This is a genomic window from Bacillus sp. Medicinal_06 (assembly GCF_056711665.1).
The window spans coordinates 461,372-519,042 of the sequence record NZ_JBWYHD010000002.1 but is presented as its reverse complement, the minus strand read 5'-3'; the positions used below and the strand labels follow the sequence as shown (position 1 = coordinate 519,042).

Genomic DNA, 57,671 nt, shown 5'->3' with positions numbered 1-57,671 from the left:
TTTTTTCATCGTTACGACTTTCCTTAATAAAGATTGCACTTGTTTCACTGTACGATAAGAGAGTTGTCGCCCCTCCAGTTTATGATCTTCAAAATTTAAAAATTTTGTTCCATTTTTGTAACGTATTTCTTTTACAGCTTTTACTTCTCTCTTCTCTCCATTCCTTGCGATCGTCGCCATCATATTTGCCACAGCTAAAGGGGATATTCTGACATCTTTTTGCCCAATCGCCGTTTGAGCGATTGCTTTGTGACTTACCTTATTTTCTTCCCCATTCCAAACGATTGCTTTTTTCTCTTCTATCAATTGTTTAAACCTAGGCGTATGAAATACTTTCCCTTTCCATCCTACCGCCCTACTCGCTCCTAGCGCCTCTAAATACGTTTCCATTACATGTTTATCTTTTTGCATCAATTCGTCACCAAGCACTGCAAATGTCCTGTTACAACTCCTAGCAAAACTTTCTGTAAAGCTTAACTTCCCCATCATAACCTGCGGGGTATTTTCTCCATACGGATCTGTATCACAGTTAAACTTACGATGAGATTGAATCATATCATTATCGATTGCTGCAGCCGCAATAACTGTTTTAAAAACAGAACCAGGAAAATGCGGTGTTAGCATTTGGTTTTCTATTCTTTTCTTATATGTATTTTGATTGTTCATCTGCAAGGACGGTTTACTCACCATTGCTACAATTTCACTTGCATTTACATCAAGTAATACGATTCCCCCTTTTTTGATTCCATGTTTCTGCACGAGTTCTTCTGCTTTTTGTTGCAACGATTTTTCTATCGTTGTTTGAATCGTAACGGGATAAAAGGGATTTCCAGGAGATCTATATTTCGCACGTTTTCCAAAAATCGGTTCCCCCTGTCTATCTACTTGATACAGCACTTTCGTTTCACCATCAGTCATTAAAAACTCATCAAACGATTGCTGTAATCCAGAAATACCAATCGGTGTTTGGCTAGATATTTGTTTTAGTCCCTCATATCGTTTTTTAAATTCCTTCTCATTTTCCCCGACTACACCGATAAGATGCTCTGCTTCAGATGATTGTTTTATTCTTACTTCAGTTGCGACCATGCCTAACATATCCGTGCGGTTCACCTTTTCCATCTGTTCTTTCGTTAATTGAAACGGTTTATCACCTCTTCGAAATATAAATGGTTTTCGTTTGCCTTTCATTTGCAGATTTATGTCTTGCCTTGACACACCAATGATATGCGCAATTTTTTGTAACATGTCATTTTTTATTTGTAAAAATGGAAAAACAATTAAAACTGGATATCTTTCTTCTCCAAGATCTTCTCCATTCCGATCAATAAAATGCCCCCTACCATCATCTACTGTGACTGCTTGTGTACGTTGTGTGACACTTTTTTCAATCAAATTAATATGCCTATCTGTAAATGATTCCGTCGCTACAAGTTGTATTTGCGCTAACCTACCAAGTAATAAAAGCATCGTGCATGTAAAGCATAGTAAAATGATGATAATTCTCTTCTTAATTTTCATACAAAAACACCTCGTCTTTTTTCAGTTTAGACGAGGTGTTAGTCCTTTTATACAAAGCGAAATGTTATTCATTCCTATATGATGTAATTGTTTTTTATTGGCTGACAGGTTGCTTTGCATATTTTTCAAAAACTGATTTCTAAGTTTCCACATTTAAACCTGAATTTTGAGCAACTTCAGTAGTCCTTACTTACTCTGCAGTTTTCACTCAGAATCCTGGGGAGTAATGGGATAATAAAAGAGCGAAATAATAAAAAAGGTCCACTCTAGGAGTGAACCTTTTCTATTATTTTACAGAGATAATCTCTACTTGCATTTCTCCGCCTGGTGTTTGGATTGCTACTTTTTCACCAATTTGCTTACCTAGTAAGCTTTTTGCAATTGGAGAATCGTTAGAAATTCTTCCTTCAAATGGATCTGCTTCTGCGCTACCAACGATTGTGTAAGCTTCTTCGTCTCCATCTGGTAATTCTTTAAATGTTACTGTTTTACCTAATGTTACAACTGTAGATTCTTCACCATTATCTTCAATGATAACTGCGTTACGAATCATATTTTCAAGTTGTGTAATACGACCTTCTACGAATGCTTGCTCATCTTTCGCTGCATCGTACTCCGAGTTCTCAGAAAGATCACCGAAGCTACGCGCGATTTTAATACGTTCTACAACTTCTTTACGTCTTACTGTTTTTAATTGCTCAAGTTCGTTTTCTAATTTTTGTTTACCCTCTTGCGTCATAGGGTATGTTTTTTCTGTTGCCATGTTTTCCACTCCTTTTATATACCAATCCCCCGAAAAAAAGAGGAGTTCAATATGAAAACTCCTCCGCTTTATCTTTATAGCGGAGGTTTCTAGCACACACGCACTAGCGGAGTTGTCACATACAACCCCGTGTTTTTTCCAATTCTTCCTCATATAAAGAAGATATGTATGGAAAGTTCATATAAATATGCCCTCATCTATAGATAGATGAGGTTGGCATGTTTCATTGTATTCGATAGGAAGGGAAAAAATCCCTTCCTATCGGATATCTTTTACTATGCTATTACAAATTCACTTTTTCTTCAAGAATTGTTGCAATTTTTGTAACCATAATATCAATTGCAACATGATTTTGTCCACCTTCTGGGATAATAATATCCGCAAATTTCTTAGAAGGCTCAATAAATTGATTATGCATTGGGCGTACAACATTTACGTATTGCTCAATAACGGAATCCATTGTACGACCGCGCTCTTTTATATCACGTTGCATACGACGTAAAATACGAAGGTCAGCGTCCGTATCAACAAACACTTTAATATCCATTAAATCGCAAAGACGTGGGTCTTCTAAGATTAGAATCCCTTCTAAAATAATTACATCTTTTGGTTCTACTGGAATAATCTCATCTGAGCGTGTATGCAATGTATAATCATATACGGGTTTCTCAACCGGCTTATATGCAAGCAACTGATGTAAGTGCTCAATTAATAAGTCATTATCAAATGCTAACGGATGATCGTAATTTGTTTTTAAACGCTCTTCCATTGGCAAATGGCTTTGATCTTTATAATAATAATCTTGCTCCAAAATTAAAATGGAATGACCTTGAAATTGATCAAAAATTGCTTTTGTTACACTTGTTTTACCTGATCCTGAACCACCAGCAATTCCAATTACAACCGGCTTATTCGTCCCCATTCGACTACCACTCTTTCTTATTGATGTATGCTTTTTCGCATCATATTATTCACATACACTGGTTGATCCACTTTGAATTTCACGATTTGCAACGGATGTCTCGCCGCATCTAATTCGTTTCCATCCTCATCCCAAATTTTCTCCACCGTTTGTGTAAAGTTTTCTATTTCTGGCCCAAAGAACTCAACTTCATGTCCTGGTTTGAAGTAATTGCGCTGCTCTAACGTAACAATGCCTGTTTCTTCATTATAATCTAACACTAAACCAGCAAAATCATACGTTGTTTTCTTACTATGATTTCCATACATTTGTTCTTGGTATCCTGGAACGCCTTCAAAGAACGCAGGCGCTGTATCACGATTTGCACATTTATCAAGCTCATCTAACCATTCTTGTTTAAACTCAAAGTTATCAGGATCTGCACAATACGCATCAATTACTTTACGGTACACAGTTGCTACTGTTGCCACGTAATGGATAGATTTCATGCGTCCTTCAACCTTCAAGCTATCAATACCAATTTCAATCATTTTCGGAATCGAAAGGATCAAGTTTAAGTCTTTTGGACTCATTGCAAAGTGTGCATCACCTTCTTGGAATAAAGGAAGTTCTTCTGCTTCTTTATGTTGTGATACTGTTTGAACTAAGTCATAATCCCAACGACAAGACTGGCAACAACCACCACGGTTCGAGTCACGTGCTGTCATATGGTTACTTAATGTACATCTTCCAGAGTATGCAATACACATTGCCCCATGGACGAACGCTTCAATTTCAATATCAACGTTTTCCTTAATTTCCTTCATTTCTTCATAGCCGACTTCACGAGCTAATACAAGACGATGCAAGCCTTCTTCTTTCCAATACTGCGCTGCTTTCCAATTGGATAGAGACTGCTGTGTACTTAAATGTACTTCAACAGAAGGTGCTACACGTTTACACGTCTCAATAATAAGAGGGTCTGCAACAATAATACCTGTTACACCAGCTTTTTCAATCCCTCTTAAATAATCTTCTAATCCATCCATGTTTTCATTGTGTGCAAAGATATTTGTTGTTACATATATTTTCGCACCGTATTTCTTTGCAAATTCTACGCCTTCTGCCATTTCTTCTAGCGTAAAGTTCCCTGCATTTGAACGAAGACCGAATTCTTGTCCACCTAAATATACAGCATCTGCACCGTAATGAATAGCTACTTTTAATTTTTCTAAATTACCTGCAGGGATTAACAGTTCAGGTTTTTTCACAATAACGCGTTTTCCATCGATTACTCGTGAAATTTCTTGTACAGTCATATCCTACACCCTCCTCGTTTAGTAAACCGTTTCTTTAAAGAAGAATCCTGTATCTAACGGACGATTTACTGGTTGTATTCCTTCTATCTCTTTATATAAATCGTCTTTCATGTCATAATACGCATCGCGATCTTCTACACATAAATCAATAGCTTTACGATATTTCTTTGTTACTTCAATAATATACGCAGAGCTTTTTAATACGCCGTCAATTTTCAAGCTATCAATTTCAGCATCGATTAGTTCATCTAACTCATCAATGAAACAAATATCATTTGGGCTCATAATATGAGTACCATTTGCATCCTCATAAATTGGATATTTGTTATTACGCTCTGGATCATGCAAGAACATATTCTCTTCATACTTTTTCTTCTCAATTTCTAGATTACGATCTTGATACTCAAAGTAGTTTCCTACTAATGAACGTTTTGATTGGAACATACATGTCATACCGTGAATTTGTACTTCCACTTCGACTTCAGCATTTTCTTTTAATTCAACAATTTCATCTAAACTTAATTCACGTGCAAGTACCGCACGTTTTGCGCCTTTTCGACCCCAATAGTTACATGTGAACCAGTTTGTTGCTGTTGTTTCTGTATTCCAGTGCATTTGCATATTTGGTGCTACTTCACGTACAGTCATTAATACTGCTGGATCTCCAAAAACAACCGCATCTACATGTACTTCTTGTAGGAATGCAACGTAGTCTTTTAATTCTTCTACTTTGTCGTTATGAAACATAGCGTTCATCGCTACATATACTTTCATACCATTTTCATGCGCAATGCTCACAGCTTCTTTCACATCATCACGTGAGAATTCCCCTGCTAAACGTAAACCAAATTTTTGTTCACCGATCATTACGGCACTTGCCCCTGCTTTTGCAAGAGGTTCAATATCCGCCAATGTTCTTGGCGTTACTAACAATTCAGGTTTTTTCATACCTTCGTCACCCTCTCTTTTTACTCACGGCTACTCCATCACCAATTGGAAAAATGGTTGTATCATATCCTTCATGGTTCATAAGCCATTCATTATACGTCTTAATACGACGAATCAAACCACGTGTACGTCTATTTTCGATTTTCTCTTTTGTCGTTACAAGTCCATGGTACATAACATTATCCGAAATAATCACACCACCCGGATTTAATAACGGTTCATATAAGTCAAAAAAGCGACGATATTGTCCTTTTGCGGCATCAATAAAAATAACATCAAATGTTCCATGTTCTTTCACTTGCTCGCCTGTTTCTAGTGCATCACCATAAATAACGGAAATACGTTCTTTTACAGGAGAACGCTCTATATATTCAAGTGCTTTTTCATATCGATCGCTATTGCGTTCTACTGTCACAATTCGGGAATTTGGAATAGCTTGCATCATACGAATGCTAGAATAACCGATTGCTGTTCCAAGCTCTAATATGCTTGTCGGTCCAATTAAACGTAAAAATTGCAACATAAATTCCATTCCAAGACGATCCATAATCGGCACATGATTTTCGCTTGCATACTGTTCCATTTCAAGAATCAGTTCATCTTTTGGATCGATAAATGATAATAGGTATTCGTTAACTGCATCCTCCATAAATAGTCCTCCTTATTTACATGGAGAAGTGCCTCTATGACGTGTCAGTCTTTGTCTTTTCACACATAGAATGCAATAAAAATACAAGCCAGCTTCATCCTTAGCTTGTACGTCCCGTTTTGATATTAAAAACGATTCTTCTTCCAGTTTTTAACCCGATATATTTTACCATAAAAAAGAGGGATATGCGACCCTTTTCGCGCTCCCTCCTATTTTCATTTCTTTTGTGTAATATATTTTTGTTTCAATGCATTATGTTCTTCTAACGTTTTCGCATAATACACTTCACCGCTTGGTGCTGCTAAGAAATAATAATAATCTGTTCGCGCTGGTTCTAACGCTGCTTGCACAGAATGCTTACCAGAGTTAGCAATCGGACCAACAGGTAACCCTTTTACAACATATGTATTATAAGGTGAATTTACTTTTAAATCTTCATACAATACACGTTGTTTATGCTTTCCAAGTGCATATAATACTGTCGGATCTGTTTGGAGTGGCATCCCTTTAGCTAAACGATTGTAAAAGACACTAGAAATTTTTTGACGGTCTGTAAAACCAGTCGCCTCTTCTTCAATGAGTGAAGACAATGTTAAAAGCTGATGAACATCCCACTTCTTCTCTTTCATTTTCGCCTCATTTTGAACAATTAATGCATTCGTTTTTTCAAGCATCGGCGTTACAATTTCTTCTAAAGTCGTATCTTTTTTATAGAAAGAATACGTTGCTGGATATAAATAACCTTCTAATGGATATTTAATATTCCCATCAAAAATTTTGTTCGTTAATAATACCGGATACTTTTGCTGCATCTTTTGAATAAATGCCTTATCGTTTAATTGACGCACAACATCATCTTTATTCCATTTCAGTTCTTTCGCAATGATATCGGCAATCTCAACAACTTGTGCGCCTTCTTTAATCGTCAGTTTATAAGCAACTGGGCGATGTACATTACCTGATGACATTTGTTCCATTACTTCTTCTACATTCATTGACGAGTTCAATAAATAGGTACCAGCTTGCAAATTTTTAGATTTTGCTTTTGCATAAAAACTAAATACTGTACCGTTTTTAATTGCGCCTTTTTCTTCCAAAATCTCTCCAATTTTACTTGTAGATGAACCTTTTGGAATCTCTACTTCAATCTCTTTTTTATTCTCGCTATCAACTGGTTGTAACGCAGATGAAATATACACATAGACAGACCCGCAGACTACGAGTAGCGCAATAATCGCAATTAGAAAACTACGTCTACATTTCTTCTTTACTTGATTCTCTATCAAAATTCTTCCTCCTTATTCCATTGTAGACCATATGTACTCCCTCTATACAATGCCCTACAAACCCAAAGCAAAACTCATTCATTTGCAGATAGTTTTTGTTTTATACAATCCGTCTCATTATACTATAAACAATTATGTAGTTTCGACAAAAAATCTGTCATTTTGCACAAGAATACAAAAAAAGATGGTCTGTAGTATGTACAGTCCATCTTTTCACCTAAATTACTCTTCGTCCTCTTCTTCTTCAGCAAGCGTGTTAAACATTTCTTGTACCATTTCCCACTCTTCTTCAGATTCGATTGGAAGTAATGTTCCACCTGACTCTTCTTCGTTTTGCTCATATGCCATTGCATCGTAAATTGGATCTCCATCTTCATCAACTTCACCAATTGGTGAGAAGACTACATAAGATTTATTCCCAAATTTTTCAGCATCAAAAGTGAAAATAATTTCACATAAATGTTCGTTTCCTTTTTCGTCTACAATTGTAATTTGATTTTCTTCCATTTTGGTCACCTCTTATTTACTATCTAAATATCCTTGTAAAATCACGACTGCCGCCATCTTATCGATAACTTGCTTCCGCTTCTTTCGACTTACATCAGCCGAAATAAGAAGACGTTCCGCTGCCATTGTTGACAGACGCTCGTCCCACAATACAACTTCTAATTGCAGAAGTTCACGCAAACTTTCAGCATATCGCTGACACGCTTCACCACGTGGACCAATCGTACCATTCATGTTTTTGGGCAATCCTACTACTATCTTGTCCACATTGTACTGTTTTACTAACTCAGAAACCCGATCAAAACCGAAAATTTCTCGTTCTTCATTGATTTTAATCGTTTCTAAGCCTTGTGCTGTCCAGCCCATTTCGTCGCTAATCGCAACACCGACTGTTTTTGTACCAACATCTAAACCTAATATCCGCATAAACTACTCCTCACGATGTTGTTTCAAATAAGACTTCACAAGCTCTTCAATCAATTCATCACGTTCTAACTTGCGAATAATGCTTCGTGCATCTTTATGACGAGGTATGTATGCTGGGTCTCCACTTAATAAATAACCGACAATTTGGTTAATCGGATTATAGCCTTTTTCTTGAAGTGCATCATACACAGTTAAAAGTACATCATTTACATGGACACTCTGTTTTTCATCTTGAAAGTTAAACTTCATTGTTTTATCAAAACCGTCCATTTTAAGCACCTCACTTATAAGTAGTAAGTATAGGGAGAAGAATTTCTCCTCTCCCTACTATTGTACACTACTCTCTCTTTATTTTGAAACAGATTTAACGTACTCTTCTACAAATGCTAAAGCTTCATCCACTTGCGCTGGGTTTTTACCGCCTGCTTGAGCCATGTCAGGACGGCCACCACCGCCACCACCGCAGCGAGAAGCAACTTCTTTCACAAGTTTACCTGCATGGTAACCTTGTTCGATTAAATCTTTCGTTACACCTGCTAGAATATTCACTTTATCATCATTTACAGCTGCTAATACAACGACTGCAGACTCTAATTTATTTTTCAGGTCATCCATCATTGTACGTAAGTTATTCATGTCTGCCACATTTACTTTTGTTGCTAATACATTCACTCCATCAACTGTAAGCACTGAATCTGTTAAGCTTCCTGCTTCAATGTTACTTAATTTAGCAGCAAGGGATTCATTCTCTTTCTGAAGTTGTTTCACTTCAGCAAACAGACCATCTACTCTTGTTAAAATATCTTTCGGATTTGTTTTCATTTTCCCTGCAGCTTCTTTTAATAAACCTACTTGGTCGTTCATTAACTCATATGCAGATTTACCAGTTACTGCCTCAATACGACGCGTTCCTGCTCCGATACCAGACTCAGCAACAATTTTGAAAATACCGATAGATGCTGTGTTATCAACGTGACAACCACCACAAAGTTCTAAGCTGTAATCCCCAACTTGGACAACGCGTACAACATCTCCGTATTTTTCACCGAATAATGCCATTGCACCCATTTCTTTTGCTTCTTCAATTGCTTTTTGAGAAATCTCAACATCAATACTTTCCCAAATTTTCTCGTTTACAATACGCTCAATTTTTTCTAATTCGTCAGCTTGTACTTGACCGAAGTGAGAGAAGTCAAAGCGCAAGCGTTCTGATGTTACAAGAGAACCAGCTTGGTTAACATGTGTTCCAAGTACATCTTTTAGTGCCTGATGCAATAGGTGAGTTGCTGTATGGTTTTTCACAACACTGCTACGGTTCTTCGTATCAATAACAGCTTTTACAGCTGCTTCTTTTGTTAATGTACCTTCTTCTACAACTACTTTGTGTAAGTTTTGACCATTTGGTGCTTTTTGTACGTCTTTTACAAGGACTTTTACACCGTCAGCAAGAAGATAACCGCGGTCTGCGATTTGTCCACCGCTCTCAGCATAGAATGGTGTTACATCAAGCATTAATTGTCCTTCTTCTCCTGCTTGTAAGCTATCTGTATACTCGCCATTTTTCACAAGCGCAACAACATTACTTTCTACCGCAACTGTACCATAACCAACGAATTCACTCGCTACTTTAATTTCTCCAAGTACGCCACCTTGAACTTGCATAGAATCAACGTCTTGACGAGCAGCACGTGCACGCTCACGTTGTTTTTCCATTTCAGCTTCAAAGCCTTCATTATCAACTGTCATACCAGCTTCTTCTGCATATTCTTCTGTTAATTCAATCGGGAAGCCGTATGTGTCGTATAGACGGAACGCGTCTACTCCAGAAATAACAGTTGTTTTTTCTTCTTTCGCTTTTGCAATTACTTCTGCTAAAATTGCTTCGCCATCATGAAGAGTTTCATGGAAACGCTCTTCTTCATTTTTTACAACTTTTGCAATGAAATCTTTCTTTTCAAGAACTTCTGGATAGAAATCTTTCATTACTTCGCCAACAACCGGTACTAATTCAAACATGAATGGACGGTTAATGTTTAATTTCTTCGCATAACGTACAGCGCGGCGTAATAAGCGACGTAATACATAACCACGGCCTTCATTAGAAGGGAGAGCACCATCACCTACAGCGAATGTTACTGTACGAATGTGGTCAGCGATCACTTTAAACGCCATATCTTTTTCTACATCGCCATTGCGATACTTCTCACCAGAGATTGATTCTGTTGCACCAATCATTGGCATAAATAGGTCTGTATCAAAGTTTGTAGGTACATCTTGAACGATAGATGTCATACGCTCTAGACCCATCCCTGTATCGATGTTTTTCTTTGGAAGTGGCGTATATGAGCCATCTGGATTATGGTTAAATTGAGAGAATACAAGGTTCCACACTTCTAAATAACGCTCATTTTCTCCACCTGGATATAATTCTGGGTCACTAAAATCATTGCCGTAAGCTTCACCACGGTCATAGAAAATTTCTGTGTTCGGTCCACTTGGGCCTTCACCAATATCCCAGAAGTTTTCTTCTAAACGAATAATGCGCTCTTTCGGAACACCCATTTTCTCATTCCAAATTGCAAATGCTTCATCATCTTCTGGATGAATTGTAACAGATAGTAACTCTTTATCGAATCCAATCCATTTATCGCTTGTTAAGAATTCCCAAGCCCATGTAATTGCTTCTTCTTTAAAGTAGTCACCAATTGAGAAGTTTCCTAACATTTCAAAGAATGTATGGTGACGAGCTGTTTTCCCAACGTTTTCAATATCATTTGTACGAATTGATTTTTGTGCATTCGTAATACGTGGGTTTTGCGGGATTACACGGCCATCAAAGTATTTCTTTAATGTTGCTACACCACTGTTGATCCATAAAAGAGATGGATCCTCATGCGGAACTAATGATGCACTTGGTTCAATTGCATGCCCTTTTTCCTCGAAAAAGTCTAAAAACATTTGACGAATTTGTGCTCCTGTTAATTGTTTCATCTATATTTCCTCCTTTAAGAAATTCCATAAAAACAAAAAACTCCCGTCCCTATAAAAGGGACGAGAGTTAACTCGCGATACCACCCTAATTATGAACCGATCTTTACAATCTCGGTTCATCACCTCATGGCGCCGTAACGTGGCAAGACGGCAGGGATTAGCTGCTCTCAGGATTAGCGTTCTGTCACCCTTCATTTAAAACTTCTTTCAGCCGATGGAAGTTTCTCTCTAAAAATGGACTGTGACATACTCGTTCCGTCATCAATTTAAAATCATATACTATACATTTATTATATAAACTTATATAAGTTTATGCTATATGCCAAAATTGTAGCGAATCCGTTTCCATTTGTCAATGTTTCCAGAGCGGCTTTATATGAACAACGACTGTTCGAATCACAGCTAAAATAGGCACTGATATCAAAAGACCGACAATCCCACCTATTTCTCCCCCAACAAGCAATGCCAACATAATCACAACCGGATGCATACGAAGCGATTTCCCAACAATATACGGCGATAAAATATTACTTTCAACGAATTGTAAAATAGCAAGAGCTATACCCGCTTTAATAAAAAGATTTGTGGATATCGTTGCTGCAATCATCAATGTTGGAATCGCCCCTAAAATTGGTCCAAAGTAAGGAATAATATCGGTAATTCCAACAATGATACCAAGCAGTAAAGGATACTTCATACCGATAAACCAAAATGCAAGGGCGGACACACTCCCTAAAATTAAACAAACAAATAATTGCCCGCGAATATAGCTCCCTAATGACTTATCAATTTCTTTTGCCAATACTTGTCCTGTACCACGCCATTTACTCGGAATCAACTTCCAAAAAATATGATAAAATTCCCCATAATCTTTCAGTATGTAAAATACAATGAACGGAATTAAGAAAATGATAAGCAATGAATCAAGTACACCGCGGGCCGTACTCATCACTTTATTTAATAACGCCTGTAACTTCATTTCGATTCCAACAAAAATTTGTTTTACTTTCTCATGAATAAACGAGGGAAAATTATCTGTTTGTTCTGTTACACCATCCATCCATGAATCATACATTTTTAGAAATTGAGGGAATTGCTTATTAATTTCCTGTAACTGATTAATAACAATCGGTGTCCCTTTATAAATCCCATAGCCAAGACCACCGAAAAAAAGAATATAAATAAGCAAAATTGCAAGCGTCCGTGGCATTCCTTCTTTATGTAATTTTTCAATTAAGGGATGCAGTAAATACGCAATGAAACAAGCAATAAAAAATGGTGTAATCGCTACTTTAAAAACAAATATAATCGGCGCCCATAATGGCTTGATTTTTAAAAAAACGAGTAAACATAGAAACACTAATAACAATAATCCTAATCGATAGATCCAAATAATTTTAAGATTCTTCAAATGAAAAACCTCCTCCCCTCTTATTTTGAAAAGAAATAGAGAAGGTTATGTGCAAAACTTTAAAAAAATAACTGGACTAAAATAATTTCGTGCGGACCATACTGTTTTAAAAAAACTTACATATATTTAACATCATACGGACAAGCATTTCGGTAGGCTTACAAATAGGTAAGGAGGAATAAAATGGTTTGGTTCATGTTGATTCTTTCAGCACTATTCATGATACTAGAATGGGTTTGCATTGGCTTTGGCATTTGGAAAGGACTTTTCACACGTTCAACGCGAAAAGAACGCGCGAAACAGCTATGGTATTACGGAGTTCTCGGCGTTGGATGTTACGGACTTTCTTATCTTTTTTCTGAAATTGGACTATTTTATTTATATACGAGCACATGAAAAACTCCCTAATGAATAAGGGAGTTTTTTCACTTTGTAGAAATAATTATAGATAAGACTTAATCATTTTACGCGCTCTTTTCATATTGCGCTTTGAAAACATATCTTGTTTACGTGCATATTGATATGCCGCAGCTCCAATACCTAATGCGATTAATGAATTGCGTACGTTCAAAGTAAATCCCCCTTTTGATTATCCGATGGTTCGTTCATTCTCATCAAATAAATCATCAAGAGAACTAAGCGAGCCATCTTCTTCTACTTGATGCGTATGGATTTTCCCCTTTGAAACCGATAATTCAATATAACAGTTCCAGCAATAAAATTGGTTGACACCTATTTTTCCAATATCTTTCCCTTTGCAATTTGGACAACTGAACATATGGCTTTCATCTCCTTACAGTCTCCCAGATTCTATTCGCCATTATGTCCAAACTGCATTCATTTATACATACTAGAACTGCCTTACACTTTCAAAATAACGTTACACATGTTGAAAGGTTCACTATATAATCTCACCTTGCTACATAAAATCATACGGTGAAATGTTTTCCACATCCATCTCCTGGCCATCAATCGTAACCATTTGTACTTCTCCTTTTGATTCCTGCAAGCGACCAGCTAACGTCGTTTGCCGCATCGAATCATCGAGACGATTCACGCCAGATTGAAAAGCTGATTCTTCTCCGCAAATAATTAAAAACTTTTTACTTCTCGTAATACCTGTATAAATTAAATTTCGGCGCAGCATACGATAGTAACTCTTTACAATCGGCATAATTACAATTGGAAATTCACTTCCCTGTGATTTATGAATCGAGCAGCAATACGCATGTGTAATTTGATTTAAATCTGGCTTTATATACGTTACTTCAATCCCATCAAATGAAACAACAACCATATCTTGTTTCTCGACATTTTCTTTCGCATAAAATACAGAAACAATTTCTCCAATGTCACCATTAAACACTTGGCTTTCCGGCTGATTTACGAGTTGAAGAACTTTATCCCCCGTTCGGTACATAACATCACCGTAAGCAATTTCCCTACTCTTTTCTTTTTTCGGATTAAATACTTCTTGGAGCGCCTCATTTAACACATTAATCCCCGCTGGCCCGCGATACATAGGCGCTAATACTTGCACATCTCTTGCGCTAAATCCTTTCGTTTTTGCGTTTTCACATACCTGCTTTACAACTTCAACAATTTGAGCACCTGAGCAACCAATAAACGAACGATCTTTTTTGTTTTGCGCTAAGTCTGGTGGGAGCGTTCCTTTTTTTATCGCATGGGCAAGCTGAATAACAGATGATCCTTCTGCTTGACGATAAATTTCTGTTAACTTCACTGTCGGGATCGCACCCGCATCTAACAAATCTTTCAACACTTGTCCAGGTCCTACTGATGGCAATTGATCTTCATCACCTACAATAATGACTTGAATATTTGTTGGTAATGATTTAAACAGTTGATTTGCAAGCCAAATATCAACCATTGAAAATTCATCTATAATTAGTAACTTTCCTTGCACCGGATCCGTTTCGTTACGCTGGAAAGATCCTTCTGGTGTCCAACCAAGTAAGCGATGAATTGTACAAGCAGGAAGCCCTGTCGACTCACTCATTCTCTTTGCAGCACGGCCTGTCGGAGCTGTTAACAAAATCGGAAACGGATTATCATCACTGTAATCTTTCGGGTTTAATGATAAACCATGCAAGGAAGCATACATTTCAACAATCCCTTTAATTACAGTTGTCTTTCCTGTACCAGGTCCACCGGTTAATAACATCATCGGTTTATGAAGTGCAGTTTGAATTGCTTCTTGCTGAAGCGGCGCATATTGTACTTTTAGCTGCTCTTCAATTTTCCCCAACGTTAATAGTACTTCTGCTTCAGGAAATGAAGGCGTCTCTTCTTGATTCATGAGACGACGAATTGATTTGACAACACCCTTTTCAGAATAAAACAAAGAAGCTAAATAAATGCGCTCGTCTTCAATAATCACTTTCCCTTCTCCTTGCATCATTTCAATACATTGCACTACATCGTCTTCCGTCACAGAACCCTCTTGCTTATTTAAAAGTGAAATCGTTTCTCTAACAAGTTGGCCTTTTTCCATAAATACATGCCCATCTTGCAGTGAAACATTTTCTAGCGTATAGAAACATCCGGCACGTACACGGTCATTATGATTCCCTGATATACCAAGCGCTCTTCCTATATCATCAGCTCTTCCAAAACCGATTCCATCAACTTCTTCAATAAGCTGATACGGATTATTTCGAATGACTTCAAGTGTCATTTCTTTGTATTGCTGATAAATCTTAATCGAAAGCTTCGTTCCAAAACCATAACCATTTAAAAAGCTCATGACCTTTTCCAGACCTTGATGTTCAATGATTGTGTCATAAATTTCTTGGGCTTTCTGCTTGTTTACTACACCTTCTAATGCAGTTGGATCGTCCATAATTTTAGAAATTGCATGTTCTCCGAGATGGTCAACAATCTTTTCTGCTGTTCGCTTCCCAATTCCTTTAAATAAATCACTAGCTAAATATTGCACCATACCTGTTTTTGTTTGAGGTAATTCTTTTTTAAATGTTTCAACTAAGTATTGCTTTCCGTACTTTGGATGGTCTTTAAAGTGACCTGTCAATGTAAATACTTCATCTTCATGCATACGGGGGAAATGACCATTAATCATCACTTTTTTTTCGTCATATGTTTCATTGGTTTCAATGATTTTCATACTGACAACGGAATAGAGGTTTTCTTCGTTGTGGAAAATGGTATGAAGAACTTGTGCTTTTATAAATTTTTTCTCTTCCTCAAACAAATCCATTGCATGTTGATTTCCCATCTTTTCTCTCCTTTCCGGTTTCCCTCACCCTAACGAGCAGTAAAACCCCCACCTCATTTTTTATAATGAGATGAAGGATAACTGCACATTAAAGTACAACTTTTATTCAGCTTCTTGCTCTAATAAACGAATGCCGTTCCCTGCTAAAAAGTGATCTGGTTGAATTTCAGTTGCCTTCTTAAATAAAGCAAGTGCCTTCTCATTATCATCTTCAAATACGTAAGTAACACCTAAATTATAATACGCATCTGCATGCTCTTCATCCATTTGTAATACCTTTTCAAAATAAGGTTTTGCGTATTGAATATGTTCTAACCTTGCAAAGCATAATCCGCATTGGAATACTGCTTCTACGTCTGTCTCATCAAGTTCAGCTGCTCTTTGTAAAAATGGCAGCGCAAGACGATCATCTCCAAGCTGCACCTGTGTCATTCCAAGCATAAATGTCACATCTGCTGATTGTAAGCCAGCTTGCATCGCCTGCTCAAACATTTCTTTCGCTTCTTTAAATTGCTCTTGACTATAATATAAGCTTCCAAGACCATAATAGGCAGTAGCGGATTTTTCATCTAGTTCTAATGCACGTTTATAAAATAAAATCGCACGCTCACTATCGCCCAATACATCTAATAAATTCGCGAAATTGATATATCCGAGCGCATCTTTCGGATTTTCTTCAATTGCTTCTGTAAAGTTTTTAGCTGCTTCTTCCCAGTTTCCTTCTTGCATATATTGGATGCCTGCTTCAAGCTTATTTGACATATTCCTCACCTCTACAACAAATTATAACAAAGAATCTATTTTCCGAGCGAACAAAAATTCGCTCTTTAAGAAAGAAACCTCTGACCGCTAATCGGCAGAGGCTTCTCGTCTTTTATCCTAAATAATCTAATTTCTTACCACTACGATATACTTCATCAATTGTAGCACCGCCCAGGCATTCATCTCCATTATAGAAAACAACCGCTTGTCCTGGCGTAATCGCACGAATTGGTTCATCGCAAAGAATGCGAACAGTATTCTCATCAACAATTTGAACCGTTACACCATTATCTTCTTGGCGATAACGGAATTTCGCTGTGCACTTAAATTCTTTTTCTTTTACTCTGTTGCTTACCCATCCTACATTAGTAGCAATAACTTCATCACCGTATAGAAGCTCGTTATGGAATCCTTGATCAACGTATAAGATGTTCTCTTTTAAGTTTTTCCCAACAGCAAACCATGGATCACCATTACCACCAATACCAAGACCATGACGTTGTCCAATTGTATAGTACATTAAACCGTCATGTTTCCCTTTCACTTCACCAGATAATGTTTGCATCACACCCGGCTGAGCTGGTAAGTAGTTACTTAAGAAATCTTTAAAGTTACGTTCACCAATAAAGCAAATACCCGTGCTATCTTTTTTCGTCGCTGTTGCTAAACCAGCTTCTTTTGCCATTTCACGAATTTGCGGCTTCTTTAACTCACCAAGTGGAAACATCGTTTTTGATAGTTGCTCTTGGCTTAGTTGGTTTAAGAAATATGTTTGATCTTTATTATCATCAACGCCGCGAAGCATTTTATATTCGCCATCGATATAAGCAACACGTGCATAATGACCTGTTGCTACATAATCCGCACCAAGCGCAATCGCATGCTCTAGAAAGGCTTTAAATTTAATTTCTTTGTTACACATTACATCTGGGTTTGGCGTACGACCAGCTCGGTACTCATCTAAAAAGTACGTAAATACTTTATCCCAGTATTGTTTTTCAAAGTTTACTGCATAATATGGGATACCGATTTGGTTACATACTTCGATTACATCATTATAATCTTCCGTTGCTGTACAGACACCATTTTCGTCTGTATCATCCCAGTTTTTCATAAAAATCCCGATTACATCATAACCTTGCTCTTTTAATAAAAGAGCCGCTACAGATGAATCGACGCCACCGGACATCCCGATGACAACACGCGTTTCGTGAGGTAGTTTGTTCATCTTGTCACCTCCTATGCTAGTTTTGCGAGAATCGCTTCACGATTTTCACTGTTTCGTACGCCGCTTTTTCCACTTGTTCTTTCGTATTCCCAAGTCCAAAACTAAAACGTACGGATGAACGTATTTGATCGGAATCTTTTCCAAACATCGCCACTAATACATGTGATGGATCAATAGAGCCAGCTGTACATGCAGAACCACTCGATACTGCAATGCCTGCTAAATCTAAGTTTACAAGAAACGGCTCAATATCCATTCCTGTAAAACTTACATTAAACACATGCGGTAAGCGATATTCTAAGTTTCCGTTTACCTCGAAAGTAATGTCTTCTTTTTGAAAGACAGATATCATTATATCCTTAAATTCTTCATATTGGGCATTTTTTTGCTCACGTGTTTTTTCAGCAAGCAAAACAGCATGCTGAAGTCCAACAATGCTAGGTACATTTTCAGTACCTGCACGACGTTTTCGCTCTTGTTCACCGCCCGTTAATAACGGTTCGAATTTCACCCCTGTGCTAGCATATAGAAACCCTACACCTTTTGGACCATTAATTTTATGCCCAGAGATTGATAATAAATCAATGCCCAAAGTCTTCACATCAATCGCTGTTAAACCGTAGGCTTGTACAGCGTCTGTATGGAAATAAGCTTGGTGTTCTTTTAACAGTTCTCCAATTTCTGTAATCGGTTGAACTGTTCCAACTTCATTATTCCCAAACATAACGGATACAAGAATCGTTTCACCCGTTAACGCCTCTTTCACATCAGAAACTCGAACACGGCCCGTTTCATCAACAGGTAAATATGTCACTTCGAAGCCTTCTCGCTCTAACACTTCACATGTATGCAAGATAGCGTGATGTTCAATTTGCGTCGTAATAATGTGATTTCCTTTGTTGCGATTCGCACGTGCTACACCTAAAAGTGCTAAATTATCAGCCTCCGTACCACCGCTTGTAAAAATAATTTCATTTGGATTTGCATTGATGCTGCGTGCACAAGCGCGTCTTGCTTCATCTACCGCATGGCGCGTTTGTCGTCCATAAAAATGAATACTAGACGGATTACCAAATATCTCTGTCATATATGGAATCATCTTTTCGACTACTTCTGGGTGAGCCGGAGATGTCGCAGCATGATCTAAGTAAATGCGTTCCATCAGATCTCCTTCTTTCCAAATCGTTTCACAAGGAATTAAATGTAAAACATATAACCCCCATGATTTTCTTCCTCATAGCGTACTAAATCTTCTAAAGTTGTACTATCTAATACTTCTTGTACTGCATCACGAACACGCATCCATAATTGGCGCTGTGCTGGTTCTTCCTCTTCTATCATTTCAACAACGCTAATCGGACCTTCTAGCACGCGGATTACATCCCCTGCTGTAATGTTAGCCGGTTGATCAGATAAGACATAACCACCATATGCACCGCGTGTACTTTTTACAAGACGAGCGTTACGAAGCGGAGAGATTAGTTGCTCTAAGTAATGTTCAGATAGGTCATGCGCCTGCGCAATTGATTTTAAAGAAATCGGCCCCTCACCAAACTTTTTCGCAAGGTCAATCATAATTGTTAAGCCGTAACGGCCTTTCGTTGAAATTTTCATCTATTTCGCACCTCTTTTCAAAATTTCACTTCTATTAGTTAAATCTTTATTCTTAAGAAGAACACAATGTAAAAATCAAAATCCTATGAAATTATAGCATAATATAGTATTATAAGAAATTTCAACTTGTGTATCAAAATGATAACATAAATTCGGATTGAAAAACTCGGGAATTATTTCAATCGATAGAAAAATAAAAATATTCACTTAGATTACTTATATTATACAGCATCATATTTCAATTTTTTACCCAAAAGATGTTAACATAGAATGAGATTACATATTAAGGGAGACGGTTACAATGAAACAACCACTCGCACACCGAATGCGTCCAACAAATATTAAAGAAATTATTGGACAAGAGCATTTAGTTGGTGAAGGGAAAATTTTATGGCGAATGGTTCAAGCAAACCATTTCCAATCGATGATTTTATACGGCCCACCCGGAACTGGAAAAACATCCATTGCTAGTGCAATCGCTGGCAGTACAGGAACGCCATTTCGCCTATTAAACGCTGTTACTCATAATAAAAAAGATATGGAAGTTGTCGTGCAAGAAGCAAAGTTGCATCGCCATCTTATGTTAATTTTAGATGAAGTGCATCGCTTAGATAAAGCAAAACAAGACTTTCTCTTACCACATTTAGAAAGCGGGCTTCTTACATTGATTGGAGCTACAACGAGCAACCCTTTCCATGCCATTAACTCTGCCATTCGTAGTCGATGTCAAATCTTTGAATTACACGCTCTAACAGAATATGATATTTCAATTGGTTTAAAGCGAGCGCTGGAAGATAAAGAAAAAGGCTTAGGTGAATATGATGTAATTGTTACAGATGAAGCCCTTCAGCACTTCGCAAATGCCTCTGGCGGAGATATGCGCTCTGCTTATAACGCACTTGAACTTGCAGTCTTATCTAGCTTTACAACAGACGAGCAAAAGGTAGAGATTACATTAGAAATTGCAGAAGAATGTTTACAGAGAAAAAGTTTCATTCACGATAAAGGCGGAGATGCCCATTATGACGTCCTATCTGCTTTCCAAAAATCGGTACGAGGTAGCGACGTAAATGCTGCTCTTCATTATTTAGCACGACTTATTGAAGCTGGTGACTTACAAAGTATCGGAAGAAGACTTCTTATTATGGCATATGAAGATATTGGACTTGCTAGTCCGCAAGCTGGACCACGTACACTCGCCGCAATTGAATCAGCAGAACGCGTCGGGTTTCCAGAAGCTCGTATTCCGCTTGCAAATGCCGTAATTGAGCTTTGTCTCTCTCCAAAATCAAATTCAGCCTACAAAGCGCTTGATGCCGCACTTCACGACTTACGAAACGGACAAACAGGTGATGTGCCGAGTCATTTGAAAGATAGTCACTATAAAGGTGCTGAAGCACTAGGTAGAGGCATCGGATACTTATATCCACACGATTATCCGAATGGATGGGTTGAGCAACAATACTTACCGGATAAAATAAAGAATAAACGATATTATAAGCCGAAAACGACTGGGAAGTTTGAACAAGCACTTTCAGGCGTGTACGAAAGATTACAAAGTTCGCATAAAAGCAAACCAAAAGGGTAATCTAAGCGAAAACGACATGATAATGGAGGTTTCGCTTATGAAAACACGCCAAGATGCATGGACAGGAGAAGATGATCTCCTTTTAGCAGAAACCGTCTTACGACATATTCGCAGTGGCAGCACACAACTAAAAGCATTCGATGAAGTTGGAGATAAATTAAACCGTACTTCTGCCGCTTGTGGATTTCGCTGGAATGCTGAAGTTAGGCAAAATTATGAGGATGCTGTACAACTTGCTAAGAAGCAGAGAAAAGAGTTAAAGCGTTCTGAAGCAAATGTGGAAAAAGAACAACTATTAAAACCAAAACGAAAAGTCATAATTGATGCTGAATTTTCCGAAGAACTTGTTTCTAACAAGCATTCTCTTACAATGCAAGATGTAATCTCATTCTTGCAAAACTTAGGACACAATAATCCTGGGTTAGAAAAGATACAAATTGAAAATGAAGACTTGCACACAAAGCTTGCCTCCTTACAAAAAACAAACGATGAACTAGAGGTCAAACTAGCAGATTTAACGAAAAAACAACAAGCAATCGAAGAAGATTATGCAATGCTTGTTCGAATTATGGATCGTGCGCGAAAGCTTGTGCTAGTAGATGAACAAGAAGATCAAATTGCTCCTATTTTTAAAACCGATCAAAACGGGAATTTAGATATTATATACTCAGCTGAAAATTGAAATACTCCCCACCTCATATTACATGGTGGGGAGTATTTTTATGCATTCAAAACATAATAAGGAAAAATATAACTTTTATGTTATTATAAACCTAACGATATACGTTATTAAAAAAGGGGAGATTGTCTATTTCATTAACGATTTTCAAAATTACACTCGGGATTCTCGTTTTGATTTTAGGTTTTTTACCATTAAAGGCTTGAAAAGATCTGCTTCGTATCAATCGGACCAGTACGATCATTATTTATTACTTTTAATTGCCTTAGAATCTGTCGCACTGCCGATATGGGTATTTCTCACCTAAACTCTTTATACCACATAAAAATGCGTATATCCCTTATAGAATATACGCTTTCTGTTTTTACTCTTGTCCAACACGCTTTACTTCTACATTCTTTATACGTTCACGTACAACATGACTTGCCATAATGAGACCTGCCACAGATGGTACGAATGCATTTGAAGAAGGTGGTAATTTCGCTTTACGAATTTTTGCGTTTTCATCTGGAACGATTTCTTTACGAACCTCTTCACGAATTACGATTGGGTTTTCATCAGAGAATACCACTTTTACACCTTTTTTAATCCCTTCTTTACGAAGTTTCGTACGAATGACTTTCGCAATCGGATCTGTATGTGTTTTGGAAATATCCGCAATACGGAAACGAGTTGGGTCCATTTTGTTTGCTGCACCCATACTTGAGATGATTTTAATTTTACGTCGTAAGCATTGTTTAATTAAATGAATTTTAAACGTAATTGTATCTGATGCATCAACTACAAAGTCTAAACCGTGTTTAAAGAATTCTTCATATGTTTCATCTGTATAAAACATTTCTAATCCTATTACTTCACAGTCTGGGTTAATATCAGCGATACGCTCTTTCATTAATTCTACTTTTGAACGGCCCACAGTAGAAAGTAGTGCGTGAATTTGACGGTTCACATTTGTAATGTCAACAACATCTTTATCAACTAATACAAGGCGTCCTACACCAGAACGTGCTAACGCTTCTGCTGCAAATGAGCCTACGCCGCCAATTCCTAAAATGCCAACTGTACTATTTTTTAATATTTCAAGACCTTCTTTTCCGAAGGCTAATTCATTACGTGAAAATTGATGTAACATGCGTCCCTACACTCCTATTACAAAAATGGTCTACCATGTATTCTAGCGTTTTTCCGACTATTTGTATAGAAAAAGTTACAGAATCTCTAAAAATATATTTCCAATACGAAGAATACAGGAAATATATACATGCATCCATAAAAAAACTAGATGAGGTTAGTATACCCCATCTAGCTTCCGTTCTTACTTCTCTTCTTTTACGTTTAACTGTAAGTTAAGCTCTTCAAGTTGCGCTCCTGCAACCGGGCTTGGCGCATCTGTTAGTAAACAGCTTGCACTTGCTGTTTTCGGGAATGCAATTGTATCACGAAGGTTTGTACGACCTGCAAGTAACATTACAAGACGGTCTAACCCTAATGCAATTCCGCCGTGTGGTGGTGTACCATACTCGAATGCTTCTAATAAGAATCCAAATTGCTCTTGTGCTTCTTCTTGTGAAAATCCAAGTGCTTTGAACATTTTTTCTTGTACATCACGCTCGTAAATACGAAGTGATCCACCACCAAGTTCATAACCGTTTAATACAAGGTCATACGCTTGCGCACGCGCTTTTTCTGGTGCTGTTTCTAATAGCTCCACATCTTCACGGAATGGCATTGTGAATGGATGATGCGCTGCGAAATAGCGATCTGCATCTTCATCATACTCAAGAAGTGGCCAATCTGTTACCCATAGGAAGTTAAATTTACTTTCGTCAATTAACTCAAGTTCTTTACCTAAGCGTAAACGAAGTGCTCCTAAGCTATCTGCAACAACACTCTTCTTATCAGCAACGAATAATAATAAGTCACCAGCAGTCGCTTCTAATGTGTTCATTAGTACGCTTGCATCTTCTTCACCGAAGAATTTCGCAATCGGTCCTTTTAAGCCATCTTCTTCAACTTTTAACCAAGCTAAACCTTTCGCTCCGTATACTTTTACAAATTCAGTTAATGCATCGATGTCTTTACGAGAATATTTGCTCGCTGCACCTTTTGCATTAATTGCTTTTACTTGTCCACCGTTCTCTACAGCGCTTGTAAATACTTTGAAGCCACATCCTGCTGCAAATTCAGATAGATCAGTAAGTTCCATTGCAAAGCGCGTATCCGGCTTATCAGAACCATAGCGAGCCATCGCATCTGCATATGTCATACGAGGGAATGGTGCGTTAATTTCTACACCTTTTGCATCCTTCATAACTTTCGTCATCATGCGCTCCATCATATCTAAAATTTCTTCTTGTGTTAAGAATGAAGCCTCGATGTCGATTTGCGTGAATTCTGGTTGACGATCCGCACGTAAATCTTCATCACGGAAACAACGTGCTACTTGGTAGTAACGCTCAAATCCGCCGACCATAAGAAGCTGTTTAAATAGCTGCGGAGATTGAGGTAATGCATAAAATTCACCTTCATGAACACGGCTTGGAACTAAATAGTCACGAGCTCCTTCTGGTGTACTCTTTGTTAAGATTGGTGTTTCAACTTCTAAGAACTCTTCTGAATCTAAGAAGTTACGAATTGTTTTTGTTACGTCGTGACGCATTTTAAATGTGTTATACATAACCGGACGACGTAAATCTAAATAACGATATTTTAAACGAACATCTTCTGATGCATCTGTATCATCCGCAATAATAATTGGCGTTGTTTTTGCCGCATTTAATACATTAACTTTTGTTGCCTGTACTTCAATGCGTCCTGTTGCCATATTGTCATTAATTGTACCAGCGCCGCGCTCAACAACTGTTCCTTCTACGTGAAGCACGTATTCGCTACGAATTGTTTCTGCTACTTCTAGTGCTTCTTTAGATGTTTCTGGGTTAAATACAACTTGTACGATACCTGTGCGGTCACGTAAGTCGATGAAAATTAATCCACCTAAATCACGGCGCTTTTGTACCCAACCTTTTAATTGAACCGTTTGTCCAACTGCTTCTACTGTTACTTTTCCACATGCATGTGTTCTTTCAGCCACTATGAGTTCCCCCTATATTAATTTTTCTGCTACATATGAAGCAAATACATCTAATGCTACTTCTTCTTGCTCACCTGTCGCCATATTTTTTAAGTTAATGATACCCTTATCTAACTCATCTTCACCTAACACAGCTACATATTTTGCATTTAGACGATCCGCTGATTTAAATTGTGCTTTCATTTTGCGATCCAAATAATCTTTTTCAACTGATAACCCAGCCTTACGAAGATCAAATGCAATTTTTGCAGCATGATCTTTCGCTTTATCCCCAAGTGCTACAACATAACAATCAATGTTATGCTCAATTGGAAGCTCAATGTTCTCAGCTTTTAGCGCCATAATTAAACGCTCGATACTCATCGCAAAACCAATACCAGGCATTTCTGGACCACCGATTTCTTGTACAAGTCCGTTATAGCGACCACCACCGCTTAATGTTGTAATGGCACCGAAACCATCTGCTTCACTCATAATTTCAAAGACAGTATGCTGATAGTAATCTAAACCACGTACTAGATTTGGATCTTTTTCAAATGGAACACCCATCATCGTTAATAATTCTTGTACTTTTTCATAGTATACTGTTGATTCTTCGTTTAAGTATTCTGTAATAGATGGTGCTGCGCTCATTAATTCATGATCACGATCCTTCTTACAGTCTAAAATACGAAGTGGGTTTTTCTCTAAACGAGATTGACAGTCAGAACAGAACTCGCCAATACGAGGCTCAAAGTGAGCGATTAATGCCTCACGATGTGCTTTACGGCTCGCTGCATCACCTAAACTATTTAGGACAACTTTAATATTTTTTAAGCCCATGCCGCGGTAGAATTCTACAGCAAGTGCAATTACTTCTGCATCAATGGCAGGATCATTACTACCGATTGCTTCGATACCGAATTGTACGAATTGACGATAGCGACCTGCTTGTGGTCTTTCATAACGGAACATTTGACCGATGTAATATAATTTCGTTGGCTGCGTTGCATCACCATACATTTTGTTTTCAACGTAAGAACGTACAACAGGTGCTGTGCCTTCTGGACGAAGTGTTAAGCTGCGCTCTCCACGATCTTGGAATGAGTACATTTCTTTTTGCACGATATCTGTTGTATCACCAACACCGCGTAAAAATAATTCTGTGTGCTCAAAAATTGGTGTGCGAATTTCTTTATAGTTGTAACGACGGCAAATTTCGCGTGCTTGCCCTTCGATGTATTGCCATAACTCAACGCTACCTGGAAGAATATCTTGCGTTCCGCGTGGGATTTGAATAGACATATTCAGTTCCTCCTCAAATTGTTTTAATCTTATCAAAAATAAAAAAACTCCCGCCTCTACTGATTATCCAGTAGGGACGAGAGTATTATACCCGTGGTGCCACCCTAATTGAAGCACGTATGCTTCCACTTTTTTAATAACGCTTAAACTTGCGTTCAACCTCTACTGAGCCTATAAGCTGTTCAAGTTGAAACCTACAGAGTGTCATTCGATCAGTCATCGTGTAGAAATGTTTTCAGCCTAGGACATTTCTTCTCTTTTCACGTGTATCTCATCTACTCTTCTCTATCATCGGTTCTCTTCATATGTAAATATAAAATTACTATACGTTTCTTCCTAGCAGTTGTCAAGTCTCTTAGGAACGTTCAATCTGCCTCTTTAACCGCTTAACATCTTGCAAGGAAATACCGAATTCAGATGCAAGCTCCATAGAAGTATTGTTCTGTTCTTTGTCGATAAATTCATGGAAATTCACATTAAATAATTGATTCGCTCCGTTCGTCACAGAGTGCCCTTTTTCGTTCATGCGCATACGTGTATCCCTCACAATCAATATGGATGTTTTTACTTCTATTGTTCCATATTAATTGTCCAGTTATACTCACAAATAAAGTGAAACTTTAATCAGTGAGGGTTTTCTTTATCCCCCCGCTGAGTATTAGCTCTCACCAATCGGACTTTTACGGGCAGTTGATCTCCCTGCTCGTACGAAATTTTGAAGTGAGGGTCTTACTTCCCGTTAATGCGGGATAAATAAAGTTTATTTCCTCAACGGCTTTTTCTATTACGTACATCTTCTTGGATAAGACTATTCCACACTACTTCTGTATACATAACCAGCTCTTTGAATACTAAAGAACATTATAACTATTCCTGCTATTACAAACACTACCCAAGTACCATAATTTTCTACCGCAAATATAACTCCCAGCACATGTAAAAGAATTGCAGCACTAAATCCTAAAGTAAGTTTAGAATCTTTGAAAATCGACCAATTCATACACTTCCTGCCCCTTACATACATTTTCATATGTACTTAAAATCAAATATTTATCAATATATAAATTATACTATATCGCTAATTTCTCTAAAACAAAATTATAATCCACTAGCACAAATTCAACTAAAAAAGAGAGGATTTCTCCTCTCTTCACCATTACTTACTTTCCAAAATTAAGGTCACCGGACCATCATTAATCAATGATACATCCATCATCGCACCGAACTTTCCTGTTTCTACGTGAAGTCCTTGTTTACGAAGTTCTTCATTAAAGAAATCATACAAGTTCTCTGCGTAGTCTGGTTTCGCAGCATCCATAAAGTTGGGGCGTCTTCCTTTACGGCAATCTCCGTACAATGTAAATTGTGAAATAGAAAGAACTTGTCCCTCTACATCTAATACAGAATGGTTCATCTTCCCGTTCTCATCTTCAAAAATACGTAAATTCGCAACCTTCTCAGCAATATACGTTGCATCCTTCTCTGTATCTTCATGTGTGATGCCAACTAACAATGTTAAACCGAACGGGATCTGTCCTACAATCTCACCATCTACTGTAACAGACGCTTTTTTTGATCGTTGCAAGACAATTCTCATATTTTATACACTCCCTATTAATGCATCATGCGGCGTACTGCATAAATTTCTGGAACTCTCTTAATACGCTCTACTACCTTTTTCAAATGGTGTAAATTACGAATCGAAATAGACATATTGATCGTTGCCATTTTATTGCGGTCGCTTCTACCTGAAACTGCTGAAATATATGTTTTTGTTTCTGTTACAGCTTGCAGAACTTCATTTAATAAGCCGCGGCGATCATACCCAGAAATTTCAATATCAACATTATACTCAATCTCTTTTTCTGGACTACCTTCCCACTCTACTTCTAGCAAGCGCTCCTGAGCTTCTTCTGTATGAACATTAACACAATCACGACGGTGAATAGAAACGCCGCGACCTTTCGTAATATATCCGACAATATCGTCACCTGGTACTGGGTTACAACATTTCGATAAGCGGATTAATAAATTGTCAGCTCCGCTTACTTTTACACCTGAATCCCATTTTCTAATTTTCATCGGTTTACGAACTTCTTTAACTTCCACAATATCTTGTTCTTCGTCACGCTGTTTGCGGAACTTATCCGTTAGACGCGTTACAATTTGTGCCGCCGTAATGCCGTTATATCCAACTGCTGCAAACATATCCTCTTCATTCGCAAAGTTATATTTCTCAGCCACTCGTTTTAAATTGTCAGGTGCTAATACTTCTTTCATTTCATACTCTAAATTGCGTACTTCTTTCTCAACAAGCTCGCGACCTTTTTCAATATTCTCGTCTCGGCGTTGCTTTTTGAAAAATTGACGAATTTTATTTTTGGCATGAGATGTTTGAGCAAGTTTTACCCAGTCCTGACTTGGTCCATACGAATGTTTAGATGTTAAAATTTCAATGATATCACCTGTTTTCAGCTTATAATCAAGTGTCACCATTTTACCATTGACTTTTGCACCAATTGTTTTATTCCCGATTTCTGAATGGACACGGTAAGCAAAATCAATCGGAACCGAACCTAGCGGTAATTCCATGACATCGCCTTTTGGTGTAAAGACGAATACCATATCAGAGAACAGATCAATTTTTAATGACTCCATAAATTCTTCTGCATTAGAAGCTTCATTTTGCCATTCTAATATTTGACGGAACCATGTTAGTTTCTTCTCAAGGGTACCTGTTGCTTCCGCAGCTTTTCCCTCTTTATACGCCCAGTGCGCTGCAATCCCGTACTCCGCAATTTCATGCATTTCTTTCGTACGAATTTGCACTTCAAGTGGATCACCTTTTGGCCCAATCACGGTTGTATGAAGAGATTGGTATAGATTTGCTTTCGGCATAGCAATATAATCTTTAAAACGACCTGGCATCGGTTTCCAACATGTATGGATAATACCAAGCACCGCATAACAATCTTTAATACTATTCACAACAACGCGCACAGCTAATAAATCATAAATTTCATTAAATTGTTTATTTTGAAGTGCCATTTTACGATAAATACTATAAATATGTTTTGGGCGCCCTGAAATATCTGGTTGAATCGCTACTTCTTTCAGTTTGTCACGAATACCCGTCATGACTTCATCCAAATATTCTTCACGCTCTGCGCGTTTCCGCTTCATTAAGTTAACAATGCGATAGTATTGCTGCGGATTTAAATAGCGAAGCGCTGTATCCTCTAGCTCCCATTTAATAGTATTAATTCCGAGTCTATGAGCTAAAGGTGCAAAGATTTCTAACGTTTCATTTGCAATACGACGCTGCTTTTCTTGCGGCAAATGCTTCAGTGTACGCATGTTATGAAGACGGTCAGCTAATTTGATTAAAATAACACGAATATCTTGGGCCATTGCGATAAACATTTTGCGATGGTTCTCTGCTTGTTGTTGTTCATGAGATTTATATTTAATTTTTCCAAGCTTTGTAACCCCATCAACAAGCATTGCAATTTCTTTATTAAATTCCCGTTCAATATCCTCTAATGTAACTTCTGTATCTTCTACTACATCATGCAAAAAACCTGCTGACACTGTAGATGGATCCATGTGTAAATCAACTAAAATACCTGCAACTTGAATCGGATGAATAATATATGGTTCGCCCGATTTTCTATACTGTTCACTATGTGCGTCACGCGCATATTCATAGGCGCGTGCCACTAGTTCAATATCATCGTCTGCTAAATATTGCCGTGCTTTCTCGAGTACCTGTTCAGCTGTTAGTACTTGCTCATTTGCCATCGAATCACCTTTTATTGAAAATTGACTTTTCCCTTATCATTAGAATAAATTTTATTCTATCATTATAACCTAATGATTGTGAATTGTGAAAAGGAAAAGATTTTACAGATATTTCACCATACTTTTTTGTACAATTATACAAAAGTACCCGCTCCTCTCCAAGAGATTCACGGGTACTTTTTTCTATCGCCGTAGTTTTACCTATATAATAATTAGTATTTTTCTAACACTAATACATCATAACCGTCTAACATTTTGCGGCCATCTAAGTAAGTAAGTTCTACTAAGAATGCAATCCCTGCTACAACTCCACCAAGTTCTTCAACTAGCTTAATTGTCGCTTCGATTGTTCCACCTGTAGCTAATAAGTCATCCGTAATTAATACGCGTTGACCTGGTTTAATTGCATCTTTATGGATTGTTAAAACATCTTTTCCATACTCTTTACCGTAGTCTACTTTAATGACTTCACGAGGTAATTTTCCTAATTTACGAACTGGTGCAAACCCTACTTCTAGCGCGTAAGAAACTGGGCAACCGATAATAAAACCACGTGCTTCTGGGCCTACTACAAGGTCGATATTTCTTTCTTTCGCATAAGCAACGATTTCATCTGTTGCTGCTTTGTATGCTTTCCCATCGTTCATTAAAGGTGTGATGTCTTTAAACACGATACCTTCTTTCGGATAATCCGGTACAATTGCGATATGTTGCTTGAAATCCATATTTCTGAATCCTCCTCAGATATAAAAGGTCTGTAAATACAAGGCCTTTACCCTAACTGTTCTACTTCTTTATGATTACGAATCGTTTCAAACCATGTATATAGTTGTTGATATGTGCTATAAACCAACTCTTTTTCTAATTGAAGGTGGTTCATTTTCTCACGATATGTGTTCGATTCAATTAAATCACGCTTCTTCATTTCTTCTGCCATAAAAATGACACCGTCTTTTATTGTAACAAATTCTAACTCAAAAAACACCTGTGTCATGAAATTTACTGTATCTTTTGACCAACCTTTATGACGACATAGTTGTTCCCCATGTTGTCTTAAAGAAAATGGTGCTTTTTGATGTAAGAAGGAATAGTACCATTTAAAATGTTCTCTTGTTGGAACCGTACTAAATAAATGATTATTCTCCTGATAAAACAGCGTATAAATTCGCGCTGGGAAGCCTACCTGAAATAAACCACGTAATTCATCTGTTGACTTTGGTAAATCTAGCAAAACAATATAACGACCATCTAGCTCAGTCACTCCTGAAGCATGCATAAGTTGTTCTTTATATTCTTCTAAAGAAAACTTATTTAATACCTCTTCAGAAAAATACACCATTGTTACTTTTTCTTTCGGAAGCTCTGCTAAATTTGATTCCACATTACGCATGCTACGCCAATCAAATAATTGCCATGCCTCTACTGCAATATCTTGAATCATTAGCTGTGGTTTCTTGAAATTATTCCACTCATTAATTGATGCCTCTCCTACAACCGAGACAGTAGCAACCGGAGAAATCTCCTTCGCGTAGCTACCAAAACCAAAGCCAATTGTATCTAACGTTGCTTGTCCGTTACGAAGTGCCATCTTCAAATGAGAACCATCTGATCCAATCGCACGAATACTTTCTAACTCCGCATCCCTAATTGCGATACGCGGCTTCGGATTTCCAACACCAAATGGCGCGAGCTTCTGCATTTCCTCAATTGCCGAGAGCGTCACATCCTCCACTTTACAAAAAGCATCAACTGTTGTAATCGGTGTAAAGTCTTCAGGCGTTAAGATCACTTCTGCCTGCTCATTTAAACGGCGGCGCAGTTCCTCCACATCATTCATATGAAGCGTCATTCCCGCTGCCATTGGATGACCACCAAAGTGTGGTAACAATTCTCTACAATCTGATAAGTTCGCAAACAAATCAAATCCTGCAATACTACGAGCAGATCCTTTTGCTGTTTGCTTCTCCGGATCAATACATAACACGATTGTTGGACGATAAAAACGCTCTACTAATTTAGAAGCAACAATCCCTATTACGCCTGGATTCCATCCTTCTTTCGCAAGCACTAATACTTTATTGTTCTCTGGCGGATAGTTGTTTTCTACCTCTGCAATCGCTTCTTCTGTAATTTGCTTTACTATATCTTTACGTAGCTTATTCATTTCATCGATTTCTTCAGCAAGCTCTTTCGCTTCTTCTGGATCCTCCGATAAAAGAAGGTGAACTGCCGGAGCCGCATCTTCTAAGCGACCAATTGCATTAATACGCGGTGCAATTGAGAAGCCAATGCTTTCTTCTGTAATCTCACTTTGTGAAACATTTGCTACTTTAAACAATGCTTTTAAACCAATATTTCTCGTCATTCGCATTTGCTTCAGTCCGCGCTGTACGAGCAATCTATTTTCACCATGAAGCGACACTAAATCGGCTACTGTACCAATCACTGCAATTTCTAATAAATGCTCCGGTACACGTCCAAGTAATGCATGCGCCACTTTAAATGCAACACCAACGCCCGCTAAATAATGAAACGGATAAACGCCGCCTTCTAGCTTCGGATGAATAATCGCAAGGGCTTCTGGAAGTTCTGGCGGCGGCTCATGATGATCTGTAATAATAAGGTCCATGCCAAGTTCTTTTGCCACCTGCGCCTCATGAACTGCTGCAATACCTGTATCAACAGTAATAATAAGAGAAAATCCTGCACGGTGCGCCCAGCGAAACGCCTCTTCATTCGGTCCATATCCTTCCGTAAATCGGTTTGGAATATAGAACTCAACATCCGCACCTAGTTCTTGAAGAGCAAGGTATAACACTGTCGTACTACTTACACCATCGGCATCGTAGTCACCAAAAATTAAAATTTGTTCTCCATTTTGAATGGCTTGCTTTACACGATCTACTGTGCGATCCATTCCTTCAAGTAAAAATGGATCGTGAAATTCTTGTCTTTCTGTATTTAAAAAATCTACAATCTTATCTTCTGTATCTAAACCTCTACCGAGGAATAACGAAGTAACAAGCGGTGATAATTGCAATTTACTTGCCAACTCACTTACCTGCTCTTCATTAAATGACTTTTCTTTCCAACGCGTCTTCGGTTGTAACACGAAATCACCCCTTAACCTGTTCATTATACAAGACAGATTAAGGGGTGACAATATGATACAAGTTCTATTAACTAAGATTGAATATCTCCATAAACAAATGTTCATTTACTCGTTTCATCTCAATCAGGAGAATACGGATTAATATGAACAAACACATTCTGTACGTTATCTTGTTTCATCAACACCTCTTTTACATGTTTCCCAATGCGATGCCCATCTTCCACTGTGATATATGGATCAACAGACACTTTAATATCGACAATAACGTAATGCCCATGCTCTCTCGCATATAGGGAGCCGATTTTTTTCACACCTTCTACTCCAAGGGCTGCTTCTCTTAATGGAATAACATCTTCCTCATGAAGGACATGATCAAGCGTTGTATGGATTGCTTCTTTCCCAATACTCCATGCCATCTTTACAACAAGTAAAGAAACAAATAATCCCGCAACAGGATCGGCGTATACAAGCCAATCTACACCTAATTTATCCCCTATAATAGCTGCACAAATCCCAATTAAAGCTGCAATTGAAGAAAACACATCTGAACGGTGCTCATATGCATTTGCAATAATTGCATCACTGTTTACCCGTTTCCCTAATCGATATTTATACCGAAACATTCCTTCTTTTACCACGATAGAAAGGATAACCGCAAAAATTGTAATCCCCTTCGGTGGTTCTAGGTCCTGCGAGAAAGCCTTTATAGACGAGATCGCGATTTCAATCCCTACAATAAATAATAATACCGCAACAATAATCGCTGAAATCGATTCCGCTTTCCCGTACCCATAAGGATGATCTTCATCGGGCGGTTGCTTCGCCGCCCGCAGTCCGAAAAATACAGCTAACGAGCCAACTACATCTGATGCTGAATGAACCGCGTCTGCTAAAAGCGCCTTACTATTCCCAATATAACCGATTACCGCTTTCACAATCGCTAAGACAATATTTCCAACGATTCCAACAATAGCGCCAAACTCCGCCTGTTTAAAACGTTCATCTTTTTCCATACATGAAATCCCTTCTTTTCTCAAACTACCTTTTTATTGTAGCGAAAATAATGGCAAAATTAACACTTCCCTCCAGTCCTCCTCGAGACTGGCTCTACTAACCTTTAGCAAAAAAGCGCTAAAAGAAGTGTCACTTTAGTGTATCCGCAAACGAAAAAAGAGATGCCTTCTAAAAGGCATCATCTTTTTATATGTTCTGTTCTAAATTTTACACTTGTGGTTCAGATACTTCATTTTCTACTTTCTTCTTACCTTTTCCTTTTTTCAATCGGCGATTTTCAAGCATGAGCCAGATTTGAGAAGCAACGAAAACAGAAGAATACGTACCTACAACTAATCCGATCATTAATGCAAGTGAGAAATTGCGCAGTGATTCACTACCAAAGATAAGCAGTGCAATAACAGGGAACAGTACAGTTAGAACCGTATTAATAGAACGACCAATTGTTTGACGAATACTTGAGTTTACGATTTCTTCCAAATCTTTCAAGTCGCGAATTCGTTTTTTCTGCTTGTATAGCTCACGGTTTCGGTCAAACGTAACAATCGAGTCATTGATGGAATAACCAATGATTGTTAATACCGCAGCAATAAACGTTAAATCTACTTCCAATTGGAAGATACTGAACACAACAATCATAACGAACGCATCATGTAACAATGCGATTACAGCAGATAATGCATATGTGAAACGGAAACGAATACTTACATATAAAATGATAACCGCTGAGGCAATCAGAACTGCGATAAATGCATTTCGTGCAATTTCTTTCCCGATTGTTGGAGAAACTGTACTTACATTTGGATCTGTCCCGTATTTATCGTAGAAGAATGTTTTTGCCTTTGCAATTTCATCTTTCGATAAAACACCAATTGTACGAACAGCAAACCCTTTATTGTCATCTCCAGTCGGTACAATGTCCTCTTTTTTCACATCAATTTTCAATCCATGTAAATCTTTTTGAACTTGATCTACACTAATCTCTTGTTTTGACTGCAAGTCCATACGTGTACCACTTGCAAAGTCAATTCCAAGATTCATTTTGAAAATTGGTAGTATAATTGCTCCAGCAATAACAACTACAATTGAGAATAAGAAGAACTTGTGACCAATATTTACAAAGTTAATACGGTCAAATCTCGTTGGTGCATGTTGTAAACCTTTTGACAACGGAATAATTTCCTTCTCTTTCACACCAAAGTACGATAATTTCTTATCGAAGTAACGGCTTTTCACAAGTAATCCAAGTAGGAAACGAGTACCGAATACGTTTGTAATAAAGCCGACTAGAATACTCACAATTAAACTTGTTGCAAACCCTTTTACAGAGCTTGTACCATAAACAAATAATACACCAGCTGCTGCTATTGTTGTAATGTTTGCATCTAAAATCGTCGCTAACGAACGATGGTTACCAGCACGATATGCTGACATCATTGATTTGCCAATTCGTAATTCTTCCTTCAGTCGCTCGTATGTAATGATATTTGCGTCAACCGCAATACCAACCCCGAGCACTAACGCCGCAATACCTGGTAACGTAAGGACTGCATGCATCCAGTTAAAGATAAGCAATGTTACGAAAATATATAAACCTAACATGATAACCGCTACAAGTCCTGGTAAACGGTAGAATACAAGCATGAATAAGAAGATTATAGCAATCCCGATTATACTTGCAAAAATTGTTTGCTCTAATGCTTGTTGACCAAATTTTGCTCCAACAGATGTTGAATACATTTCTTTTAAATCTACAGGAAGTGCACCAGCGTTTAATAAGTCTGAAAGCTGCTTCGCACTTTCAACTGTAAAGTTTCCACCAACGATGGATACTTCCGCTTGGTTAAATACTTGGTTTACTGTTGCTGCTGATAAAAATTTCGGATTTGGTTTTGCAGATTCTGCTTTGTAAGAATCTTTTCCTTCTTCAAAATCAAGCCAAATCACCATTAAATTTGTTGGCGGCGGCATTTTAGATATTTTTTCAGTTACTTCGCGAAATTTTTCAGCACTTTTTAATGTAAGTCCAACGCTCGGTCGACCTTGATCATCAAACGTTTGCTTAGCCCCTCCGCCTTTTAAATCTGTTCCGTCCATGAGAAGATTATCATTCACATCACGGAATGTAAGTTTTGCTTGTGTAGATAAAATTTCACGTGCTTTTTGCTGATCCTTCACACCAGCAAGCTGTACACGAATTCGATCTTTCCCTTCGATTTGAATATTTGGCTCACTTACACCAAGAACATTCACACGATTTTCAAGAGCACCTACTGTACTTACAAGTGCATCACGATCAATTTTATCTCCCTTTTTCGCTGGTTTTACTTCATACAAGATTTCAAAACCACCACGAAGGTCTAGTCCAAGACTAATTCCTTTTGTTATGTTTTTTCCTGTCGCACCAATAATTCCACCGATTAATAATACGATGAGAAAAAAGGCGACAATTCTAGTACTACGCTTTGCCATATGTACCTTCTTTCTGCTACTAAAATCATAAACAAATCCTATCATTCATTTACGCTAGACAATTTCCTGTAACAATCATTTCTGTTTATTCACAGGTATTCCTCTACACTTATGTGTTTGTCTAGTTAGTAGGCTTCCTTTCTGTGAATTTTTAACTTTTTCACTAGTGCTACTAGCCATATAGGTAAATTTTCAGTTCTACGTCCTAGTTGTACAACCAAACCCTATATCTTACTACAAATTGTTATGTTTTCTGCTTTCTACCTCCTTTACTTAGAATCTCTGACATATACATTCCTCTTTATCAATACCTATCATTATACTGCAAAAGGAAGAACAAACCAATTACAGCCAGTTATTTATTTTCATATTCTTCAAATGACCAAAGTGGTTCTTGATATGCTTCTACCGTTAAATATGTCATGTACTCATTTGCTGTTAATGTTAACACATCATTCACAAGTTCATATAATCTAACATCACTATCTACTTTTTTCCACTTTTTACTTTTTAAACATTTCCAAATCTCCTCGGTTGTCACTCGGTCATAGCCAATCATTTGAAATTCTTCTACTTTGCTTTCTAAAACGACTTGCAACTGTCCGCGGTAAGCTTCTACCAAATCTTCTTTTTCAGTCATACTATCACATCTCCTTTTTATTTCAGCACGAAAAGTCGTTTTTCATCCCGCTCTAATGGACAGCAATAACTGCCTTTAAGAGTTCCTTCCTAGTGAAAGTCTTACTTTATATGTTCATCCTCTTAAATGCTTGTCATTCTTGTCTCATACGTGCATATAAATTATTGTAAATCATTCCATTGATTTTGAGAAGGTAGGAGAAGACCATGACAAGACAAAGCTTTTTACGAGGTGCATTTATTTTAATGCTAGCTGGTTTTATTACAAAAATTCTCGGGTTTATAAACCGGATTGTAATGGCGCGTATTTTAGGAGAAGAAGGCGTCGGTCTTTATATGATGGCTGTCCCTACTTTCATTTTAGCAATTACATTAACACAAATCGGACTTCCTGTTGCCATTGCAAAATTCGTAGCAGAAGCGGAAGCAGTAAATGATAAACAAAAAGTAAAGAGAATATTAACAGTATCATTAGCTGTTACATCCGTTATTAGTATTATCTTAACAATCGCAATCATGCTTCTAACCCCTATTTTAGCTGAAACTTTATTAACAGATAAAAGAACGTACTATCCGTTAATGGCCATTTTACCTGTTGTTCCTGTTATTGCGGTTTCATCTGTTTTGCGTGGCTATTTTCAAGGAAAACAAAATATGAAACCAAGCGCATATGCACAAGTGTTAGAACAAGTTATCCGTATTACCATTATTGCCGTATGTATTCGTCTATTTTTACCTTACGGTGTTGAGTACGCTGCTGCAGGTGCAATGCTATCAGCTGTTCTTGGAGAAGTTGCTTCTTTATTATTCTTACTCACTTTATTTCAGCGCGAAAAACATCTTTCCATCCGAACCGGTTTTCTAAGTACTGTCAAAGAAAGTAAACAAACTTTTCATTCGCTTATGGAAATTGCACTTCCAACTACAGGGAGTCGCTTAATTGGGTCAGTCTCTTATTTTTTCGAACCAATTATCGTTATGCAAAGCTTAGCGATAGCTGGTGTTGCTGCTTCAGTTGCTACGCAGCAATACGGCATATTAAATGGCTATGCGTTCCCTCTTTTATCACTACCAGCCTTTATTACATACGCTCTTTCTACAGCACTGGTACCATCGATTAGTGAAGCAATGGCAAAAAAACAACATCGATTAGTAGAACATCGTCTGCAACAAGCGCTTCGAATTTCTTTAATTACTGGAGGCTGGTCGGTCGTTATTCTTTATGTATTTGCTTCACCTGTTTTAACTCTCATGTACGGTTCAGATAGCGCAACTGCATTCATTCAATTACTTGCACCTTGCTTTTTATTTCACTATTTTCAAAGTCCCCTCACATCTGTTTTACAAGCTTTAAACTTAGCACGCGCCGCGATGATGAACACTTTTATCGGAGCCATTGTAAAACTGCTCGTTATTTTCTTACTCGCTTCGCGCCCAGAATTTCAAATGATGGGGGTCGCAATCGCAATTGCTGCTAACATTGTAACTGTGACATTCCTTCACTACGCAACTGTCTTAAAGAAAATTACATTTACAATTTACATAAGAGATTATATTTTCGGAGGGGTTGCGATTGTCATTGCAGGAGCTTTCGGATTCTACCTCCACAAGTACATTATTTTTTCACATTCACTTGGCATGCAAACATTATGGGAAATCACATTAACCACCATCCTTTATACATTGCTTCTTCTCATTTTCAAACTCATTCACAAAGACGAATTACGGCGTCTCCCGATCATCAGAAAACTATCATTTTTGAAATAACCATATAAATAAGAAGCTTGCTTTTTCACTGCAAGCTTCTTATTTATCTTTTAAATCCACAAAAAACTCGCCATTTTGAAAACTACAATACGAAATTTCTGTCACATCACTGTATCCTATATTTTCCAGTTTTCTCGCAAGCCATTCTTCCGACTGTTCAATCATCTGCAAATGTGATTGTTGCATCTCTCCATCAATAATTAGTGGAAATGAAAAAATAGGGGTATCATCTTTATTTTTTTTACTCTTTTGTTTATGAAATACAGACAGTTTTCCTGAAGCTTCTAAAATAGCATATTCGACATCGCGAATATCACCAATTCCTTCTTCTCTTAACTGCATTAATAAATCGTCCATGTTATAACGTTGCTTTCGCATTTGTTTCTCATCAATTTTCCCTTTCCGAACAATAATGGCCGGTTCACCATCGATTAAATGACGTAGTTTTCCACTTTTGAGCGAAGCATATGCTAATACAATTTGAATTACTACAATTACTATCATAGGGACAATTTGATCCCATATAGGACGATCAGCTTCAATAATTCCTAATACAGCAATTTCTCCTAACATAATGAAGACGATCAAGTCTAATATACTTAGTTCCCCGATTTCGCGCTTTCCCATAACACGAAAAATGATTAGCATAATAAAATATAACAGAACTGTTCGTAAAGCAATTCCCCATAGTTCCATCTGTAATCCCCTTTCTATTTCTTTCTTCTACGACGTAGTTTAACCAGCAAAAAAGAAACTAGTCTAACTTACAAGAAGTGAAAATATGCTTGTATTAAAAGGAGGAATTTATCATGGATGGAACGAAAAAGTTATCTACAGCAATTGGGTTTGGCATTATCACTTTATTAATACTTGCCTCTGTTACAAGTATGGTGATTGCACTTTTATTAAAATTCACAAATATTAGTGAAGGAGCATTGGCAATCACTCTTTTCATATTTGCGATTCTCTCTACTCTCATCTCTGGCTTTGTCGCTGGTAAAAAGGCACAAGGTAGAGGATGGTTAGTCGGCTTCACAACCGGACTTACCTTTACAATTCTTGTTTTTCTCGTTAGCTACTTAGGTTTCTCACACGCCCTATCCAACTCACAGCTTCTCTATCAGCTTATGTTGATGGGAGCAAGTACAATTGGTGGTATATTCGGCGTTAACATGACGAAACGCTCGAATTAAAAAAGCCCTGCTATTAGCAGGGCTTTTGACTGTTACTTCTTCACAACTTCACGAATCGCATTGCGATCGAATGTTAAGTGTGAACCACCAGATTTAATTACAATCGTAGTGTCATCTACTGATTCAATTGTACCGTGTAAGCCACCGATTGTTACAATCGCATCACCTTTTTGTAATTCACTTTGCATTTGAGCTACTGCCTTTTGACGTTTTTGTTGCGGGCGAATTAATAAGAAATAGAAAATCGCAAACATCGCAACGATCATGACAATATTCATCATACCTGGATTCATCTTTTGTTCCTCCTTTTAAATTATGTATTAGAAGTTTTTAGCATTCGGTTTATTAAAGCCATATTGCTCAAAGAACTCTTCACGGAAATCGCCAAGACGATCTTCACGAATGGCTTGTCTCACCTGCTCCATTAAGTTTAACAGAAAATGAAGGTTGTGATAAGACGTTAAACGAATTCCAAACGTTTCATCACATTTCATTAAGTGACGAATGTACGCACGAGAATAATTTTTACATGTGTAGCAATCACAATTTGGATCAAGCGGACCGAAGTCTCTTGCAAACTTCGCATTCTTCACAACAAGACGCCCTTGGCTTGTCATACATGTACCATTTCGAGCAATACGTGTTGGAAGTACGCAGTCAAACATGTCAATACCACGAATTGCACCGTCAATTAATGAATCAGGAGAACCTACTCCCATTAAATAACGTGGTTTATTGTCCGGAAGAAGCGGTGTTGTAAATTCAAGTACGCGGTTCATAATATCCTTTGGCTCCCCAACTGATAATCCACCTACCGCATAACCAGGGAAATCCATTGAAACAAGGTCTTTCGCACTTTGACGACGAAGTTCTTCAAACTCTCCACCCTGTACAATACCGAATAACCCTTGATCCTCTGGACGCTCGTGTGCTTTTAAACAACGCTCTGCCCAGCGGCTCGTACGTTCTACAGATTTTTTCATATATTCAAAAGTAGCTGGGAATGGCGGACACTCATCAAATGCCATCATAATATCTGAACCTAATGCATTTTGAATTTCCATCGCTTTTTCTGGTGATAAGAATAACTTGTCTCCATTTAAATGATTGCGAAAATGTACGCCCTCTTCTTCAATGCGGCGGAAGTCGCTTAAACTAAATACTTGGAAACCACCTGAATCTGTTAAGATTGCTCGATCCCAATTCATAAATTTATGTAATCCGCCTGCTTCACGCACAATTTCATGACCTGGACGAAGCCATAAATGATACGTATTACTTAAAATAATGCCTGAATCCATTGCCTTTAACTCTTCTGGTGACATGGTTTTCACTGTCGCAAGTGTACCAACTGGCATAAATGTTGGTGTATCAAATGAGCCGTGTGGTGTATGGACGCGCCCTAAGCGTGCACCCGTTTGTTTACATGTTTTAATAAATTCATAACGAATTGCTGTCATAGATTTACTCCTTTTTATTTGTTTCCTACTTTAGAATGAGATGCAATGAACATCGCATCACCGAAGCTAAAGAAACGATATTTCTCTTTTACTGCTTCATTATACGCATGAAGTACATTTTCTCTATTTGCAAATGCACTCACAAGCATAATTAATGTTGATTTTGGCAAGTGGAAGTTTGTAATTAAACCATCAATTGCTTTAAATTCATAACCTGGATACATAAAGATATCCGTCCATCCAGATGCCGCGCAAAGCTTACCATCGTTATCTGTAGCAATTGTTTCTAATGTACGAGTTGATGTTGTACCAACTGTAATGATACGTCCACCGTTCTCTTTCACACGATTTAACAACTCTGCTGTTTCTTCTGACATATGATAATACTCAGCATGCATATGGTGTTCTTCAATTGTATCTGCAGACACTGGTCTAAATGTACCAAGGCCAACATGAAGTGTAATGAACGCCAAGTGAACGCCTTTTTGTTTCAATGTTTCTAGTAGCTCTTCTGTAAAATGAAGCCCGGCTGTCGGTGCTGCTGCAGAACCAATTTCCTTCGCATATACCGTTTGATAACGATCACGATCTTCTAGTGTTTCTTTAATATACGGAGGAAGCGGCATTTCTCCAAGTTCATCTAAAATTTCATAAAAGATACCGTCATACGAAAACTCAAGCTGACGGCCACCTTGATCAGCTGTTCCAATGCAAGTTGCTTTTAGCTTTCCTTCGCCAAAAGAAATAACCGTTCCTTCTTTTACACGTTTAGCCGGTTTCACAAGTGTTTCCCACTTATCACCATCTTCTTGTTTTAAAAGAAGTACTTCGATATGTGCACCTGTATCTTCTTTCACACCATGCAGGCGAGCAGGCATAACTTTCGTTTCATTTAAAACTAAGCAATCCCCCTCATGTAAATAAGAAAGAATGTCAGTAAAATGCTTATGCTCGATATCACCTGTTTCACGATCTAACACCATTAATCTTGATGTTTCACGCTCTTCAAGCGGTGTTTGTGCAATAAGTTCTTCCGGTAAATGAAAATCAAACAGATTAATATCCATAACTATAGCCACCTATTTCTATTTAAATCGATTTATTATATACATAATAAAAGATAATACAATACTTAACACAATACATGTAATGATCGGAAAATAAAAGGTAACGTTTCCTTTTTTCACAAAAATATCGCCTGGAAGCCTTCCGATAAACTTCCAAGCTATTCCCACGACAATGAGAAGGATACCCGCCGTAATAAGCAACTTCGGCATATCCGTCATAATTTTGGCATCTCCATTCCGAAATGGTTATATGCAAGCGGTGTTACAATGCGTCCCCTTGGCGTTCGTTGTAAAAACCCGATTTGAAGTAAATACGGTTCATATACATCTTCAATCGTCGTAGATTCTTCCCCGATTGTCGCTGAAACAGTCTCTAATCCAACTGGTCCACCGCGGAACTTTTCAATAATACCGAGCAGTAACTTATGATCGATATGATCAAGCCCTAATTTATCGACTTGCAAGAGCTCTAATGCCATTTGAGTAATTTCCATCGTAATCGTTCCGTTGCCTCGAACTTGCGCAAAATCACGCACGCGTCTTAATAATCGGTTCGCGATACGCGGCGTACCACGCGCACGCCTTGCAATTTCTAAAGCAGCTAATGAGTCTATTTCAACTTCAAACACCTCTGCTGTACGCTCTACAATTGCTGACAGTTGATCTACCGTATAGTACTCCAATCGTGATAACACACCAAAACGATCACGAAGCGGCGCTGATAACGCACCTGCACGTGTTGTTGCACCGACTAATGTGAACGGTGGTAAATCAAGCCTTACAGATCTTGCAGTTGGTCCTTTACCAATGACAATATCAAGGCAAAAATCCTCCATCGCTGGGTATAATACTTCTTCAATCGATCGGTACAGGCGATGAATTTCATCAATAAATAGTACATCACCAGGTTGAAGCGCCGTTAACACTGCCGCTAAATCCCCTGGACGCTCGATTGCTGGACCTGACGTTGTTCGAATATTAACGCCCATTTCATTAGCGATAATATTCGCAAGCGTCGTTTTACCAAGTCCTGGAGGTCCGTATAATAGTACGTGATCCAATGTCTCCTCACGCATTTTCGCCGCCTCAATAAACACTTCTAAATTATGTTTTGCCTTATCTTGGCCAATATACTGACGGAGCGTCTGTGGCCGTAACGAATATTCTAAATCCGCATCTTCATATGCCGATTCTCCTGAAAGGAGGCGTTCGTCCATTCTACTCACCTCTTACCATTTAGTAAAAGACTAAGTGCCTTTTTAATATATTGATCCGTCGTAAGTGATTCTTTTAACAACTCAGGTACAACACGATTTACTTCTCGTTCAGCATAGCCAAGTGCACGCAGTGCTTCAAGCGCTTCGTCAAGCTCAGCCGATGAACCTTTCTTCTCATCGAAACGTTCTACATCTGAGAATAAATCAACAAATGCATCCGGCACAACATCAGCTAATTTTCCTTTTAAGTCTAAAATCATTTGGCGTGCTGTTTTCTTTCCAACTCCCGGGAATTTCACTAAGAATTTTTCATCCTCATGTTCAATTGCTTGCACGACCTGTCCAGTTTGACCAGAAGCTAAAATTGCGAGCGCACCTTTTGGCCCAATTCCTGACACACCTAACAATTTTGTAAATAATAATCGCTCTTCACGTGTCTTAAATCCGTAAAGCGCCATAATATCTTCTCTCACATAATGATATGTATATACACGAATTTCTTGCTTACTTCTTTGGAATACATACGGATTTGGCGTGAAAATTTGATAGCCAATTCCATTATGATCAAGAACGACATATTCCGGCCCTACATATTCCACATAGCCTGTAACATATTCAAACAAAATACGATCTCTCCCTCTTAAATCATGTATTCCATTTTAACATATTTAATGATGGAAAAGCGAGACTGACCCAACAAATGTTCTCTGTTTGGATTTTCCATTTTTTTAATATTGACAGAAATATATAAAGCAAATTAATATTACAAGGTCGATAATGATTATCAATACTAATTAAAGGGGTTACATACAAGATGAAACGCAATCTATCTATTCTACTTACTCTCATTCTTGTTGTTCTTGCCATTGTTGGTTGCTCTTCTAAAAAAGAAGAAGCACAGACAAAAGAACAACCAAAAACAAAAGTTGTAAAACATGCAAAAGGAGAAGTTAAAATTCCGATAAATCCAAAAAGAATTGTTGACTTATCTGGATCATCTGAAGAATTATTACTTCTTGGCCATAAGCCTGTTGGTACTGCCAACACGTATAAAGATAAAATCCAAGATCATTTACAAGAAAAGCTAAAAGGTGTAAAAGCAGTTGGTTGGTACTGGGCACCTAAAGTTGATTTAGAAGCAGTTACTGCTTTAAAACCAGACTTAATTATTTTAAACAATCGTCAATTGAAAATTTATGATCAACTATCAAAAGTTGCACCTACAGTTGTCTTAGAAACCAACTTAGAAAACTGGCGCGGTAAATTTAAAGAAGTAAGCAAGCTATTTGACGAAGAGAAAAAAGCTGATAAATGGATTGCAGACTACGATAAAAAAGCAGAGTCCTTATCTAAAAAAATTAAAGAGAAAACAAAAGATGAGAACTTTATGTTCCTCGCTGTAACACCACAAAACTTCCGTGTATATGGTAGCTTCGGATATGGTGATATTCTCTTTAACGACTTAAAACTTCCTGCAACGAAAGGCACAGATTTAAAACAAACGATGGCACAAGTATCACTAGAAGGTCTTGTTGCATTCCAGCCGGATCAAATGTTTATCGTAAACTTTGGTGGCGAAGCGGATAAAGTGTTCGATGACTACAAAAACAGCGCTGTTTGGAAAGATAATAAAGCTGTAAAAAACAATCACGTCTATGAAGTAAGCAATGAAGTTTTTAACACAAAAGCATTTAACCCAATCGGAAAAGATATGCTAATTGATGAAATTGCAAAACAAATTTTAGATAAAAATAAATAAGAAAAACAGCAGCTCATCCCGAGCTGCTGTTTTTCTTATTTTGCACTGCATACTGCTTCATTTTCTCAATTGTCTTCACAAAACGTTCTTTTGACTTGATGCGAATACCGCGTTTTAACTCTGCTCGTTCATAACTTTCTAGCTTTTTCATATCAATTTGAAAAAATGAATGAATCGCATTATCTTCTTTTGGCACACCATTAAAAATTTGCAGTATTCCCTCATTAGAAACACCAAAATACCCACTCGTTTTAAGCAGGGGTGAAATATCATCTACCTTTTTTTGCAACACAATTTGTGTCTCATCACGATCGACAAGCTGCCATTCTTTATACTGCTGTAGAAACTGTTCTAAGTTTGCTACTTTTTCAGTAAAAATTTCCTCACTTACTTCTCCATCTAAATACATACGCTCTAATAAGATTGTAACTTGAGGCTCTTTTTGTGTAACCTCTGATGCAGGAGCCGCAGCTATCACACTCGATTCATGATATAGACAAAACATAGCAATTACGACTTGAACTGCAATCATTATGAATTTCATTTCCGCTCACCTCTTCTAGGCAATCTAAAACTTCTATTTGTAGTTTTTCCGGAATTAGAAGTTTTATCCATAGGAAGAGTAGATATCGTTTATTGAGGATTATAAAATATGCAAACTCTCGAACAAATCACCACTTTGTACACCAAACAGTATCAGAGTAAATTTCTGATATCACAAGTTCTTTTAATCATGTAGAGACATGTTTTTATTTTTACTTGTTTGAACCGTCGCAATATAAACCCCTGCTAGCACAATTACCATTCCAAGTAGCTGTTGCCATGTAATTGTTGCTTTGTATAAAACAACTGCAATTAAGGTTGCAACGATAGGTGTGATATTTAAATACATACTTGCTTTACTTGCTCCAATTTCTTCTACCCCTTTATTAAATACTATATAGCCAATTAGCGTTCCACAAACGACCATATACAACATCTCAAGCCATCCTTGTATAGAGAGCGCCGGAACTTTCTCCCATCCTCCCTCAAAAACAGAAAGACCTGCTAGAAAAATAGCTCCTATTACAGTCATACTCATAGTCGTCAACAAAGGCGAAACACCCTTCATCACTGCCTTCCCAGTTAAGCTGTATAACACTCCACAGGCTAATGCAGCTATAAACAATAAATCTCCTTTATTAAACGACAAAGATATAAGTGTATATAATGAGCCTTTCGTAATAACAATAATGACACCTATAAGGGATAAAATTAAACTTATTGCTATTTTCACACTCCATGTTTCTTTAAAAAACAAAATTGCTCCCATTGTAACAAACACTGGCATTGTGGCAATAATTAATGAGCCATTCATCGTAGAAGTATAATTGAGTCCCATAAAGAAAAATGCATTGTATCCAAAAATGCCGGTTAAGGATACAAATAATAAACCTTTCCAGCTTTTACTTAACACGCTCATATTCCACTCAGCTTTAACTAGAACAATCCCTATTAAAATAACTCCAGCTAACGTGAAACGAATCGTCGCTGCAACAAGTGGTGGAATTTCTGTAATAACATGCTCCGCTGTTGCAAAAGAGCCACCCCAAAACAAAGGAACGAGTAACATTAATACATACATTCGATTCTTACCATTCACCTTGATTGCTCCTTTTCACTAAAAATGAGTTCAAATGTTTAAACTTGTAAACTTATAATCTAAAAAAATTAGTAGTTTGATTCTACCGCTACAATTAACTCCTTAATTTGTTTTAAAAATTCTCGTGAACTTACAGCATAAAATATCTCTTTTCCATTTCGATCAGCTGTAATTAATTCTGCCTGTTTTAAAATTTTCAAATGATGAGAAACAGCTGGTCTTGAAATACCCATTCCATCGGTTATTTGAGTTACATTCAGACTTTTATTTTCAAGTAACATCATAATAATTTGTTGACGATTTATATCTCCCAAAGCCTGAAATATAGGTGTTGTTAATTTAAATTTCTCCAAAACAACCTCTGTATTTTTACATTCAAAATTTTCCATATTCTTTTCATCCTTACCATTTCATATAGTCACTATATTGTGTAATATATTACCATTTATATTTTAATCTTATTGAAGGGATTTGTAAATAAATTAATCTAATATTCTGATATTTTAACCTACCAAAAAGTGAAGTTGGACGACAATTCTCTTATGCATAACTTCATTTCACCTTTATATAATAAGAAAGACGCCTGAACATAGCAGGCGTCTTGATGCGTTTACGGCGAGAGACCAGGCGGCCACATCCGCGTGTTTAGCACTTAAGCATATCTCTCGTCTTACGTAAATTAGCTCATCGCTTTGCTAATATAACATTAATGTACAAAAAACGCAAGCTAATCCTAAAAATTTTTATTAACTTTTCATACCAACATGTATTCCTCAAGATTCTTAAGTAAAATATAAATTGATTAATGTAAAATATATGTTACAATAGGCATGGATATAATGAAAAATCTGGTAAAACAGGAGTGAGTACATTGAAAAAAATAAAAGATGAACGTTTAATCCTTCAAAATTTAAAGAACGTACGAATTGCCTTTTTATTTCAATCGATTGGTATAATAGGTATTTTAGGTTATATTGGCTTCAATGAAGGAATAGATCAAATTACAAAGTCACCGCTATGGTTATTATTCATACTAACAAGTATACTTCTAGCCTATTTACAAATGGGAATCTCTATTGACTCTGAAGAAAATGAAAAGGGAATCAAAATCACTCCTTATTACAAACTTGTTTTACGCTCTGCTATCGTAGGAATCATCTTTGTTGTTATTTATGTTATCTTCAGTCCTGAAAGACCATTATGGGAAGCACTTCTTATTGGAATTATTTTTTTCTTATGCTTCTTATCTTCTTATTCTGTTGGTTACTTTATTAAGAAAAAACGATTACAGGATATAGATGAATAATTTTCCATGTCGCTATGTTAATACTTATGAAAACAAAAAGGAAAGGCGTAAACCTTTCCCTTTTTTGTTATCGCACTGTACCAGTTAGACCATCACGAATGTCTCGGAACAGATCTGTTATATCACGATTTAAATCGTTTGTTACTGTTCCATTGCGCAAACGTGTATTCACTGTATCGACACGGTCAAACATGTCATTTTTAACAGTTACATACACATTACGGTTTTTCACATCGTTGGCAACAGCTTGACGAATTTCATTTGCCATTGCTGTTTCGTTTGCTACTGCACCACGTGGTTTTACTGCAATTACTACATCATTTCCTCGCACAACAGTAGAAACGCGATCTACATTATTCATACGTTTAACACGATTTGTAATTCTTTCTGCTGTCTTACCATCGTTGTTAATATATGAATTATTCATTGTAATGTTACGCGTTGGATATGGATTTGCTATTTGACCATGATAATTCACATCACGATAATAGTTATATCCGACATCATTACGACGATCATATACATTATCTGTAACTCTATTCCCATTTCGATATGTTACATAATCTGTATAGCGATCAGTACGCGTCACATTATTTCTATGTGGATGTGTATTATCATACGTTGTACGCTCATAATTGTAAGTTGCATTACGATCATCCATCGCATTGTTATTATTAGGTGTACCACATGCAGCTAACGCACTGGTAACTAACAAAGAAGCGGCAATAATTTTAATCTTTTTACTCAATATAAAAACCCCCCTTGTTAGGTTGAACTTCTCTCTCGAAAAGCTCCTTCTTATAGTGAGTAACAAAGGAGGTTTTTACACTTGTTAATATTTCACTAGGAATTTTCTAACACTACTCTTTCTATTCCTCATCTTCTGCAAGTGGGTCTCCAAAAATTCTCGGCGGATCTGGCTGATAAAGCGCCGCACCTGGTTGTGGTGCATATGCAATTTGATTTGTTGGGTAGTATGGAGAATTCGGATAGTATGCCCCCCCTGGCTGTGGACTATATAAATTTCTTTCCTCACCACATCCACAATCTTCTTCTGCTGGCATCATTGGCGGCATGTTATTATCCGTTTGTGGTTGATATGGCATTGAAGTATGTTGCACCGGCATTTGGTACGGCATTATTGGTACACCTTGTGTATACGGCATTTGATAATACGGATTTTGCTGTGGTTGATATGGCATTTGATAATATGGGTACTGTTGTGGCATCATTTGTGATTGATATGGCATCGGTATTGGTTGCGGCATCATTGGCGGTGGTTGGTTATTATCCATCATCGGCATCATGTTCGGCATTTGGTCATTATCCATCATCGGCATCATGTTCGGCATTTGGTTATTATCCATTATCGGCATCATGTTCGGCATTTGGTTATTATCCATTATCGGCATTATATTCGGCATTTGGTTATTATCCATATTCGGCATTATATTCGGCATTTGGTTATTATCCATATTCGGCATTATATTCGGCATTTGGCTATTATCCATCATCGGCATCATGTTCGGCATTTGGTTATTATCCATATTCGGCATCATGTTCGGCATTTGGTTATTATCCATATTCGGCATCATGTTCGGCATTTGGTTATTATCCATTATCGGCATCATGTTCGGCATTTGGTCATTATCCATATTCGGCATCATGTTCGGCATTTGGTTATTATCCATTATCGGCATCATGTTCGGCATTTGGTTATTATCCATTATCGGCATTATATTCGGCATTTGGTTATTATCCATTATCGGCATCATGTTCGGCATTTGGTTATTATCCATTATCGGCATCATGTTCGGCATTTGGTTATTATCCATTATCGGCATCATATTCGGCATTTGGTTATTATCCATATTCGGCATCATGTTCGGCATTTGATTATTATCCATATTCGGCATCATGTTCGGCATTTGGTCATTATCCATATTCGGCATCATATTCGGCGGTTGATTATTATCCATCATTGGCATCGTAATATTTGGTGGTGTTACTTGTGGAATAACCAGTTTTTCTTTTGTTACATCCGGTGACATTATATTACCCACATTTTCTTTTTGTACCTGTGGCGAAACAATATTACTTACATTTTCTTTTTTCGTCTGTGGTGACACTATGTTTCCTACATTTTTCTTTTGCACTTGTGGCGAAACAACATTACTTACATTTTCTTTTTTTGTTTGCGGCGATACTATGTTTCCTACATTTTCTTTTTTTGTTTGCGGTGATACTATGTTTCCTACATTTTCTTTTTTCGTTTGTGGCGACACTATATTGTTAGGCTTCATCTTATGAATTTGTGGAGCAATTAACTCGCTTCCTTTTTTTATTACATCTGAAATTTTATAGTCTTTTTTAGGTTTCATTGGTGGTTGGGGTGGCTGTGGTAATATATTTACTGAAAACTTTGTACTTTCTTTTTCCGCGGGTTTCTCTACTTTTTCTACAACTGGTGGCTTTTCAATTACAGCTGGTTTTTCCACGACTGGCGGCTTTTCAATTACAGCTGGTTTTTCCACAACTGGCGGCTTTTGAATAGGTACTTCTTTCTGAATTGGTTTTTCTTTTTGTATTGGCACTTCTTTCTGAATCGGCACTTCTTTCTGAATCGGCATTTCTTTTTGCGGCTTTACTTGTATTTCTTTTTGTGTTTGTTGCATAGCCGGTTGCTGCGTAATTGGCGCAGATTGATATGGTGCTTCTTCTTCATCTTCTATCCCAAGCGGCGTAGGTGTCGCTGCAAATTCTTTTTGTTGTACCTCTTTTACATATTCTTTTGGAGGAGCTGAGCCAGCACCCATATTTTTTTTCACATGCACACTGCTAGATGGTACTTTTATTTTCATACCTGGCATAATCAAATCGGGATTGCTAAGCTGCGTATTCGCCTTTTTTAACGTTTCAAGGTCTACTCCGTACTTTTTCGCAATTTTCCAAAGGGTATCCCCTTTTTGCACGATATGAATTTTCAAATTTTCCCCCTCCTGTATTACTTATCTATAAACAAAAATAATATAAAATGAAACTATCCTCTATGGTTTAACACTGTTGCTCTTACCATTTAGTCATACACAATATTGCACGAATATGAAAAATACAATGATTCCCTCAACACAATGTATGACTACGATTGGCTAATTATGTTTAATAAAAAAGCGACGGAAATCCGTCGCTTTTACACACGCTCTAACATACGATTTAGAGCAAGGACTGCTTCTTTTGTCACCTGTTTGTCTACCTGAATAACATTGATTTCCTCTCCTCTTTCTATCGTTTCTAACACCCATAATAAATGTGGTAAGTCAATGCGATTCATCGTTAAACAAGGACACATAAAAGGGTTTAGCGAAATGATTTCTTTATCTGGGTGCTGATGAATAATTCGATTGACTAAATTCATCTCTGTACCAATCGCCCATTTGCTCCCAGACGGTGCTTGTTCAATCATATCGATAATATATTTTGTCGATCCTGCATAATCAGAAGCTGCTACCACTTCATAACAACATTCTGGATGAACAATAATATTCATATCAGGATGGTTTTTCCGTACACTTTCAATGTTTTTGACAGTGAAATTTTGATGAACCGAACAATGCCCTTTCCATAAAATTACCTTTACATCTTCTATATCCCCATCGTACTCTAATGAATCTGTATGCGGATCCCAAACCGCCATTTTATCTAATGGAATCCCTAAGTCATACGCTGTATTTCTTCCTAAATGCTGGTCCGGTAAAAAGACAAGACGCTCTTTTTGCGTAAATGCCCAAGACACCATTTTTTTAGCATTAGAAGATGTTACTGTGGCACCGCCATTACGACCGCAAAATGCTTTAATAGCTGCTGTAGAATTGACATATGTCAATGGAATCATCGTACCTCCAAATAACTGCGTAAGTTCTTTCCAAGCTCGCTCTGTTTGTTCAATATCTGCCATATCTGCCATCGAACAGCCAGCACGCATATCTGGTAAGATAACGACTTGTTCATCTGTCGTTAACATATCTGCTGTTTCGGCCATAAAATGCACACCACAAAATACGATATATTTTGCCGCTTTATTGCTAGCCGCTACTTGTGCAAGTTGCAATGAATCTCCTGCAGCATCTGAGAATTGAACGACCTCATCCTTTTGATAATGATGCCCTGGAATAAATAACGTTTCCCCTAGTTTTTCTTTAATTTCACGAACACGCTCTTCCATCTGTTGTACTGACATTGTTTGATAACGCTCTGGTAACATCGTTTCGATTGGTTGAACCCTCTCTAAAATACTCATCAATAATCTCCCCCTCTAACCCTCTCGCCTTAAACCTCAATATTAAAGCTAATATCTAATGCTCCTGCAGAATGTGTTAATAATCCGAGTGAAATGTAATCCACCCCTGTTTTTCCATATTTTGATAAACTTTCAATTGTAATCCCACCTGATGCTTCTGTTACAATTGCACTTGGAACCATTTTAGAAAACTCACGCACTTCTTCTGGTGTACGGTTGTCGAACATAATAATGTCTGCTCCTGCAGCTACGGCTTCTCGGACTTGTTCTTCTGTCTCTGTCTCCACTTCAACCTTCACCATATGCCCAAGTTTTTCTTTTACAGATGTGACTGCGTTTGTAATAGACCCTGCAAAAGCAATGTGATTATCTTTAATCATGACACCATCGTATAACCCGAAGCGATGGTTATACCCTCCTCCGCAAACGACTGCGTGTTTATCAAACATGCGAAGCCCTGGCATTGTTTTTCTTGTATCACAAATACGTGTATGGTCACTTTCTAACGCCCGAACTGCTCTTTGTGTCATCGTTGCTATACCGCTCATTCTTTGAATGACATTTAAAATTACACGCTCTGCTGTTAATAGAGAGGTAATCGGGCCTTGTACAGTGGCTAAAATTTCTCCTTTTTCTACGAGATCTCCATCTTTTTTATGAAGCTCAATTTGAATACTTTCATCTAATAATCGAAAACCTTGTTCAATTACCGCTGTCCCTGCGAATATCCCTGTATCTTTTACAAGAAATGTTCCCTTTGCCTTTAAATTGTCAGGAAAAATGAGCTGAGATGTTACATCTCTTTCCCCAATGTCTTCTAGAAAAAAACTTTCTAATGCTTTTCTTACCTTTAACGCGTTCATAAGACCCCTCTTCCCCTCATTACACAAGCTGTAATTTTTTATTAGCAAGAATAATTTCTTTTGTTATTTTATTTTTGCTTGGATAATCACCACGATAATGACCACCTATGCTCTCTTTTCTTTGCAATGCCGCTTCTGTAATGAGCTGGCAAACTGTTAGCATATTCATAATTGTTATATCTTCATTTGTAAAAGCTCCATATTGCAGTTGAATGCTGTGCACACCATACTGTTCAAACCATTGCTTCGCACATAATAAGCTCGTTTCTGTTCGTACAATCCCTACGTATTTCATCATCTGTTCTTGTATCTCTTTTTTCGCTGGTAATTGAGGAATTGTAGATACTTCATGAATTCTTTCATAACCGTTTTCTTTTCCTTGTACTGGATGAGCTAAAATATGCGCTCCAATTCGTCTTCCGAACACAAGTCCCTCTAGCAACGAATTACTCGCTAAACGGTTTGCACCATGAACACCGTTACAAGCTACTTCACCAACGGCATATAATCGTGCAATTGATGTTTCTCCGTCACAATTCGTTTTCACACCACCCATATGAAAATGAGCACCAGGTACAACTGGTATTCTATTTTGTTTTACATCTATCCCATTCTTTTTGCATAATGCAGATACAGTAGGAAAACGCTCTTCAAAGTTTTGAATAGAAGAAATATCCAAGTATACACTTTCACCTGAAAGAAGCTGTTCATGAATCGCACGTGCCACTACGTCACGCGGTGCAAGGTCGTGCTGCGGATGTACGTCCAGCATAAAACGATGTCCTTTTTCATTTACCAGAACAGCCCCTTCACCCCGTACAGCTTCTGAAACAAGTCCGCAGCAACGACCACCTACATAGAGCATCGTTGGATGAAATTGAATAAACTCTAAATCAACCAACTCTCCACCAGCTCGGTACACGATTGCTAGTCCGTCACCTGTAATCGTCTCATCGTTAGACGTAAATGCATACACGCCTCCAATACCACCTGTAGCTAATACAGTGTGTTCAGCATAGTAACGATGTATATGTCCTTCACTATCACGGGTCAAAACACCCTTACATGTATCATTTTCTATTATTAAATCGAGCACCATTTCTTGCTCCACTACTGTAACGTAAGGAGCTACTTCCTGAATCAAATGCTCTAATAAGTTTTTTCCTGTTGCATCTCCCCCAGCGTGTAAAATACGTCGTTTTCGATGCGCGCCTTCTTTTCCAAGATGAGGCCCTTTTTCATCCCCATCAAATTTCATCCCATTTGCAATAAGCTTTCGAATCTCTTTCGGTCCTTCTTCAACTAAATATCGAGCAGCTTCCTCGTTGTTATAGTCACAACCAGCCGCTACCGTATCTTCATAATGATCATTCACATTGTCATAGGTAGCTACAGCTGCTGCAATTCCGCCCTGTGCTAAATGCGTATTGTTATTTCGCCCTGTTTTTTTTGTGATAATCATCACATTCTTTTCGTGACAAATCTCTTTCGCAACACTAAGTGCTGCAACACCACTTCCAATAATTAAGACATCTGCACTTGGCATGATCATTGCCTCCTACTTTACACTTTTCAACTGTCTTGACACCTATATTTACATAGATTTAAAATAATGACAAGAGTTTTTTAGAAAGTAATATTTTTACCAAGGAGTTTAACGAATTTTTCATACTACTTTAAAATAAAAACGAATGTAACTCTACTATAGAGAGGACTACACATTATGATATATCTTGACTATGCGGCTACAACACCAATGAGCAAAGGAGCGCTCGACACATATACGAAAGCAGCAGAGCAATACTTCGGTAATGAACAAAGCTTACACGACATCGGAGGAACAGCTTCATCTTTACTACAAGTTTGCAGGGCAGCATTTGCAGAAATGATTGGAGGCAAAGAACAAGGAGTATTTTTCACAAGCGGTGGTTCTGAATCTAATTATCTTGCAATCCAATCACTCTTAAATGCAAAAAGCGGCAAACATATTCTTACGACACCAATGGAACACGCATCCATTCGCAGCTACTTTCAGTCATTAACAAACCAAGGTTATACAATTACAGAAATTCCTGTAGATTCATACGGGCTTATTAATCTTGAAGCTTTAGAAGCAGCGATTACAGACGATACAGTTTTGGCAAGTATTCAACACGGTAACTCTGAAATTGGTACCGTTCAGCCTATCTCAAAAATTGGAGCCCTACTAAAAAAACACCATATTTTATTTCATACAGATTGTGTACAAACGTTTGGTAAACTCCCAGTTGATGTTACAGCGATGCATATTGATAGCCTTTCTGTTTCTGCACATAAAATATATGGACCAAAAGGTGTAGGTGCTTGCTATATAAACCCACAAGTTCGTTGGGGACAAGTCTTCCCAGGGACCTCTCATGAAAAAGGATTTCGTCCTGGTACAGTTAATGTGCCTGGCATTGCTTCCTTTCTAACAGCGGCAGAACATATATTAGATGACCGAGAAGAAGAAGGAACTCGTTTTGAACAATTACGATCTTATTTTACGGAACAATTACAAGCAATTCCTCTTGAAATTCAAGTAGAAGGTCATTCTACTTCTTGTTTACCTCATATTATTGGGGTTACAATAAAGGGAATAGAAGGTCAGTACACAATGTTACAATGTAATCGCCATGGCATCGCTATTTCAACAGGTAGCGCATGTCAAGTCGGCAAACAAGAACCTTCAAAAACAATGCTTGCAATTGGAAAAACGTATGAAGAGGCAAAACAATACGTCCGCTTTTCATTTGGACGTCATACAACAAAAGAACATATCGATGCAACCATTCATGCACTACACACAATTGGAAATCAATTTTATAGAGGTGTTAAATTATAATGAAACAAAATGATCGAAAAAAAATTTTAGGAGAAGAAAGAAGACAGCTCATCCTGCAGTGGCTCCTTGCAGCTAACGAACCGTTATCTGGAAGTGAGTTATCCAAGAAAACAAATGTCAGCAGACAAGTCATTGTGCAAGATATTTCCTTACTAAAAGCACGAAATGAACCAATTATTGCAACTGCACAAGGGTATTTATATTTAAAACCACAAGCAAAACAACAAGCTTTTGAACGTGTTATCGTCTGTCAACATAAACCAAATGAAGTCCGCCAGGAACTAACAATGCTTGTCGATCATGGTGTTACGATTAAAGATGTGAAAGTAGAACATCCTGTATACGGTGACTTAACAGCTTCTATTATGGTCAGCAACCGCTTTGATGTTGAACAATATTTACAAAAGATCGAAGAAACAAAGGCATCCTATCTATCTCAATTAACAGATGGGATCCACTTACATACAATTGAAGCAGATTCCACTGAAAAATTAAACGCTGCCTGCGAAGCGCTGGATCGCGCCGGATTTCTTGTTTATTAACATTTACACCAATCGTACATGAATAGATGAAAAAACACAGAGAACGATATTACTCTCTGTGCTTTTTCATATGAAGTGATATAATATTGAAATCAATTATAAAGGGGGATAACATATGGGGATCGAACTCATTCACTTTAGTACCGGCAAACCGAAGCAAATGCAATATGGAGAAAATAAAGAAATGACAACGGGCATCTGTAAAGTCCTTACAGAAGAGGCTTTTTTATCAAAAGATGGCTTTCGCGGAGATGGTGTAGCTGACCTCAGATTCCACGGTGGACCTGATCGCGCTGTTTGTGTCTACCCACATGAACATTACGCACTATGGGAACAAGAATTCCAAACAGCGCTCCCACCCTCTACATTTGGCGAAAATATTACTGTTACAAATATGTTAGAACGTGATGTTTTCATCGGTGATACATATCAA

The 57,671-nt window shown here is 37.6% G+C and carries 55 protein-coding genes, 1 pseudogene and 2 other annotated features (2 of these 58 running past the window's edge); of the genes and pseudogenes, 10 read left to right on the top strand and 46 right to left on the bottom strand.

Going from position 1 to position 57,671, the window contains the following annotated elements; all coding sequences use genetic code 11:
* From AC1M36_RS06245 to AC1M36_RS06190, 12 genes are all read right to left on the bottom strand, one after another.
* Positions 1-1,521, bottom strand: partial view of a peptidoglycan D,D-transpeptidase FtsI family protein gene (locus AC1M36_RS06245; protein WP_479845655.1) — the 5' portion only. It extends 234 nt beyond the left edge of the window; 1,521 of the gene's 1,755 nt are visible here — the first part of the coding sequence; its start codon is at positions 1,519-1,521; its stop codon lies off the left edge, out of view.
* Between the two features lie 286 nt (positions 1,522-1,807).
* Complete coding sequence (gene greA, locus AC1M36_RS06240; RefSeq protein WP_017150713.1) at positions 1,808-2,284, bottom strand: transcription elongation factor GreA; 477 nt, start codon at positions 2,282-2,284, stop codon at positions 1,808-1,810.
* Positions 2,285-2,567: 283 nt separating this feature from the next.
* Positions 2,568-3,206: a uridine kinase gene (gene udk / locus AC1M36_RS06235; protein WP_336450188.1), complete on the bottom strand. Its 639-nt coding sequence runs from the start codon at positions 3,204-3,206 to the stop codon at positions 2,568-2,570.
* 17 nt (positions 3,207-3,223) lie between these two features.
* Positions 3,224-4,504, bottom strand: a complete 1,281-nt coding sequence (locus AC1M36_RS06230; protein WP_336450189.1) for a peptidase U32 family protein — start codon at positions 4,502-4,504, stop codon at positions 3,224-3,226.
* A gap of 18 nt (positions 4,505-4,522) precedes the next feature.
* Positions 4,523-5,452: a peptidase U32 family protein gene (locus AC1M36_RS06225; RefSeq protein WP_336450190.1), complete on the bottom strand. Its 930-nt coding sequence runs from the start codon at positions 5,450-5,452 to the stop codon at positions 4,523-4,525.
* 7 nt (positions 5,453-5,459) lie between these two features.
* Complete coding sequence (locus AC1M36_RS06220; RefSeq protein ID WP_286115205.1) at positions 5,460-6,101, bottom strand: O-methyltransferase; 642 nt, start codon at positions 6,099-6,101, stop codon at positions 5,460-5,462.
* Positions 6,102-6,316: 215 nt separating this feature from the next.
* On the bottom strand, positions 6,317-7,387 hold the full coding sequence (gene mltG / locus AC1M36_RS06215; RefSeq protein WP_479845654.1) for an endolytic transglycosylase MltG: 1,071 nt from the start codon (positions 7,385-7,387) through the stop codon (positions 6,317-6,319).
* Between the two features lie 222 nt (positions 7,388-7,609).
* Positions 7,610-7,894 (bottom strand): DUF1292 domain-containing protein, encoded by a 285-nt coding sequence (locus AC1M36_RS06210; RefSeq protein ID WP_336450192.1) that lies wholly within the window; start codon positions 7,892-7,894, stop codon positions 7,610-7,612.
* A 12-nt stretch (positions 7,895-7,906) separates the two neighbouring features.
* Positions 7,907-8,320 (bottom strand): Holliday junction resolvase RuvX, encoded by a 414-nt coding sequence (ruvX, locus tag AC1M36_RS06205; RefSeq protein WP_336450193.1) that lies wholly within the window; start codon positions 8,318-8,320, stop codon positions 7,907-7,909.
* 3 nt (positions 8,321-8,323) lie between these two features.
* Positions 8,324-8,590: an IreB family regulatory phosphoprotein gene (locus tag AC1M36_RS06200; protein ID WP_000348589.1), complete on the bottom strand. Its 267-nt coding sequence runs from the start codon at positions 8,588-8,590 to the stop codon at positions 8,324-8,326.
* 78 nt (positions 8,591-8,668) lie between these two features.
* Positions 8,669-11,311 carry an alanine--tRNA ligase gene (gene alaS / locus AC1M36_RS06195; RefSeq protein WP_336450194.1) on the bottom strand — a complete coding sequence of 881 codons (2,643 nt, stop codon included), beginning with the start codon at positions 11,309-11,311 and terminating at the stop codon, positions 8,669-8,671.
* A gap of 53 nt (positions 11,312-11,364) precedes the next feature.
* Positions 11,365-11,582: a binding site (T-box leader), on the bottom strand.
* Positions 11,583-11,663: 81 nt separating this feature from the next.
* Entirely contained in the window at positions 11,664-12,722 is a 1,059-nt protein-coding gene (locus tag AC1M36_RS06190) for an AI-2E family transporter (RefSeq protein WP_336450195.1), read from the bottom strand.
* 183 nt (positions 12,723-12,905) lie between these two features.
* Here AC1M36_RS06190 and AC1M36_RS06185 point away from each other — a divergent pair, with 183 nt between their 5' ends.
* Positions 12,906-13,118, top strand: a complete 213-nt coding sequence (locus AC1M36_RS06185) for a hypothetical protein (RefSeq protein WP_336450196.1) — start codon at positions 12,906-12,908, stop codon at positions 13,116-13,118.
* 46 nt (positions 13,119-13,164) lie between these two features.
* Here the strand turns inward: AC1M36_RS06185 and AC1M36_RS06180 are convergent, their stop codons facing one another.
* The 7 genes from AC1M36_RS06180 to cymR form a co-directional block, all read right to left on the bottom strand.
* A complete protein-coding gene (locus AC1M36_RS06180; RefSeq protein ID WP_098490228.1) occupies positions 13,165-13,293 on the bottom strand; it encodes a YrzQ family protein in 129 nt (42 codons plus the stop codon).
* An 18-nt stretch (positions 13,294-13,311) separates the two neighbouring features.
* Complete coding sequence (locus AC1M36_RS06175; protein WP_000490499.1) at positions 13,312-13,500, bottom strand: hypothetical protein; 189 nt, start codon at positions 13,498-13,500, stop codon at positions 13,312-13,314.
* Positions 13,501-13,641: 141 nt separating this feature from the next.
* Complete coding sequence (recD2, locus tag AC1M36_RS06170; protein WP_336450197.1) at positions 13,642-15,978, bottom strand: SF1B family DNA helicase RecD2; 2,337 nt, start codon at positions 15,976-15,978, stop codon at positions 13,642-13,644.
* 102 nt (positions 15,979-16,080) lie between these two features.
* A complete protein-coding gene (locus tag AC1M36_RS06165; protein WP_336450198.1) occupies positions 16,081-16,740 on the bottom strand; it encodes a tetratricopeptide repeat protein in 660 nt (219 codons plus the stop codon).
* A gap of 112 nt (positions 16,741-16,852) precedes the next feature.
* Complete coding sequence (gene mnmA / locus AC1M36_RS06160; protein ID WP_336450199.1) at positions 16,853-17,968, bottom strand: tRNA 2-thiouridine(34) synthase MnmA; 1,116 nt, start codon at positions 17,966-17,968, stop codon at positions 16,853-16,855.
* A 16-nt stretch (positions 17,969-17,984) separates the two neighbouring features.
* Positions 17,985-19,130 (bottom strand): cysteine desulfurase family protein, encoded by a 1,146-nt coding sequence (locus tag AC1M36_RS06155; protein WP_336450200.1) that lies wholly within the window; start codon positions 19,128-19,130, stop codon positions 17,985-17,987.
* A gap of 35 nt (positions 19,131-19,165) precedes the next feature.
* Complete coding sequence (gene cymR, locus AC1M36_RS06150) at positions 19,166-19,582, bottom strand: cysteine metabolism transcriptional regulator CymR (RefSeq protein ID WP_000704116.1); 417 nt, start codon at positions 19,580-19,582, stop codon at positions 19,166-19,168.
* 301 nt (positions 19,583-19,883) lie between these two features.
* Here cymR and AC1M36_RS06145 point away from each other — a divergent pair, with 301 nt between their 5' ends.
* On the top strand, positions 19,884-21,170 hold the full coding sequence (locus AC1M36_RS06145) for a replication-associated recombination protein A (protein WP_479845653.1): 1,287 nt from the start codon (positions 19,884-19,886) through the stop codon (positions 21,168-21,170).
* A gap of 37 nt (positions 21,171-21,207) precedes the next feature.
* Positions 21,208-21,852: an RsfA family transcriptional regulator gene (locus tag AC1M36_RS06140; protein WP_336450202.1), complete on the top strand. Its 645-nt coding sequence runs from the start codon at positions 21,208-21,210 to the stop codon at positions 21,850-21,852.
* Positions 21,853-22,213: 361 nt separating this feature from the next.
* Here AC1M36_RS06140 and AC1M36_RS06135 read toward each other — a convergent pair whose 3' ends face one another.
* The 12 genes from AC1M36_RS06135 to AC1M36_RS06080 all read right to left on the bottom strand — a co-directional run bounded on the left by AC1M36_RS06135 (position 22,214) and on the right by AC1M36_RS06080 (position 37,263).
* Positions 22,214-22,981: a tRNA threonylcarbamoyladenosine dehydratase gene (locus AC1M36_RS06135; protein ID WP_000903174.1), complete on the bottom strand. Its 768-nt coding sequence runs from the start codon at positions 22,979-22,981 to the stop codon at positions 22,214-22,216.
* 183 nt (positions 22,982-23,164) lie between these two features.
* Complete coding sequence (gene aspS / locus AC1M36_RS06130) at positions 23,165-24,940, bottom strand: aspartate--tRNA ligase (protein ID WP_479845652.1); 1,776 nt, start codon at positions 24,938-24,940, stop codon at positions 23,165-23,167.
* Between the two features lie 12 nt (positions 24,941-24,952).
* Positions 24,953-26,224, bottom strand: coding sequence for a histidine--tRNA ligase (gene hisS, locus AC1M36_RS06125; protein WP_336450204.1), 1,272 nt, complete (start codon positions 26,222-26,224; stop codon positions 24,953-24,955).
* A 69-nt stretch (positions 26,225-26,293) separates the two neighbouring features.
* Positions 26,294-26,525: a binding site (T-box leader), on the bottom strand.
* Between the two features lie 54 nt (positions 26,526-26,579).
* The gene (locus AC1M36_RS06120) at positions 26,580-26,756 is read right to left on the bottom strand and encodes a hypothetical protein (RefSeq protein WP_001242606.1); all 177 of its coding nucleotides are present in this window, start codon (positions 26,754-26,756) and stop codon (positions 26,580-26,582) included.
* 276 nt (positions 26,757-27,032) lie between these two features.
* Positions 27,033-27,224 carry a damage-inducible protein DinB gene (locus AC1M36_RS06115; protein ID WP_336450205.1) on the bottom strand — a complete coding sequence of 64 codons (192 nt, stop codon included), beginning with the start codon at positions 27,222-27,224 and terminating at the stop codon, positions 27,033-27,035.
* Positions 27,225-27,380: 156 nt separating this feature from the next.
* The gene (locus AC1M36_RS06110) at positions 27,381-27,821 is read right to left on the bottom strand and encodes a D-tyrosyl-tRNA(Tyr) deacylase (RefSeq protein WP_336450206.1); all 441 of its coding nucleotides are present in this window, start codon (positions 27,819-27,821) and stop codon (positions 27,381-27,383) included.
* A 17-nt stretch (positions 27,822-27,838) separates the two neighbouring features.
* Positions 27,839-30,025, bottom strand: coding sequence for a GTP diphosphokinase (gene relA, locus AC1M36_RS06105; protein WP_336450207.1), 2,187 nt, complete (start codon positions 30,023-30,025; stop codon positions 27,839-27,841).
* A gap of 212 nt (positions 30,026-30,237) precedes the next feature.
* The gene (locus tag AC1M36_RS06100) at positions 30,238-30,750 is read right to left on the bottom strand and encodes an adenine phosphoribosyltransferase (protein WP_336450208.1); all 513 of its coding nucleotides are present in this window, start codon (positions 30,748-30,750) and stop codon (positions 30,238-30,240) included.
* A 47-nt stretch (positions 30,751-30,797) separates the two neighbouring features.
* On the bottom strand, positions 30,798-33,137 hold the full coding sequence (gene recJ / locus AC1M36_RS06095) for a single-stranded-DNA-specific exonuclease RecJ (protein WP_336450209.1): 2,340 nt from the start codon (positions 33,135-33,137) through the stop codon (positions 30,798-30,800).
* Positions 33,138-33,256: 119 nt separating this feature from the next.
* On the bottom strand, positions 33,257-34,150 hold the full coding sequence (locus AC1M36_RS06090; RefSeq protein ID WP_336450210.1) for a cation diffusion facilitator family transporter: 894 nt from the start codon (positions 34,148-34,150) through the stop codon (positions 33,257-33,259).
* 208 nt (positions 34,151-34,358) lie between these two features.
* Positions 34,359-36,623 carry a protein translocase subunit SecDF gene (gene secDF / locus AC1M36_RS06085; RefSeq protein ID WP_336450211.1) on the bottom strand — a complete coding sequence of 755 codons (2,265 nt, stop codon included), beginning with the start codon at positions 36,621-36,623 and terminating at the stop codon, positions 34,359-34,361.
* A 355-nt stretch (positions 36,624-36,978) separates the two neighbouring features.
* A complete protein-coding gene (locus tag AC1M36_RS06080) occupies positions 36,979-37,263 on the bottom strand; it encodes a post-transcriptional regulator (protein WP_336450212.1) in 285 nt (94 codons plus the stop codon).
* Between the two features lie 206 nt (positions 37,264-37,469).
* Here AC1M36_RS06080 and spoVB point away from each other — a divergent pair, with 206 nt between their 5' ends.
* Positions 37,470-39,029: a stage V sporulation protein B gene (gene spoVB, locus AC1M36_RS06075; RefSeq protein ID WP_336450213.1), complete on the top strand. Its 1,560-nt coding sequence runs from the start codon at positions 37,470-37,472 to the stop codon at positions 39,027-39,029.
* Positions 39,030-39,068: 39 nt separating this feature from the next.
* Here the strand turns inward: spoVB and AC1M36_RS06070 are convergent, their stop codons facing one another.
* On the bottom strand, positions 39,069-39,725 hold the full coding sequence (locus AC1M36_RS06070; RefSeq protein ID WP_336450214.1) for a DUF421 domain-containing protein: 657 nt from the start codon (positions 39,723-39,725) through the stop codon (positions 39,069-39,071).
* 113 nt (positions 39,726-39,838) lie between these two features.
* On the opposite strand from AC1M36_RS06070, the gene AC1M36_RS06065 reads away from it, so the two are divergent.
* Positions 39,839-40,222, top strand: a complete 384-nt coding sequence (locus tag AC1M36_RS06065; RefSeq protein ID WP_241814875.1) for a TIGR04086 family membrane protein — start codon at positions 39,839-39,841, stop codon at positions 40,220-40,222.
* Between the two features lie 32 nt (positions 40,223-40,254).
* Here the strand turns inward: AC1M36_RS06065 and yajC are convergent, their stop codons facing one another.
* Genes yajC through ruvA form a run of 6 tightly spaced genes read right to left on the bottom strand, consistent with a single transcriptional unit; the run spans position 40,255 to position 44,589 of the window.
* Entirely contained in the window at positions 40,255-40,515 is a 261-nt protein-coding gene (yajC, locus tag AC1M36_RS06060) for a preprotein translocase subunit YajC (RefSeq protein WP_017150677.1), read from the bottom strand.
* 27 nt (positions 40,516-40,542) lie between these two features.
* Positions 40,543-41,682, bottom strand: a complete 1,140-nt coding sequence (gene tgt / locus AC1M36_RS06055; RefSeq protein WP_336450215.1) for a tRNA guanosine(34) transglycosylase Tgt — start codon at positions 41,680-41,682, stop codon at positions 40,543-40,545.
* 14 nt (positions 41,683-41,696) lie between these two features.
* Positions 41,697-42,749, bottom strand: coding sequence for a tRNA preQ1(34) S-adenosylmethionine ribosyltransferase-isomerase QueA (gene queA, locus AC1M36_RS06050; RefSeq protein WP_336450216.1), 1,053 nt, complete (start codon positions 42,747-42,749; stop codon positions 41,697-41,699).
* Between the two features lie 18 nt (positions 42,750-42,767).
* Positions 42,768-42,968, bottom strand: coding sequence for a DUF2905 domain-containing protein (locus tag AC1M36_RS06045; protein ID WP_174098877.1), 201 nt, complete (start codon positions 42,966-42,968; stop codon positions 42,768-42,770).
* Positions 42,965-43,966 carry a Holliday junction branch migration DNA helicase RuvB gene (gene ruvB, locus AC1M36_RS06040; RefSeq protein WP_479845651.1) on the bottom strand — a complete coding sequence of 334 codons (1,002 nt, stop codon included), beginning with the start codon at positions 43,964-43,966 and terminating at the stop codon, positions 42,965-42,967. The genes AC1M36_RS06045 and ruvB overlap by 4 nt, the downstream gene beginning before the upstream one ends.
* Before the next feature lie 5 nt (positions 43,967-43,971).
* Positions 43,972-44,589: a Holliday junction DNA helicase RuvA gene (gene ruvA / locus AC1M36_RS06035; protein ID WP_017150673.1), complete on the bottom strand. Its 618-nt coding sequence runs from the start codon at positions 44,587-44,589 to the stop codon at positions 43,972-43,974.
* Between the two features lie 191 nt (positions 44,590-44,780).
* On the opposite strand from ruvA, the gene AC1M36_RS06030 reads away from it, so the two are divergent.
* A complete protein-coding gene (locus tag AC1M36_RS06030; RefSeq protein ID WP_336450218.1) occupies positions 44,781-45,725 on the top strand; it encodes an iron-hydroxamate ABC transporter substrate-binding protein in 945 nt (314 codons plus the stop codon).
* Between the two features lie 13 nt (positions 45,726-45,738).
* Here AC1M36_RS06030 and AC1M36_RS06025 read toward each other — a convergent pair whose 3' ends face one another.
* The 3 genes from AC1M36_RS06025 to AC1M36_RS06015 form a co-directional block, all read right to left on the bottom strand.
* Positions 45,739-46,269, bottom strand: coding sequence for a BofC C-terminal domain-containing protein (locus AC1M36_RS06025; RefSeq protein ID WP_336450219.1), 531 nt, complete (start codon positions 46,267-46,269; stop codon positions 45,739-45,741).
* A gap of 183 nt (positions 46,270-46,452) precedes the next feature.
* A complete protein-coding gene (locus AC1M36_RS06020) occupies positions 46,453-47,367 on the bottom strand; it encodes a DMT family transporter (protein WP_336450220.1) in 915 nt (304 codons plus the stop codon).
* 68 nt (positions 47,368-47,435) lie between these two features.
* Entirely contained in the window at positions 47,436-47,756 is a 321-nt protein-coding gene (locus AC1M36_RS06015; protein ID WP_336450221.1) for an ArsR/SmtB family transcription factor, read from the bottom strand.
* Between the two features lie 482 nt (positions 47,757-48,238).
* Here AC1M36_RS06015 and AC1M36_RS06010 point away from each other — a divergent pair, with 482 nt between their 5' ends.
* Positions 48,239-48,673: a branched-chain amino acid ABC transporter substrate-binding protein gene (locus AC1M36_RS06010; protein WP_336450222.1), complete on the top strand. Its 435-nt coding sequence runs from the start codon at positions 48,239-48,241 to the stop codon at positions 48,671-48,673.
* Between the two features lie 67 nt (positions 48,674-48,740).
* Here the strand turns inward: AC1M36_RS06010 and AC1M36_RS06005 are convergent, their stop codons facing one another.
* The 5 genes and pseudogenes from AC1M36_RS06005 to nadB all read right to left on the bottom strand — a co-directional run bounded on the left by AC1M36_RS06005 (position 48,741) and on the right by nadB (position 55,379).
* Entirely contained in the window at positions 48,741-49,421 is a 681-nt protein-coding gene (locus AC1M36_RS06005; RefSeq protein WP_336450223.1) for a YhcN/YlaJ family sporulation lipoprotein, read from the bottom strand.
* Between the two features lie 2,070 nt (positions 49,422-51,491).
* Positions 51,492-51,660: pseudogene (gene safA / locus AC1M36_RS06000) on the bottom strand (SafA/ExsA family spore coat assembly protein); the annotation flags it as partial.
* Positions 51,661-51,863: 203 nt separating this feature from the next.
* Positions 51,864-52,970, bottom strand: a complete 1,107-nt coding sequence (nadA, locus tag AC1M36_RS05995; protein WP_336450225.1) for a quinolinate synthase NadA — start codon at positions 52,968-52,970, stop codon at positions 51,864-51,866.
* 29 nt (positions 52,971-52,999) lie between these two features.
* Complete coding sequence (gene nadC, locus AC1M36_RS05990) at positions 53,000-53,833, bottom strand: carboxylating nicotinate-nucleotide diphosphorylase (RefSeq protein WP_336450226.1); 834 nt, start codon at positions 53,831-53,833, stop codon at positions 53,000-53,002.
* 19 nt (positions 53,834-53,852) lie between these two features.
* On the bottom strand, positions 53,853-55,379 hold the full coding sequence (gene nadB, locus AC1M36_RS05985; RefSeq protein ID WP_336450227.1) for an L-aspartate oxidase: 1,527 nt from the start codon (positions 55,377-55,379) through the stop codon (positions 53,853-53,855).
* A gap of 174 nt (positions 55,380-55,553) precedes the next feature.
* Here nadB and AC1M36_RS05980 point away from each other — a divergent pair, with 174 nt between their 5' ends.
* The 3 genes from AC1M36_RS05980 to AC1M36_RS05970 form a co-directional block, all read left to right on the top strand.
* Positions 55,554-56,696 (top strand): IscS subfamily cysteine desulfurase, encoded by a 1,143-nt coding sequence (locus tag AC1M36_RS05980; RefSeq protein ID WP_336450622.1) that lies wholly within the window; start codon positions 55,554-55,556, stop codon positions 56,694-56,696.
* A complete protein-coding gene (locus AC1M36_RS05975; protein ID WP_336450228.1) occupies positions 56,696-57,238 on the top strand; it encodes a transcription repressor NadR in 543 nt (180 codons plus the stop codon). Before AC1M36_RS05980 ends, AC1M36_RS05975 begins: the two co-directional genes overlap by 1 nt.
* A gap of 115 nt (positions 57,239-57,353) precedes the next feature.
* A protein-coding gene (locus AC1M36_RS05970) for an MOSC domain-containing protein (RefSeq protein WP_336450229.1) crosses the window boundary here: on the top strand, positions 57,354-57,671 show its 5' portion. The gene runs 330 nt beyond the window's last position; the window shows 318 of its 648 coding nt (coding positions 1-318); it begins with the start codon at positions 57,354-57,356; the stop codon falls past the right edge of the window.

Excerpts from the sequence above, each read along its gene's own strand:
- greA (WP_017150713.1), bottom strand. The coding sequence starts at position 2,284 with ATGGCAACAGAAAAAACATACCCTATGACGCAAGAGGGTAAACAAAAA.
- udk (WP_336450188.1), bottom strand. The coding sequence starts at position 3,206 with ATGGGGACGAATAAGCCGGTTGTAATTGGAATTGCTGGTGGTTCAGGA.
- AC1M36_RS06230 (WP_336450189.1), bottom strand. The coding sequence starts at position 4,504 with ATGACTGTACAAGAAATTTCACGAGTAATCGATGGAAAACGCGTTATT.
- AC1M36_RS06225 (WP_336450190.1), bottom strand. The coding sequence starts at position 5,452 with ATGAAAAAACCTGAATTGTTAGTAACGCCAAGAACATTGGCGGATATT.
- AC1M36_RS06220 (WP_286115205.1), bottom strand. The coding sequence starts at position 6,101 with ATGGAGGATGCAGTTAACGAATACCTATTATCATTTATCGATCCAAAA.
- AC1M36_RS06210 (WP_336450192.1), bottom strand. The coding sequence starts at position 7,894 with ATGGAAGAAAATCAAATTACAATTGTAGACGAAAAAGGAAACGAACAT.
- ruvX (WP_336450193.1), bottom strand. The coding sequence starts at position 8,320 with ATGCGGATATTAGGTTTAGATGTTGGTACAAAAACAGTCGGTGTTGCG.
- AC1M36_RS06200 (WP_000348589.1), bottom strand. The coding sequence starts at position 8,590 with ATGGACGGTTTTGATAAAACAATGAAGTTTAACTTTCAAGATGAAAAA.
- alaS (WP_336450194.1), bottom strand. The coding sequence starts at position 11,311 with ATGAAACAATTAACAGGAGCACAAATTCGTCAAATGTTTTTAGACTTT.
- AC1M36_RS06185 (WP_336450196.1), top strand. The coding sequence starts at position 12,906 with ATGGTTTGGTTCATGTTGATTCTTTCAGCACTATTCATGATACTAGAA.
- AC1M36_RS06175 (WP_000490499.1), bottom strand. The coding sequence starts at position 13,500 with ATGTTCAGTTGTCCAAATTGCAAAGGGAAAGATATTGGAAAAATAGGT.
- recD2 (WP_336450197.1), bottom strand. The coding sequence starts at position 15,978 with ATGGGAAATCAACATGCAATGGATTTGTTTGAGGAAGAGAAAAAATTT.
- AC1M36_RS06165 (WP_336450198.1), bottom strand. The coding sequence starts at position 16,740 with ATGTCAAATAAGCTTGAAGCAGGCATCCAATATATGCAAGAAGGAAAC.
- mnmA (WP_336450199.1), bottom strand. The coding sequence starts at position 17,968 with ATGAACAAACTACCTCACGAAACGCGTGTTGTCATCGGGATGTCCGGT.
- AC1M36_RS06155 (WP_336450200.1), bottom strand. The coding sequence starts at position 19,130 with ATGGAACGCATTTACTTAGATCATGCTGCGACATCTCCGGCTCACCCA.
- cymR (WP_000704116.1), bottom strand. The coding sequence starts at position 19,582 with ATGAAAATTTCAACGAAAGGCCGTTACGGCTTAACAATTATGATTGAC.
- AC1M36_RS06145 (WP_479845653.1), top strand. The coding sequence starts at position 19,884 with ATGAAACAACCACTCGCACACCGAATGCGTCCAACAAATATTAAAGAA.
- AC1M36_RS06140 (WP_336450202.1), top strand. The coding sequence starts at position 21,208 with ATGAAAACACGCCAAGATGCATGGACAGGAGAAGATGATCTCCTTTTA.
- AC1M36_RS06135 (WP_000903174.1), bottom strand. The coding sequence starts at position 22,981 with ATGTTACATCAATTTTCACGTAATGAATTAGCCTTCGGAAAAGAAGGT.
- hisS (WP_336450204.1), bottom strand. The coding sequence starts at position 26,224 with ATGTCTATTCAAATCCCACGCGGAACGCAAGATATTCTTCCAGGTAGC.
- AC1M36_RS06120 (WP_001242606.1), bottom strand. The coding sequence starts at position 26,756 with ATGCGCATGAACGAAAAAGGGCACTCTGTGACGAACGGAGCGAATCAA.
- AC1M36_RS06115 (WP_336450205.1), bottom strand. The coding sequence starts at position 27,224 with ATGAATTGGTCGATTTTCAAAGATTCTAAACTTACTTTAGGATTTAGT.
- AC1M36_RS06110 (WP_336450206.1), bottom strand. The coding sequence starts at position 27,821 with ATGAGAATTGTCTTGCAACGATCAAAAAAAGCGTCTGTTACAGTAGAT.
- relA (WP_336450207.1), bottom strand. The coding sequence starts at position 30,025 with ATGGCAAATGAGCAAGTACTAACAGCTGAACAGGTACTCGAGAAAGCA.
- AC1M36_RS06100 (WP_336450208.1), bottom strand. The coding sequence starts at position 30,750 with ATGGATTTCAAGCAACATATCGCAATTGTACCGGATTATCCGAAAGAA.
- AC1M36_RS06090 (WP_336450210.1), bottom strand. The coding sequence starts at position 34,150 with ATGGAAAAAGATGAACGTTTTAAACAGGCGGAGTTTGGCGCTATTGTT.
- secDF (WP_336450211.1), bottom strand. The coding sequence starts at position 36,623 with ATGGCAAAGCGTAGTACTAGAATTGTCGCCTTTTTTCTCATCGTATTA.
- AC1M36_RS06080 (WP_336450212.1), bottom strand. The coding sequence starts at position 37,263 with ATGACTGAAAAAGAAGATTTGGTAGAAGCTTACCGCGGACAGTTGCAA.
- spoVB (WP_336450213.1), top strand. The coding sequence starts at position 37,470 with ATGACAAGACAAAGCTTTTTACGAGGTGCATTTATTTTAATGCTAGCT.
- AC1M36_RS06070 (WP_336450214.1), bottom strand. The coding sequence starts at position 39,725 with ATGGAACTATGGGGAATTGCTTTACGAACAGTTCTGTTATATTTTATT.
- AC1M36_RS06065 (WP_241814875.1), top strand. The coding sequence starts at position 39,839 with ATGGATGGAACGAAAAAGTTATCTACAGCAATTGGGTTTGGCATTATC.
- yajC (WP_017150677.1), bottom strand. The coding sequence starts at position 40,515 with ATGAATCCAGGTATGATGAATATTGTCATGATCGTTGCGATGTTTGCG.
- tgt (WP_336450215.1), bottom strand. The coding sequence starts at position 41,682 with ATGACAGCAATTCGTTATGAATTTATTAAAACATGTAAACAAACGGGT.
- queA (WP_336450216.1), bottom strand. The coding sequence starts at position 42,749 with ATGGATATTAATCTGTTTGATTTTCATTTACCGGAAGAACTTATTGCA.
- AC1M36_RS06045 (WP_174098877.1), bottom strand. The coding sequence starts at position 42,968 with ATGACGGATATGCCGAAGTTGCTTATTACGGCGGGTATCCTTCTCATT.
- ruvB (WP_479845651.1), bottom strand. The coding sequence starts at position 43,966 with ATGGACGAACGCCTCCTTTCAGGAGAATCGGCATATGAAGATGCGGAT.
- AC1M36_RS06030 (WP_336450218.1), top strand. The coding sequence starts at position 44,781 with ATGAAACGCAATCTATCTATTCTACTTACTCTCATTCTTGTTGTTCTT.
- AC1M36_RS06025 (WP_336450219.1), bottom strand. The coding sequence starts at position 46,269 with ATGAAATTCATAATGATTGCAGTTCAAGTCGTAATTGCTATGTTTTGT.
- AC1M36_RS06015 (WP_336450221.1), bottom strand. The coding sequence starts at position 47,756 with ATGGAAAATTTTGAATGTAAAAATACAGAGGTTGTTTTGGAGAAATTT.
- nadA (WP_336450225.1), bottom strand. The coding sequence starts at position 52,970 with ATGAGTATTTTAGAGAGGGTTCAACCAATCGAAACGATGTTACCAGAG.
- nadC (WP_336450226.1), bottom strand. The coding sequence starts at position 53,833 with ATGAACGCGTTAAAGGTAAGAAAAGCATTAGAAAGTTTTTTTCTAGAA.
- nadB (WP_336450227.1), bottom strand. The coding sequence starts at position 55,379 with ATGCCAAGTGCAGATGTCTTAATTATTGGAAGTGGTGTTGCAGCACTT.
- AC1M36_RS05975 (WP_336450228.1), top strand. The coding sequence starts at position 56,696 with ATGAAACAAAATGATCGAAAAAAAATTTTAGGAGAAGAAAGAAGACAG.